This window comes from Hyalangium ruber, assembly GCF_034259325.1.
Classification (GTDB): domain Bacteria; phylum Myxococcota; class Myxococcia; order Myxococcales; family Myxococcaceae; genus Hyalangium_A; species Hyalangium_A rubrum.
This window is the reverse complement of record NZ_JAXIVS010000020.1, coordinates 1-57,671: the sequence shown is the minus strand read 5'-3', so window position 1 is coordinate 57,671 and position 57,671 is coordinate 1. Positions and strand designations below refer to the sequence as shown.

The 57,671-nt window shown below is 68.3% G+C and carries 41 protein-coding genes and 1 pseudogene (1 of these 42 running past the window's edge); 27 read left to right on the top strand and 15 right to left on the bottom strand.

Annotated elements, in window-relative coordinates:
- Positions 1–914, bottom strand: partial view of a hypothetical protein gene (locus tag SYV04_RS38980; RefSeq protein ID WP_321551149.1) — the 5' portion only. 892 nt of this gene lie to the left of the window's left edge; 914 of the gene's 1,806 nt are visible here — the first part of the coding sequence; its start codon is at positions 912–914; its stop codon lies beyond the left edge, outside the window.
- A complete protein-coding gene (locus SYV04_RS38975; protein WP_321551148.1) occupies positions 911–1,870 on the bottom strand; it encodes a hypothetical protein in 960 nt (319 codons plus the stop codon). The genes SYV04_RS38980 and SYV04_RS38975 overlap by 4 nt, the downstream gene beginning before the upstream one ends.
- 126 nt (positions 1,871–1,996) lie before the next feature.
- Between SYV04_RS38975 and SYV04_RS38970 the strand changes: the two genes are divergently transcribed.
- The 5 genes from SYV04_RS38970 (at position 1,997) to SYV04_RS38950 (ending at position 6,742) form a co-directional block, all read left to right on the top strand.
- Positions 1,997–3,319 carry an amidohydrolase gene (locus SYV04_RS38970; protein WP_321551147.1) on the top strand — a complete coding sequence of 441 codons (1,323 nt, stop codon included), beginning with the start codon at positions 1,997–1,999 and terminating at the stop codon, positions 3,317–3,319.
- Between the two features lie 106 nt (positions 3,320–3,425).
- Entirely contained in the window at positions 3,426–3,860 is a 435-nt protein-coding gene (locus SYV04_RS38965; protein ID WP_321551146.1) for a DUF2383 domain-containing protein, read from the top strand.
- A 116-nt stretch (positions 3,861–3,976) separates the two neighbouring features.
- Positions 3,977–4,957 carry a pirin family protein gene (locus tag SYV04_RS38960; protein ID WP_321551220.1) on the top strand — a complete coding sequence of 327 codons (981 nt, stop codon included), beginning with the start codon at positions 3,977–3,979 and terminating at the stop codon, positions 4,955–4,957.
- A 20-nt stretch (positions 4,958–4,977) separates the two neighbouring features.
- A complete protein-coding gene (locus SYV04_RS38955) occupies positions 4,978–5,553 on the top strand; it encodes an NADPH-dependent FMN reductase (RefSeq protein WP_321551145.1) in 576 nt (191 codons plus the stop codon).
- Between the two features lie 31 nt (positions 5,554–5,584).
- Positions 5,585–6,742: a hypothetical protein gene (locus SYV04_RS38950; protein ID WP_321551144.1), complete on the top strand. Its 1,158-nt coding sequence runs from the start codon at positions 5,585–5,587 to the stop codon at positions 6,740–6,742.
- A gap of 185 nt (positions 6,743–6,927) precedes the next feature.
- Here the strand turns inward: SYV04_RS38950 and SYV04_RS38945 are convergent, their stop codons facing one another.
- Positions 6,928–8,466 carry a hypothetical protein gene (locus SYV04_RS38945; protein WP_321551143.1) on the bottom strand — a complete coding sequence of 513 codons (1,539 nt, stop codon included), beginning with the start codon at positions 8,464–8,466 and terminating at the stop codon, positions 6,928–6,930.
- 164 nt (positions 8,467–8,630) lie between these two features.
- On the opposite strand from SYV04_RS38945, the gene pgm reads away from it, so the two are divergent.
- The 3 genes from pgm to SYV04_RS38930 all read left to right on the top strand — a co-directional run bounded on the left by pgm (position 8,631) and on the right by SYV04_RS38930 (position 12,652).
- Positions 8,631–10,268 carry a phosphoglucomutase (alpha-D-glucose-1,6-bisphosphate-dependent) gene (gene pgm / locus SYV04_RS38940; protein WP_321551142.1) on the top strand — a complete coding sequence of 546 codons (1,638 nt, stop codon included), beginning with the start codon at positions 8,631–8,633 and terminating at the stop codon, positions 10,266–10,268.
- A gap of 11 nt (positions 10,269–10,279) precedes the next feature.
- Complete coding sequence (locus SYV04_RS38935; RefSeq protein WP_321551141.1) at positions 10,280–10,759, top strand: GNAT family N-acetyltransferase; 480 nt, start codon at positions 10,280–10,282, stop codon at positions 10,757–10,759.
- Between the two features lie 63 nt (positions 10,760–10,822).
- Entirely contained in the window at positions 10,823–12,652 is a 1,830-nt protein-coding gene (locus SYV04_RS38930; protein ID WP_321551140.1) for a GrpB family protein, read from the top strand.
- Here SYV04_RS38930 and SYV04_RS38925 read toward each other — a convergent pair.
- From SYV04_RS38925 to SYV04_RS38915, 3 genes are read right to left on the bottom strand one after another with little or no spacing between them, the layout of a single operon-like run.
- Complete coding sequence (locus tag SYV04_RS38925; protein ID WP_321551139.1) at positions 12,649–14,463, bottom strand: PAS domain-containing protein; 1,815 nt, start codon at positions 14,461–14,463, stop codon at positions 12,649–12,651. The genes SYV04_RS38930 and SYV04_RS38925 overlap by 4 nt on opposite strands.
- A gap of 9 nt (positions 14,464–14,472) precedes the next feature.
- The gene (locus SYV04_RS38920) at positions 14,473–15,993 is read right to left on the bottom strand and encodes a pyridoxal phosphate-dependent decarboxylase family protein (RefSeq protein WP_321551138.1); all 1,521 of its coding nucleotides are present in this window, start codon (positions 15,991–15,993) and stop codon (positions 14,473–14,475) included.
- Between the two features lie 44 nt (positions 15,994–16,037).
- Complete coding sequence (locus SYV04_RS38915) at positions 16,038–17,615, bottom strand: xylulokinase (RefSeq protein WP_321551137.1); 1,578 nt, start codon at positions 17,613–17,615, stop codon at positions 16,038–16,040.
- Between the two features lie 63 nt (positions 17,616–17,678).
- Between SYV04_RS38915 and SYV04_RS38910 the strand changes: the two genes are divergently transcribed.
- The 3 genes from SYV04_RS38910 to SYV04_RS38900 all read left to right on the top strand — a co-directional run bounded on the left by SYV04_RS38910 (position 17,679) and on the right by SYV04_RS38900 (position 22,163).
- Positions 17,679–18,086 carry a TonB family protein gene (locus SYV04_RS38910; protein WP_321551136.1) on the top strand — a complete coding sequence of 136 codons (408 nt, stop codon included), beginning with the start codon at positions 17,679–17,681 and terminating at the stop codon, positions 18,084–18,086.
- Positions 18,083–18,625 (top strand): hypothetical protein, encoded by a 543-nt coding sequence (locus SYV04_RS38905; protein WP_321551135.1) that lies wholly within the window; start codon positions 18,083–18,085, stop codon positions 18,623–18,625. The genes SYV04_RS38910 and SYV04_RS38905 overlap by 4 nt, the downstream gene beginning before the upstream one ends.
- Before the next feature lie 85 nt (positions 18,626–18,710).
- Positions 18,711–22,163 carry a patatin-like phospholipase family protein gene (locus SYV04_RS38900; RefSeq protein WP_321551134.1) on the top strand — a complete coding sequence of 1,151 codons (3,453 nt, stop codon included), beginning with the start codon at positions 18,711–18,713 and terminating at the stop codon, positions 22,161–22,163.
- Positions 22,164–22,166: 3 nt separating this feature from the next.
- On the opposite strand, the gene SYV04_RS38895 is transcribed toward SYV04_RS38900, so the two are convergent.
- Positions 22,167–22,619, bottom strand: coding sequence for a GNAT family N-acetyltransferase (locus SYV04_RS38895; protein ID WP_321551133.1), 453 nt, complete (start codon positions 22,617–22,619; stop codon positions 22,167–22,169).
- Between the two features lie 63 nt (positions 22,620–22,682).
- Here SYV04_RS38895 and SYV04_RS38890 point away from each other — a divergent pair, with 63 nt between their 5' ends.
- The 6 genes from SYV04_RS38890 to SYV04_RS38865 all read left to right on the top strand — a co-directional run bounded on the left by SYV04_RS38890 (position 22,683) and on the right by SYV04_RS38865 (position 32,012).
- Positions 22,683–25,139 (top strand): VIT domain-containing protein, encoded by a 2,457-nt coding sequence (locus tag SYV04_RS38890; RefSeq protein WP_321551132.1) that lies wholly within the window; start codon positions 22,683–22,685, stop codon positions 25,137–25,139.
- Between the two features lie 2 nt (positions 25,140–25,141).
- Positions 25,142–25,936: an archaeosortase/exosortase family protein gene (locus tag SYV04_RS38885; RefSeq protein WP_321551131.1), complete on the top strand. Its 795-nt coding sequence runs from the start codon at positions 25,142–25,144 to the stop codon at positions 25,934–25,936.
- Entirely contained in the window at positions 25,933–26,460 is a 528-nt protein-coding gene (locus SYV04_RS38880; protein WP_321551130.1) for a hypothetical protein, read from the top strand. Before SYV04_RS38885 ends, SYV04_RS38880 begins: the two co-directional genes overlap by 4 nt.
- 81 nt (positions 26,461–26,541) lie before the next feature.
- On the top strand, positions 26,542–27,036 hold the full coding sequence (locus SYV04_RS38875) for a nuclear transport factor 2 family protein (protein ID WP_321551129.1): 495 nt from the start codon (positions 26,542–26,544) through the stop codon (positions 27,034–27,036).
- Between the two features lie 216 nt (positions 27,037–27,252).
- Positions 27,253–30,597, top strand: coding sequence for a tetratricopeptide repeat protein (locus SYV04_RS38870; protein WP_321551128.1), 3,345 nt, complete (start codon positions 27,253–27,255; stop codon positions 30,595–30,597).
- Between the two features lie 107 nt (positions 30,598–30,704).
- Positions 30,705–32,012, top strand: coding sequence for a hypothetical protein (locus tag SYV04_RS38865; protein WP_321551127.1), 1,308 nt, complete (start codon positions 30,705–30,707; stop codon positions 32,010–32,012).
- Positions 32,013–32,057: 45 nt separating this feature from the next.
- Here SYV04_RS38865 and SYV04_RS38860 read toward each other — a convergent pair whose 3' ends face one another.
- The 5 genes and pseudogenes from SYV04_RS38860 to SYV04_RS38840 all read right to left on the bottom strand — a co-directional run bounded on the left by SYV04_RS38860 (position 32,058) and on the right by SYV04_RS38840 (position 38,717).
- A complete protein-coding gene (locus SYV04_RS38860; protein WP_340371388.1) occupies positions 32,058–32,414 on the bottom strand; it encodes a VOC family protein in 357 nt (118 codons plus the stop codon).
- Positions 32,415–32,516: 102 nt separating this feature from the next.
- Complete coding sequence (locus SYV04_RS38855) at positions 32,517–33,557, bottom strand: hypothetical protein (protein WP_321551125.1); 1,041 nt, start codon at positions 33,555–33,557, stop codon at positions 32,517–32,519.
- Between the two features lie 161 nt (positions 33,558–33,718).
- Entirely contained in the window at positions 33,719–37,825 is a 4,107-nt protein-coding gene (locus SYV04_RS38850) for a S8 family peptidase (protein WP_321551124.1), read from the bottom strand.
- 240 nt (positions 37,826–38,065) lie between these two features.
- Positions 38,066–38,269, bottom strand: a pseudogene (locus tag SYV04_RS38845) (outer membrane lipoprotein-sorting protein); the annotation flags it as partial.
- 58 nt (positions 38,270–38,327) lie between these two features.
- A complete protein-coding gene (locus SYV04_RS38840) occupies positions 38,328–38,717 on the bottom strand; it encodes a hypothetical protein (protein WP_321551123.1) in 390 nt (129 codons plus the stop codon).
- Positions 38,718–39,044: 327 nt separating this feature from the next.
- Between SYV04_RS38840 and SYV04_RS38835 the strand changes: the two genes are divergently transcribed.
- A complete protein-coding gene (locus tag SYV04_RS38835) occupies positions 39,045–39,266 on the top strand; it encodes a hypothetical protein (RefSeq protein WP_321551122.1) in 222 nt (73 codons plus the stop codon).
- Between the two features lie 105 nt (positions 39,267–39,371).
- Here SYV04_RS38835 and SYV04_RS38830 read toward each other — a convergent pair whose 3' ends face one another.
- A complete protein-coding gene (locus SYV04_RS38830; RefSeq protein WP_321551121.1) occupies positions 39,372–40,505 on the bottom strand; it encodes a Kelch repeat-containing protein in 1,134 nt (377 codons plus the stop codon).
- A gap of 196 nt (positions 40,506–40,701) precedes the next feature.
- On the opposite strand from SYV04_RS38830, the gene SYV04_RS38825 reads away from it, so the two are divergent.
- Positions 40,702–41,145, top strand: a complete 444-nt coding sequence (locus SYV04_RS38825) for a DUF3592 domain-containing protein (protein WP_321551120.1) — start codon at positions 40,702–40,704, stop codon at positions 41,143–41,145.
- A 143-nt stretch (positions 41,146–41,288) separates the two neighbouring features.
- Positions 41,289–42,941 carry a tetratricopeptide repeat protein gene (locus SYV04_RS38820; RefSeq protein ID WP_321551119.1) on the top strand — a complete coding sequence of 551 codons (1,653 nt, stop codon included), beginning with the start codon at positions 41,289–41,291 and terminating at the stop codon, positions 42,939–42,941.
- A 40-nt stretch (positions 42,942–42,981) separates the two neighbouring features.
- Here the strand turns inward: SYV04_RS38820 and SYV04_RS38815 are convergent, their stop codons facing one another.
- Both SYV04_RS38815 and SYV04_RS38810 read right to left on the bottom strand, forming a co-directional pair.
- Positions 42,982–46,530, bottom strand: a complete 3,549-nt coding sequence (locus tag SYV04_RS38815; RefSeq protein WP_321551118.1) for a phage tail family protein — start codon at positions 46,528–46,530, stop codon at positions 42,982–42,984.
- A 33-nt stretch (positions 46,531–46,563) separates the two neighbouring features.
- On the bottom strand, positions 46,564–48,408 hold the full coding sequence (locus tag SYV04_RS38810) for a hypothetical protein (RefSeq protein WP_321551117.1): 1,845 nt from the start codon (positions 48,406–48,408) through the stop codon (positions 46,564–46,566).
- 194 nt (positions 48,409–48,602) lie between these two features.
- Between SYV04_RS38810 and SYV04_RS38805 the strand changes: the two genes are divergently transcribed.
- From SYV04_RS38805 to SYV04_RS38775, 7 genes are all read left to right on the top strand, one after another.
- Positions 48,603–51,083 carry a GH25 family lysozyme gene (locus SYV04_RS38805; protein WP_321551116.1) on the top strand — a complete coding sequence of 827 codons (2,481 nt, stop codon included), beginning with the start codon at positions 48,603–48,605 and terminating at the stop codon, positions 51,081–51,083.
- A 197-nt stretch (positions 51,084–51,280) separates the two neighbouring features.
- Entirely contained in the window at positions 51,281–51,787 is a 507-nt protein-coding gene (locus tag SYV04_RS38800) for a hypothetical protein (protein WP_321551115.1), read from the top strand.
- Between the two features lie 73 nt (positions 51,788–51,860).
- Positions 51,861–52,472 (top strand): GyrI-like domain-containing protein, encoded by a 612-nt coding sequence (locus SYV04_RS38795; protein ID WP_321551114.1) that lies wholly within the window; start codon positions 51,861–51,863, stop codon positions 52,470–52,472.
- Positions 52,473–52,523: 51 nt separating this feature from the next.
- Positions 52,524–52,670: a hypothetical protein gene (locus SYV04_RS38790; protein ID WP_321551113.1), complete on the top strand. Its 147-nt coding sequence runs from the start codon at positions 52,524–52,526 to the stop codon at positions 52,668–52,670.
- A 106-nt stretch (positions 52,671–52,776) separates the two neighbouring features.
- Entirely contained in the window at positions 52,777–53,859 is a 1,083-nt protein-coding gene (locus SYV04_RS38785) for a beta propeller repeat protein (protein WP_321551112.1), read from the top strand.
- 287 nt (positions 53,860–54,146) lie between these two features.
- Entirely contained in the window at positions 54,147–55,748 is a 1,602-nt protein-coding gene (locus tag SYV04_RS38780) for an AAA-like domain-containing protein (RefSeq protein ID WP_321551111.1), read from the top strand.
- Positions 55,745–57,671: AAA-like domain-containing protein (locus SYV04_RS38775; protein WP_321551110.1), on the top strand; the 1,927-nt coding region annotated here is incomplete at its 3' end. The genes SYV04_RS38780 and SYV04_RS38775, both read left to right, overlap by 4 nt.

The window sequence follows — 57,671 nt, the reverse complement described above, 5'->3', positions numbered from 1 at the left end:
ATCCAGAGCCCGTTGAAACCGTCGCTCGCGGGGCTGAGCACGTACTTGTCTTTCAGACACAGGTCTTCGATGCACCCACCGATGGGCAGCTCGTCGACGATGATGCCGCCGTCATAAGTGATACCGCCGTCGATGGGGACGGGGCCGGGGATGCCGGCGTCGTCGACGCCTGCGTCGAGGCCCGCGTCTTGGCTCGGCAAGCCCCCGTCGAAGCCCGCGTCGGGGTCGGAGTCGCCACCATCGGGGCCGGAAGCGCCACCGTCGCGAGAAGTGCCACCGTCCGGGAGCTTGGTGCCGCCATCATCGTCGGGGGGCGTGCCCGCGTCCGGGAGAGTGGTGCCACCATCCGGGAGAGTGGAGCCGCCATCGGAGGGCGTAGTGCCGCCATCCGGGAGGGTGGTGCCTCCGTCCGGAAGGGTGGTGCCTCCGTCCGGAAGGGTGGTGCCGCCATCCGGGAGGGTAGTGCCGCCATCCGGGAGAGTGGTGCCGCCATCCGGGAGAGTGGTGCCGCCGTCCGGGAGGGTAGTGCCACCGTCCGGGAGAGTGGTGCCGCCGTCTGGAAGGGTGGTGCCGCCATCGGGAAGGGTAGTGCCGCCATCCGAGGGAGTGGTGCCGCCGTCCGGGAGGGTAGTGCCACCGTCCGGGAGAGTAGTGCCACCGTCCGGGAGGGTAGTGCCACCGTCCGGGAGAGTGGTGCCGCCATCCGAGCCACCATCGCCGCCGTCGTTCCCACCCCCATCCGAGCCACCATCGCCACCATCGTTCCCACCCCCATCCGTGCCGTCGACGCAGGATCCATCCTCCACGCACGCGGCGGGAGGCTCCACATCGAAGTTCCGGCAGCCCGCGAGCGCCAGGAGCAGAAGCACTCCGCCCAACCACCGGCCGTGCCTCAGCCCCCGTGTACTCCTCATGGCAGCACTCCCGCGATTCCCACGGAGACGTGTTCCCGTCCCACCGCCACCTGGGGCTCCACCGAAGGCGGAGCACCGAACAAGGCCATGGCGGCGCCGGTCAGGATCAACGCCCCACCCACCCCCATGCTCACGCGAGCCAGGTTCTGCCGGCTCCTGCCCCCATCGGCGATCTCCAGGGACACCGCGTACGGGCGGTCCGTGCCGTCACGCAGTTGCTGGTATCTCGCTTCGGAGTCGTTCCACAACACGAGCCCCGCGCCCATCGCCACGCCGCCCACCGTGGCGGGCACCCAGGCCCAGCGTCGCGCCGCGCCCTCCTTGATCTTCGGAGGCAGTACGGGCGCGGGAGGCGGAGGCGGAGCCACGGGCTCGGGCTTGACCACGGGCTCGGGAGGAGGCGGAGGCGGCTGCTCCACGACGACAGGAGGCGGAGGCGGCTGCTCCACCACCGGAGGAGGCGGAGGCGGCTTCACCACGGGCACCGAGGTACGCCCGAACTTCTTGTTACCCGCGGTAACCAGCTGCTTGGCCGCCTTCTCCATCTCATCCAGCACGGCCTCGAAGCCGACCACGCGCCGGTTGTAGGTCCGCACGCGAGCGCCCTTGACGCTGTCGAGCATGCGCAGGTTGAGCTGGAAGCGATTGTTGGGAAGGCTCGCCACGTCGCCCATCACCAGGGCGTCCACGTCGATCGCATCGGAGAGCGCGCTGGTGCATTTGCGCCCCGTACACCCCAAGAGCTGCCGCTGGCGCTCGAGGCCGAGCATGACGCCCAGGTCCTGGGAGCTGATCACCTCGGCGCCCTCATCGGCGAGCTGCTGCGCGAGGTGCTCGGACAGGAACGTGGCCCGCTGCGGATCCATGTCCACGACGGTGATGCCGGGGATGGCCAGCTTCAGCGGCTCGGCCCAACACAGGGCAGGCAGGAGACACAACCACCACCAATGGCGCATGGGGCGGGGAAGCTACTGCATCCCAGTTACCTGGAAAATAGGCGACCTGGTGAGTGACGCTCTTCGCACTCCAGGCATGGCGCGCTGTGTTGTAATCGCACCTCGTGTCTCTTGAACGGAGGAAGCGTGCTTCGACGATCTGCCTGGTGGACCCTCACCCTTCTGGCGCTGAGCGGTAGCTCGCTCGCCGCGGAGCCAGGGGGCACGGCGCCTCGCGTGCTGCAAGGCCTGGATGGGCTGTACCCCGAGCTGGACGCGCTCTACCGGGATCTCCATCAGACGCCCGAGCTGTCCACGCAGGAGGAGAAGACGGCGGCGAAGATGGCCGAGCGCCTGCGCGCCCTGGGCTTCGAGGTGACGCAGAAGGTAGGCGGGCATGGCGTGGTGGGAATCCTGCGCAACGGCAAGGGCCCCACGGTGATGCTGCGCACGGACATGGACGCGCTGCCGGTGGAGGAGAAGACGGGGCTGCCCTACGCCAGCAAGGTGACGGCGGTGGACCCGGGCGGGCAGACGGTGCCGGTGATGCACGCCTGCGGGCATGACATGCACATGACGGTGTGGACGGGCGTGGCCACGCTGCTGGCGAAGAACAAGGAGCGCTGGCGGGGCACGGTGATGATGGTGGGGCAGCCGGCCGAGGAGCGCGGCGACGGAGCGCGGAAGATGCTCGAGGCGGGCCTCTTCAAGCGCTTCCCCAAGCCGGACTTCGCCCTGGCCGTCCACAACTCGTCCACGGCGGCGGCCGGGACGGTGGAGTACGTGTCCGGCTTCGCCCTGGCGAACGTGGACTCGGTGGACGTCACCCTCTACGGCAAGGGCGGCCACGGGGCCTACCCGCACACCACGGTGGACCCCATCCTGCTGGCGGCCCGGTACGTGGTGGCGCTGCAGACCATCGTGAGCCGCGAGAAGAACCCGCTGGAGCCCGCGGTGGTGACGGTGGGCTCCATCCACGGCGGCACCAAGCACAACATCATCCCCGACGAGGTGAAGCTCCAACTCACGGTGCGCACCTACAAGCCCGAGGTCCGCAAGCAGGTGCTCGACGCCATCGAGCGCATCGCGAAGGGCGAGTCCCAGGTGGCGGGCTCTCCCCGCGCGCCCGAGGTGGCCATCACCGAGGGCACGCCGGCCACCTACAATGATCCGGAGCTCATGAAGCGGGTGGTGGCTGCCCTGACGCGCGTGCTGGGCGCGCAGAACCTCAAGGAGGGCAACCCGGTCATGGGCGGGGAGGACTTCTCCGAGTACGGCCGCGCGGGCGTGCCGGCGGCGATGCTGTGGATCGGCACGGTGGAGCCGGGCAAGCACCAGCAGGCCCAGAAGTCGGGGGCGACGTTGCCCTCGCTCCACTCTGGCATCTTCGCGCCGGACCGCGAGCGGACGCTGCGCACGGGCGTCACCACGCTGACCACCGCCGCCCTGGAGGTCCTGGGCCAGCCGTAGGGAAGCGGGCAGGCGGGGGGCAGCGAGGGGGGGAGCCCTCGTTGCCGTTCTCCGGGAATGCCTCACCTTTGCGCGAAACACCTCTCGCGAATGGAGGAGGACACCCATGGCCCAGACCGATAAGTCCGTCGACGCGCTCAACTCGTTCCTGCAGGGAGAGATCTCCGCCGTGGAGACCTACCGCCAGGCGATAGGCCACGTCTCGGACGCCCACCGTACGGTGCTGGAGACCTGCCAGCAGGACCATGAGCAGCGGGTGGAGGCGCTCCGCGATCGCATCTCCAGGCTCGGCGGTACGCCGGTCGAGGGCTCGGGCCCTTGGGGCGTGTTCGCGAAGCTCGTCCAGGCGGGGGCCGACTCGCTCGGAGAGAAGGCGGCCATCCAGGCCCTCGAGGAGGGCGAGGACCACGGGCTGGCGGACTACCAGCGGGACATGGATCAGGTCCACGGTGAGGCGCGCCGCTTCGTCCGCATGGAGCTGCTGCCGGCGCAGAAGCGCACGCACGCGCAACTCAGCCGCCTCAAGCGCACCCTGCACTGAGGGGAAAGTCCGCGTTGCGACGCTCGATCACCGCCGATTAGATTCCGGCACACCCCAATGTGGTCGAGGTCCGTGTGAGCGACGAAGCCGTGCTGAGCGTGAAGCCCCTGCAGGGGATGCCGTGGGAGACATCCGATCCGTTCCTCTTCTGCGTCCACCATGACGACGCCTACCCGAAGGGGAACGAGCAGATGGGACCCGCGGCCTCCCTGGCCGGTCGGCGCATCGGCCAGGACTTCGAGGGGAAGGACGGGTGGCGCATGTACCACGGTGACGTGGTGCCCGGCTTCCCTCAGCACCCGCACCGGGGCTTCGAGACGGTGACGATCGTCCGGCGCGGCTACATCGACCACTCGGACTCGCTGGGCGCCACCGCTCGCTTCGGCAACGGCGACGTGCAGTGGCTCACCGCCGGCGGGGGCATCGTCCATTCGGAGATGTTCCCCCTGGTTCACCAGAACGCGCCGAACCCGGTCGAGCTGTTCCAGATCTGGCTCAACCTGCCGAGCGCCAACAAGATGGTGGAGCCCCACTTTTCGATGTTGTGGAGCAACACCATCCCCAAGCACATCGCGAAGGATGCGGCGGGCAGGGCCACCGAGGTCAAAGTGGTGGCGGGCAAGCTGGCGGGAGAGAAGACGCCACCCCCTCCGCCGAAGTCGTGGGCGGCCCATGCGGACTCGGACGTGGCCATCTGGACGATCAAGATGGCACCGGGGGCCGAGTGGACGCTGCCCAAGGCCGCGAAGGGCACCAACCGCACGCTGTACTTCTTCCGGGGCAGCTCGCTGCAGGTCGGCACGCTGTCGGTCGGCTCGAACATGGCGGTGAAGCTCCGCCCCGACGTGGCCGTGAAGCTGGAGAACGGGCCCGCCGAGACCGAGCTGCTGCTGCTGCAGGGCCGGCCCATCGGTGAGCGCGTCGTGCAGTACGGCCCCTTCGTGATGAACTCGCAGGCGGAGATTCAGCAGGCGTTCGCCGACTACCACCGCACGCAGTTCGGCGGCTGGCCGTTCGCCAACCATGGTCCCGTGCATCCGAGGACGGAGGGCCGCTTCGCGCGGCACGCCGACGGTCGCATCGAGAAGATCGGCTGACCCACTTTTTGGAGCACACCTTGGCCCCGAAGCTTCACGTCATCCTCTGCAGCACCCGCCCTGGCAGGGTGGGCCTGACCATCGGCAAGTGGTTCCACGAGTTCGCGACGCAGCACGGGAAGTTCGAGGTGCGGCTCGTGGACCTGGCGGAGCTCAACCTGCCGCTGATGGACGAGCCCGAGCACCCGGTGCGCCGGCTGTACCAGCACGAGCACACGAAGGCGTGGAGCGCGATCGTCAACGCGGCGGACGCCTACGTCTTCGTGACGCCGGAGTACAACCACGGGCCACCGCCGGCGCTCGTGAACGCGCTGGACTACGTGTTCCACGAGTGGGCCTACAAGCCGGCGGGCTTCGTGAGCTACGGCGGCCTCTCGGGCGGGCTTCGCGCGGTGCAGGTGGAGAAGCAGAGCCTCGTCGCGCTCAAGGTGATGCCGATCCCCGAGCAGGTGGCGATCCAGATGTATGCCCAGTACCTGGATGCCAACAAGAACTTCACGCCCTCGGAGCACCACACCAAGGCGGCGACCACCCTGCTCAACGAGCTGCTCCGGTGGGCCGAGGCGCTGAAGCCCCTGCGAGAGTCCGCGAAGTGAGTTGAGCACGCGGAGGCTATAGTCCGCGGCGATGGGACCGCGCGTGGACGAGTACCGGCTGCGCCTGGAGGGCAGGGCGGAGCTGTTGGAAGCCGCCCAGCTCCGGTACCGGAGGCTGCTCGAAGGGCTCGGCGCGAAGGCCTGGGAGGAGCGGCTTCGCAAGGAGCTGCCGCTGCTGAAGGAGGCGCTGGAGGCGCAGGCGCGCGTGGACGAGGCGCTCGGTGCCGCCCTGCGCCGAGCCCAGGCCGAGTCCTGGCCCGCGCTCAGCCCGACCGTGCAGGGCCTGCACGAGGTCCAGGCGCTTCGGGAGAAGCTGGCGCGGAGCCTCGTCCAGCGGCTCGCGCGAGGCCCGGAAGCGTCGCTCCTGGAACTGCTGACGATGCTGGAAGAGCGGCTGCTCACCCTGCCGCGAGAGGTTCTCCCCGCCCAGCGCGGCGCCACGGCGCTGGAGCTCCTCCCCGAGGCACTGCCCGCGGTGCGAGAGCTGGCCGCGTTCGGCAGGCTGCTGGAAGCGCTCTTCGCCCAGGGGATCGATCCCGAGGCCGGGGTTTCCTTCTCGGCTCGGGAGGCGGAGGCGCTGCGCCAGGAGTGGCCCCGGGGCGAGGCGGCGCTGGCCGCGGCATGGTCCCGGCTCGCCCGGGTGGACCGGACCGGCGGACTGGCGGGCGATCTGCGCAAGCGCGCCGAGCGGGCTCCCCTGCATCCGCCCCGCACCGGCCCCGAGCTGTTGCTGCATGCCGAGTACTGGCGCGCGAGCGCTCGCCGGAGCCTGGAGGCGCTGGTGCGCACCCGGTTCAGCCCCCTGGTCCCCACCGAGGCCGAGCGACTCGAGCTGGCGTGCTGGGTGTCTATCCGCCAGAGCGAGCCGGAGGCCCGACTGTCCGCCTCGCCCACCGTGGCGGAGGCGCGGGCGGGCCTGCTCGAGCTGGCCCATGAGCTCTGGGCCGCGTTCGGCGCGGAGCGCCCCGAGGACCCGCGGAGCCTCTCGGATCTCGAATGGGAGCGGCTCCGGCAGCGCGCCCGCCGGGCGGATCAACTCCCCCAGGGAGCGGAGGCCAACCGGGTCGCCGATGTGCTGAGGACCTTCATCTGGAAGCGCGCCATGGGCACCACCGTGATGCGGGGCTGGCAGGAACTCCCGCATTCGTTGGAGGGGCTGGTGGAGCAGGCCTGGAGGGTGGACCGCTAGCCGCCGCAAACCATTGGTTTTCTTGAAATTTAGGACTGACCGTTAGTACAAGGAGATATGGATTGCCGTTGTATTTGAAATAATACGGCTTTCCTGTTATGTCGGGTCTCGCAGTCATGTACGCACTGCCCCCGTTGCTCCCCGACCGGCGGCGAGGGCAGTGCTTTTTTTTGCCCGAGGCGCGGCTACTTCGCCCGGCGCGGCGGAATGGTGAGCCGGGCCATCAGCAGCGCGGCCAGCGCGTTACCCGCGTACCAGTACAGCGTATAGGCCGGAGGAATCAGCGGCAGGCTGGTGCCTGCGAAAGCCTTCACCACGAGGTAGGCGCTGAAGCCGACTCCCAGCCCCGCGGCGAACCGTCGCAGCAACGGCACCGGGCCGGAGAGGATGGCGAAGACCATGGGCACCGCGGCGCTGAGCGCCAGGGTCTGCGCCACGGGGAAGGAGACGAAGCGGTGCCACTCGGGCATCGGCAGGGCGAGCACGTCGAACGCACCGCCCGCGTGGCCCGTCCACCGGAACACGAACACGCCCAGGGTGGTGACGAGGAACGGCAGCAGGAAGAGCGGGTGGAACAGGACGTTGAACATCCCCGGGCGCGCCTTGGCGCCCATGGTCACCAGGGCGACCACGAGCAGCAGCACCCCGAGCACGGGAGGCTTCCAGTCCACGGTGACGGGCGCCGAGACGGAGGCCACCGGCGTGGACGTGGACGTGGGCTGGCTTGGAGTGGCGGACGGCGGGCTGGAGGGGGCGGGCTCCTCATCCTCGGAGGGCAGGCTGAGGCTCTGGAGCCCCGCGGGGAGCTGGGAGCGGGAGAGGTTCGCGGAGGCCTGATCCGCCAGCGCGTAGGGGAAGCGAATGGCGCCGCGCACGCGCCCCTGGGCATCGGCCTCGAGGGTGGCCTTCTCGAGGGACTCGCGCAGCGTGCGCGCCTCGGGGCTCGGGTCCAGGGTCATCCGGAGCAGGAAGGCCTTGCGCATCGTCTCCAGGGTCGCGTGCAGCGCCTCGCCCTCATCCTTGCCGCCGGTGACGGCGGTCCCGCGCAGCTCGAAGCCCTCCGCGTTCAGGTCGAGCGCCCCCAGGATGGACTGCACCTGCATTTCCACGCCGCCTGGGAGCGCCGCCAACTGCGAGCCGGCCACCACGCCGCCCACCAGGGCATGCTTCCAGCCGATCTCATCCAGGGCCTTCACGATGGGGCTGCCGTCTTCGAGGCCCTGGCCCTGCCGCTTGCGCGCGAGCGCCTGCTCCAGCGCTCCACGCGGGCCGATCAGCAGGTAGCGCCCATCGAGCGCCACGTCCACGGCCTGGGACTTCACCGCCGCGCGGACTCCTCCCAGCTCGGTGAGCGTGTAGCCCTCGGACTGGAGGAAGGTCGAGAGCCGGCCCCAGTCGAAGTGCCCTCGGACGACGCCGAACCCATTGGCCGCGGCGATCGCGTCCACGTCCTTGAGCGCGTGGATGCCGGTCTTCGTGTGGAAGTCCGTCAGCTCCTGCTTGAGCTTGGCTTGGGACTCGCCCGAGAGGCGGACGTCGAGCTCGGTGGCCTGCACGAGCAGCAACTCGCGGGTGTCCGGCCCGAAGTAGGAGAGCAGGGCGGGATCCTTGGGGATGAGCCGTGTTCTGGCCCCGCCCAGGCCGAAGCGATCCAGGTAGCCGAAGTGATACGCGGCCCCAGCCCCCAGGGCCAGCAGCACGACGAACACCAGCAGCTTCTTCATGGTCCACGGCTCCTTGGGAGGGGACGCACGGATCCCCTCCCACAGCTTACGATCGAAAGGCAGGGCGATTGCAGGTTATGGAAACCCCCTGAAAGTGGACGATTTTGGCTCGGGGGTTCACTTCCCTCCTGACGGAGGGCGCGGGCTACGTATCATCCGCCACCGTGCCCCATCCTCTCGCTGGCAAGCCCCCGCCCGATTCCGTCCTCATCCACCCCGAGACGCTGCGCGCGCAGTACTACTCGGAGCGCCCTGACGTGCGTGAGCCCGAGCAGCGGGTCGCCTTCGGCACCTCGGGCCACCGGGGCTCGGCCGCTCGCCGGAGCTTCAACGAGGCGCACATCCTCGCGGTGACGCAGGCGGTCTGCGAGTACCGCAAGCAGGAGCGCATCGACGGTCCGCTCTTCCTGGGCATGGACACGCATGCGCTGTCTGAGCCTGCCCAGCGCACGGCGCTGGAGGTGCTGGCCGCCAACGGCGTGGAGGTGCGCTTCACGGAAGAGGCCACGCCCACGCCGGTCATCTCGCACGCCATCCTCACCTACAACCGGGGCAGGACGGCGGGGCTGGCGGATGGCGTCGTGATTACGCCCTCGCACAACCCGCCCGAGGATGGCGGAATCAAATACAACCCGCCCAACGGTGGCCCCGCGGACACGAAGATCACCGCTTGGATCGAGAAGCGCGCCAACGAGCTGCTCGGTGCTGGCAACGCGGGCGTGGCGCGCATTCCGTACGAGCGTGCCCGGGTCGCCTCGCATATCCGCACGTACGACTTCGTCGTCCCGTACGTCGAGGACCTGGGGCAGGTGCTGGACATGGAGGTGATTCGCGGGGCGAACCTGCGCATCGGCGCCGATCCGCTGGGCGGCTCGAACCTCGTCTACTGGAAGCCGATCGCCGAGCGGTACGGGCTGAACCTGACGGTGGTGAACGCGACGGTGGATCCCACCTTCCGGTTCATGCCGTTGGACCATGACGGGAAGATCCGCATGGACTGCTCGTCGCCGTACGCCATGGCGAACCTCGTGGCGCTCAAGGACCAGTACGACATCGCCTTTGGCAACGACACCGACTCGGATCGGCACGGCATCGTCACGCGCAGCGTGGGGCTGATGAACCCCAACCACTACCTCGCGGTGGCCATCTCGTACCTGTTCCGCAACCGCCCCGGGTGGAAGGCGGACGCGGCGGTGGGCAAGACGCTGGTGAGCAGCAGCATGATCGACCGCGTGGCGAAGGACCTGGGCCGGCGCGTTGTCGAGGTGCCCGTGGGCTTCAAGTGGTTCGTGGATGGGCTCTTGGACGGCTCGCTGGGCTTCGGGGGCGAGGAGAGCGCCGGTGCCTCGTTCCTGCGCCGGGATGGCACGGTGTGGTCCACGGACAAGGACGGCATCATCCTGGACCTGCTCGCGGTGGAGATCCTCGCGCGTACCGGTAAGGATCCGGGCACGCACTACGCGGAGCTCACCGCGCGCTTCAACGCGCCGCTGTACACGCGCATCGACCAGCCGGCCACCTCGGCCCAGAAGGCGGTGCTCAAGAAGCTCTCTCCGGAGTCCGTGCGCGCCAGCACGCTGGCGGGGGAGCCTATCCTCCAGCGCCTCACGCGGGCACCGGGCAACAACGCGGAGCTCGGCGGCCTGAAGGTGGTGGCCGAGAATGGGTGGTTCGCCGCGCGGCCCTCGGGCACGGAGGATGTCTACAAGATCTACGCGGAGAGCTTCCGCGACCAGGCGCACCTGGACGCGGTCGTGGAGGAGGCGCGCGCCATCGTGGGCGAGGCGTTCTCGCGCGCGTAGGGGTCCTTGCCATGACCGTCACCGTTCGTCCCGCCAGGCCCGCGGACGCGGAGGCCCTGGGCCGCATGGGCGCCGCGCTGGTCCGCCAGCACCACGGCTTCGATGCCGCGCGCTTCATGCTCCCGGATGACGTGGAGGCCGGCTATCGCTGGTGGCTGGGCAAGGAGCTGAAGGCGAAGGAGGCGGTGGTGCTCGTGGCGGAGCGGGACGGAGAGGTGATCGGCTACGCCTACGGCCGCGTCGAAGAGCGCGACTGGAATGCGCTGAGAGACCGCTGCGGGGGCCTGCACGACATCTGGGTCGAGGAGGCCGCGCGCTGCACGGGGGCGGGGACGCTGCTGATCGAGGAGCTGATGCGACGCTTCGCCGCGTTGGGGGTTCCCCGGGTCATCCTCATGAGCGCCTCGAAGAACGAGGCGGCGCAGCGATTCTTCACCCGACATGGCTGGCGCCCCACCATGGTCGAGATGACACGAGAAGTGCCGGACTGAACTCCGGGAAGCGGCCGGTGCGGCGGCGGCCGACCCGTAGTTCAGCCGCGTCGAGGAGATGCCATGAGCGATCGCAACCGGGCGAAAGAGCCGACCACGGATGAGGAACTGCATGCGGCGACAATCGGTGCGCCCACGGAGGTCAACGGCCAGATCCTCCTCGTCGCCTACGATCCGGAATGGCCGGTTCTGTTTGCTCGGGAGGCTGCGAAGATTCGTGCGGCGCTGGGGGAGCGGGCTCTCATGATCGAGCACGCCGGCTCCACCTCGGTACCAGGACTGATGGCCAAGCCCATCATCGACATCATCGTCGCCGTGGCGGACTCCAGCGATGAGTCGGCCTACGTCCCCGCGCTGGAATCCGCGGGCTATCAGCTTCGCATTCGCGAGCCGGAGTGGGAGCAGCACCGTCTCCTGAAAGGGGCCCACCCCGAGGTGAACATGCATGTCTTTAGCAGCGGCTCGCGAGAGATCACCCGTATGCTGATGATGCGTGACTGGTTGCGAGCGAACGAAGCCGATCGTGAACTATACGCAGCCACCAAGCGGGACCTGGCCTCACGCACCTGGAAGTACGTGCAGAACTACGCCGATGCCAAGACAACGGTGATCGCCGAAATCATGGCGCGTGCCGAGGCTGCCCGCGCCACCGCAGCTGCGGAGACGAGCAAGGCCGACTATTCCGTGGCGTACCTCACGGATGTGGAGGGCATCTGGGAGAAGCTGACCAGCTTCTGCCAGGACAATCCGCTGGTCTCCCTCGAGCCAGGAGATCGGCTCACGGTGCGGCCAGGGGCGACGTTCGTGTACGGGGGAGATGCCATCGACCGGGGCGCCGCGGGGCGCCGGTTGATGCGGGTACTGCTCGAGGCCTGGCGCCGGCAGCCCTCGCAGGTGGTGATGCTCGCGGGCAACCGTGACATCAACAAGCTGCGCTTGATGCGCGAGCTGAATGGATTCCCTCCCTCGCGGGCGCCCGCGGAGGTGCGGGCAGCTCCGCGACCGGTGCTCCTGCGGTGGATCTTCGAGAACACCATGGGCGCGCGTGAGGCCTTCGCGTTCCGCCAGGAAGAACTGACCGCTAACGGCCTCCCCGCGAGCGACGAAGCCGTCGTCGATAGCTTCCTCGAAGATTTGGGCCCCGGAGGCCTGCTGCGCGACTACCTGGTCGCGTGCCGACTGGTCCACCGCATCGGCAATACCCTCTTCGTCCACGGAGGGGTGCATGAGCACAGCGTCGGGCATGTGCCATCACGTGCTCCCATTGAGGGAGTGGACGCATGGGCTGAGGCCCTCAACCGCTGGTACGCAGAGCAACTCGAGGCCTTCATCGAGTGGCGGTTCGATTCGGAAGGTCTCCCCGCCTGGGAGCCGGTCATTGCCTATCAGGCACCAACCCCAGGCGATCGCATCAACACCGCCAGCGTGGTGTATGGGCGCATGGCCGACGAGAACAACCACCCGACGCTGCCTTCACAAGAGCTGGTCGCGAGGCTGACCCGCGAGGGGATCCACCGCCTGGTCGTGGGCCACACCCCGAGCGGGGACAGCCCCTCGGTGGTGCGTGGCGAAGACTTCGAGCTCGTCCTCGCGGACAACTCCTATGGCCGCGTCGAGGGTGCCTCGCAGCTCTTCGTGCGCGATGACAGTGTCTACGTGGAGGGCCGGGCAAAACTGGATGACGGGCGGCTGGATCAGGTCCGGTTCCAGCTCTCCTTGAAGGACAGCGCCTCCTTCATCGGACACCAGCTGCTCGATACCGGGCAGCTGGTGAAGGGGCCGCTCGAAAGCGGAGGCTGGTTGCTGTTTCGTGCGTTGCCTCAGCGGCGCATCGAGCAGCTCTCGGCAGCACCCGCTGAACTCGCGGGACGAAGCCTGGGCCCTGCACGCTAGGGCTCAGCGTCGAGCCGCTGGCGCGGCAGGATGAACTCGAACCGGGCGCCCTTTCCCGGGCCCTCGCTGTGCGCCTCGATGTGCCCGCCCAGGGCCTGAGCGCTCAGCGCCGCGCTGTGCAGCCCGAAGCCGTGGCCCCGGGGACGCGTGGTGAACCCATAGGTGAACAGCCGCGCCTTGACGGCCTCGTCGAACCCCACCCCATTGTCCGTGACGGAGGCCAGGGTCCGCTCCGAGTCCTGGTGGATCGTCACCGTGATGCGCGGATGGGCGTTGTCCAGTCGCTCGCGCACCGCGTTCTTCGCGTTGGCGATCAGGTTGACCAGGATCTGCACCACCACGTGGCGCTCGTAGAACTCCGGCTCCTCCTCGCCGTACTCGCGGTGGACCAGCGCCTCGAACTGGTTGCTGTCGGCGCAAAGGCGCAGCGCGTCCTCCGCCAGCTCCCGCAGCCGCATCCGCTCGCGCAGCGTGAAGCGCGTTCGCGCGTAGTTCTGCTGCGTGGCGATGACGCTGTTGGCGTGCTCCACCTTCGTGGCCAGGTGGGCACACTCATCCAGCAAGGACTGCCGCTCCTCCACGAAGCGGGCGTGGAGCTTGCCCAGGAACTCCGGCAGGTGCCGGGCCTTGGGATCCTCGGCCAGGAAGGCGCCCAGCGCCGCTGGCGGGTTCTGGAACATGTTGGCCACACGCTCCAGCGAGTTGATGGGCAGGGTCTGCAGTCGCTCGCGCAGCAGCGCGCTGCTCACGCTGATGCCCGTGAGCGCGTTGCCGAGGTTGTGGAGGATGCTGCTGGCGATCTCCGCCATGCCGGCGTGCCGGGCGCGATCCAGCAGCTCGCGCTGCGCCGCGTGCAGCTGCTCCGTGCGCTCGGCGACCCGCTGCTCCAGCTCCTCGTTGGCCTTCTGCAGCGCCAGGTCCGCGCGCTTGCGGTGCTCGGTGATGTCCGTGGAGATGCCGCAGACCGCGTGAATCGTCCCATCCTCGGTGCGCAGCGGGAACTTCGCCGAGAGGAAGGTGTGCGGCCCGTCGTGGTGCGGAATCTCCTCCTCGAAGCGGAGCGTCTCTCCGGCGAGCAGCACGCGCAGGTCGTTCTCCATCAGCGCCTGCGCGTTCTCGGGAGGCAGCAGCTCCGAGTCCTTGCGGCCCACGATCCTCGCGCGCGGCACGCCATAGAACGCCTCGAACAGGCTGTTGACCATGAGGTAACGGCCCAGGCGGTCCTTCAGGTAGATGGCGGCCGGCGAGTGGTCGATGATGTCCTGCATCTGCTTGCGCGCGGCCTCGGCCTCGCGGCGGGCCGACTCATGCGCCCGGCTCTGCTCGAGCAGGTCATGGTGCAGGTAGGCGTTGTCCAGCGCCACCGCGGCCTGGGACACGAGCAGCTCGATCAGGCTCTGCCGGGCCTCGCCGAAGGCGTCCACGCTCTGCGTACTCTCGAGGTAGAGCAGCCCGTGTTGCCGGCCTCGGTGGGTGAGGGGCTGGCACAGCACCGAGCGCAGGCCGCGCGCGCGAACCACCGAGTCCTGGGCGTGGGGCGCCTGCGCGCTGGCGTTGGAGAGGATGACCGACTTCCGGGTCTGGCTCGCCTCGGCCAGCACGGTGGCGGGCAGATCGGCGGTGGTGCGGCTCTCTCCGGCGGACTGGCAGAGCACGACCCAGCCTTCGCTCGCGTTGAAGTCCAGGAGCGCGGCGTACTGCGCCCCCGTGGCCTCGCGGAGGATGCGCAGCAGCGTGCGCTGCAGCTCCTCGGGGGCGAGTTCACTGGAGATGGCGCGAGCTGCCTGCGAGAGAGAGAGAAGATCGAGCATGAACAGGGGTCAGACCTTGTACAGCAGGTCCATGTACTTCTTGAGCAGGTCGCTCAACAACCCCCGAAACGGCACTGTAGCGGCCATGCCGTAGACGGGGGCCATGGTCCCTTCCTCGCTTGGGTGTGCGCGGACATGCTCCACCGCGGCCCGCAGGTCCGCCAGGAACCGCTCCGCCACGCCTGGCTGGGTGTGACGCAGGGTGACACACAGGTGTACCGCCGAGGGCTTGTGCAGCCCGTTGAGGTTCCAGCCCTGGGTGCCCATCCGCTCCATCACCTTGTAGATGTCCAGCGCGTCCGAGCCGAAGGCGATGACGAACAGCGGGTTGCCCAGCACATAGAGACCGGGGATGTCTCGAATCCCTTGTTTGATCGTCGCCGCCGTCTCGAGGATGCGGCGAGTGGCCTCGAGGTAGCCCTCCTCGCCCATCGAGACGAGGGTGGCCCAGGCCGCGGCGATGAGGCCGCCCGGCCGGCTGCCCGAGAAGGTGGGGGAGAAGTAGATGCCGCCCGACCACTCGGTGGCCGTGAAGTACTGGTAGGAGCGCAGCTCGGTGCCCCGGTAGAGCACCACCGAGGTGCCCTTGGCCGCGTAGCCGAACTTGTGCGTGTCCGCGGACATGGACGTCACCCCCGGCAGCCGGAAGTCGAACAGCGGCACCTCGTAGCCGAGCCGCTTCGCCCACGGCAGCACGAAGCCGCCCAGGCAGCCGTCCGTGTGGAACCCGGAGCCGTGCTTGCGCGCCATCTCCGAGAGCTCCTCGATGGGGTCGATGACCCCGTGGGGGAACGAGGGCGCCGAGCCGATGACCACGATGGTGTTGCGGGTGAGGGCCTTGCGCATCGCCGCCACGTCGGCGCGGTAGTCCGGCCCCACGGGCACCCGCACCATCTTGATGCCGAAGTAGTGGGCGGCCTTGTCGAACGCCGGGTGGGCGCTGGCGGGCGCCACCATCTCCGGCCGGGTGATGCGCTTCTTGTCCCGGGCCCAGTCCCGGTACGTCTTCATGGCCAGCATGATGCTCTCGGTGCCGCCGGAGGAGAGCGAGCCGCAGATGTGCTTCTCCGGAGGCTTGCCAGCGTTGGTCTCGGAGGCGCCCAGCATGTGCGCCGTCATCGCCACCACCTCGGCCTCGAACTTCGTGGCGCTGGGCCACAGGTCCGCATGCAGCGGGTTGCTCTGGGAGTGCAGGGCGTACACCCGGTTGACGAAGGCGATGTGGTCTTCCTCCCCGTGGTAGACGGCGCCCGAGACGCGCCCCTCCTTCCAGCGCTCGTGCTCGCGGGACTCCAGTTGCTGCAACTCCTGGAGCACCTCCTCGCGGGTGCGGCCCTGGGTGGGGAGACGATCGAAGGTGGGCACCTCGCCCCGGTAGGGCTTCAGGCTGCCTTCCAGCTCGGTGAGCATCGAGCCGGTCTCCTTCTCCAGCCGCTCGCGCACCATGGGGATGGCCTTGAGGTAGCGCTCGGCCACCGCGAGGACGCGGGGAGGCAGGTGGGACAGCAGATCGAGATCAGGCAGCGCCATGGAGGGGTGTCCCTTGCAGGTGAGGGTTGCGCGCGCGGTGCGCCTCAATCGCTTCGAGGCCGGTTGAGCCGCGCGAAGATGGCCTTGTTGCTCTTGTAGAGGTTGAGGAATTCCCGGAACAACTCATCGTAGAGCCCGCGATTCCGGGCGTCGGGTGTGTAGGTGCGGGAGATGGTGACGAGCTGGGGAATCTCCTCCACCGTGAGGTGCCCGAGCGCCACCGCCGCCTGGAGCGCCGCCCCCCGCGCGTTGGCCAGCACGGGCTCGTCCACCTGGTGGATGGGGCGGTCCAGCACATCGGCGAGGATCTGGCACCACAGCTGCGAGCGCGCTCCGCCGCCGATGAGGCGGATGCCCTCCAGCTTCCGGCCGAGGAAGGGCTCCACGTAGGTGAGCAGCCACCGGGCGTTATAGGCCACGCCCTCGAGCACCGAGCGCACCAGGTGGCCGCGCGTCGTCTGGAGCGACTGGTTGAAGAACGCGCCGCGCACCAGCCGATCCTCCACCGGAGAGCGCTCACCGTTGAGCCAGGGGAGGAAGATGACCCGGTCGCTGCCCGCGGGCACGCGCGAGGCCTCCCGCTCGAAGGCCGCGTAGATGTCCTGGGTGGGAGGGGCGTTTCCCTCGAAGAGCAGGTTCTTGAGGAACGTCAGGCAGATTCCGGCGGAGTCCTGCTCGTTGAGCAGCAGGTAGCGGCCGGGCAGGGCCGAGGGCACGGTGCCCATCTGGTGCAGCGGATCGGCCTTCTTGTAGGGCACGTGGCAGCTCAGCCACGAGGAGGTGCCAATGCACAGGTGGGCCTCGAAGTCGCGCACGGCGCCCGAGCCCACGGCGGCCGCGAGGATGTCCGGGCTGCCCGTCACCACCTGGACATGCTCGCCCAGCCCCAGCTCGCGCGCGGCCTCGGGCTGGAGCGGGCCAATCACCGAGGCCGCGGGGAGCAGCTCCGGGAGCTTCTCGCGCGGCATGCCCGTCTGTCGCATCAGGCGCTCGTCGTAGCGCACCTGGGACACCTTCCGGTTGTCCGTCACCCAGTGCAGGGTGATGGAGTCGAAGGAGGCGGCGAACCGGCCGGTGAGACGCAGGTTGAGCCAGTCCTTGGGCTCGAGGAACTTGTAGGTGCGCCGGTAGATGTCCGGGTATTCGTGCTGGAGGAACAGGATGTGCCCCACGGGATCCTTGCCGGACAGGCTGGGCGCGCCGCCCGTCAGCCGCAGCCAGTGAAACGCCTTGCGCAGGCCATAGCCCTCGATGGGCAGGAAGCCGTCGATGAGGCGCTGGACGTAACGGCCCCCGCGCGAGTCCATCCAGAGGATGGCGGGCCGCAGCGGCTGGCCCTGCTCGTCGACGGCCACCGTGCCGGACCACTGGGCGCTGCAGTTGACGCCGACGATGTCGCTGGCGGCGACGGTGCCACGCTCCAGCAACCGCCGCGTGGCCCGCACGATGGCCTCCCACCAGGCCTGGGGTTCCTGCTCGGCGCCGCCGTCGGGCAGCAGGGAGAGGGGATAAGGCTCCACCTCTCCGGCCAGGATGGCACCGCGCAGGGTAATAACGGCCAGCTTGACGGCCGAGGTTCCCAGGTCGATGGCCAGGATGGACTTGCCGTCCGCTGTCGCCACGATTCTCCCCTGTCACCAGTCACTCGCGCTCCAGGGAGCGGTTGGGGCAATCTAGCTGGACCCATGTCCCGCCTCCATCTCCTCGTTTCAGCAACCGTCGCGCTCGCGCTCCTCCTCACCCCGGTCGCCCGGGCCGCGGGGGTGCGTGCGCAGCTCCAGACCTTCTTCCAGGCCAACCTGACGAGCACCGACTACCAGAAGAAGCTCTTCGATCGGTTCGCCCGCAGCTACCGGCAGCCGGGCGCCAAGCACGTGCCGAAGCCCGGCCAGCGCACCGTGGTCCAGGCCGTGATTGGCCGGGACGGCAAGCTCGTCACCACGCTGGTCTCGATGGAGTCGGGCTCCAAGGGCTGGGACGAGGCCGCCCTCAAGGCGGTGAAGAAGGCGGCGCCCTTCGAGCCGCTCCCCGACAGCTACACGGCCCCGACGCTGGAGGTTCACTTCCACGTGTCCTGGTCGACGGGGTCATGAGCGTGTCTCAATCCGTCCTGCCGACCCAGACGGAGGTCTTCGGGAAGGCGGTCTCCGCGATTCTCGCGGCCATGATGGCCATTCAGAGCCGGGCGGAGCGAATCCTCGCCGCCAACGGCATCAGCCCGCTGCGAGAGGACACGTGGTACCCGCTGGAGAGCGTGCTCCAGACGTTTCGGGACATCCAGGCGCAGATCGGCCCGAACACGGTCCGGGCCGTGGGCCGGAAGATTCCGGAGACGGCGCCGTTCCCCGCCATCCACAGCATGGAAGAGGCGCTGCGGGGGCTCGACGTGGCGTACCAGATGAACCACCGGGGCACGTCGAACATCGGCGGCTACCACTACACGCCCACGGGCGAGCGCAGCGGCCGGGTCCTCTGCGACAACCCCTATCCGTGCGAGTTCGATGAGGGGTTGATCGATGCCCTGACGGAGCGCTACCGGCCCAAGGACTCCTTCTTCATCCGCGTCACCCATGAGCCGGGCGCCTGCCGGCAGCACGACGACACGGGCTGCACCTACCTCGTGGCCTGGTAACCCTCGGGGTCCGTCGAAGTGTGCCAGCGGGCTCCGCGTGCTGGCGTGTAGACTCTCGCGCCTTGGAGAAGACGGGAGGCGTGTCGTGCGGTACTGGGCCCGGTGGGTGGTCGTCCTGGGGGGATTGCTGACGTGTGTGGCGGGCGCCGCCGAGAAGGCTCCGCCGCCCCATGACATCGCCCTCACCATCAGCGGCGGGGTGAGCCTGGGTGCCTACGAGGCGGGGCTGACGTGGGGCACCGTGCGCTTCCTCCGCCTGGCCCGCGCCCAGCCCGTGGAAGGCCCCACGTTTCGTCCTAACCTCGTCGGCGTCACGGGCGCCAGCGCGGGCAGCATCAACGCCCTGCTCGCCGCCGCGCTCTGGTGCGAGGCGCCGGACTCCACTGCGGATGACAGCGTCGACGCCAACCTGCTGCGAGATGCATGGCTGCCGGTGGGCCTGGATGATCTGTTGCCCGAGAATGCCAGCGTCTACCGGGCCGATGACGGGCTCCTGTCCCGCCGCCCGCTGGAGCGGGTGATCGCCGAGCTGCGCTCCAAGGTCTTCACGCCCAACGAGGCACGGCGCTTCCAGCCTGGGTGCAGCGTGCCCCTGGGCTTCAGCGTCACCCGGCTGACTCCCGAGGTGAGCCACATCGAGGGGCTGCCGGCGATGACCCAGCGCTTCGTCGTCCCGCTGGCGCTGGAGGTGACGCCCAGCGGTCGGGTGCGGCTGCGCCATCAGCCGTTGCCGAGCCAGGGCGAGCTGGCGCCCAGCGCGTTGATGCTGGGCGAGCGAGAGGACCCGGAGCCCCCTGGCTACGCCGTGGACTCGGATCAAGTGAGCCAGGCGGTGCTCGCCTCCGCGGCCTTCCCGGTGGCATTCAGTCCGCGCGACCTGTGCGACTGCGCTTCCTCGTGCCCCACCGAGCAGCGCGTGAGCCAGGGCACCTGCCCCGGGCCCGAGGCGGGGCGGCCGCTGTCCGGGCTCACCTGCGCCGCGCGCTCCACGCCGGGCCAGGAGCTGATGCTGTGCCGCAGGCCTTATGTGGATGGCGGCGTCTTCGACAACGCGCCCGTGGGCCTGGCCATCGAGCTGGTCGAGTCCAGGCGCGGCCCCAGCCTGTGGAACCCCGTCTCCTATGTCTTCGTGGACCCGGACTTTCGCCGCTTCCAGGCGCGCGTGTCCTCCGGCGCCACCGTTCAGGCTTCGTCCAGCGCGAGCATCGCCGGCAGCGTGGGACTCTTCAGCGGGCTGGTGTCCACCGCGCGCAACTCGGAGCTGGGGCGCACGGCGCGGGCCATGCACTGGAACCGCACCACGCGCAGCCTCCTCATGAGCGCGGCGGAGTCCGGCCGACGCTATGCCGAGGTCCACTCCGTGCTGTCCTCCCTCGCGCACGGGCAGGTCCTGGAGGCGCGGCTTCCCGAGGCTCCTGCCCGAGGTGCTCTGTCCGTCCCCGAGCGGCTGCGCCGGGGGCGTGTGTTGCTCTCCTGTGTGCGGAGGCTCTCGGCGCAGGAGACCGGCTTGGAGAATCCGGGACTGCTGGGGCGCTGTGCAGCGGCGTTGCGCGGAGCGCCCGGCGAGGATCCGCTGCTGACCGACTCCCCGCAGGCGGCGAAGGTGACCGAGCGGCTGTCGGTGGAGGAGCTCGTGTCCCTGGGGACCTCCCTGTCGAAGCTGGTCGACACACGCGGTCAGTTCCGCCGGTACGTGGACGAACCGCTAGCGCAGGCCGAAGAGGGGGAGCGCGTCCAGGATGCGTTCAGCGACGGGGTGGAGCTGAGCTCCTCCGTCATCGAGTTCTTCGCCGGAGAGCTGGATCTGCTCTCGCGCAGCGAGATCTCCGAGACACAGCAGCGAGAGCTGCGCGAGGCGTTCCTGAAGACGCTGCGCGACAGCCGGGGCCTGAGCGCCGCCACGCACCTGCTCGCCAACGCGGTCTTGGACGAGCAGCTCCGCTGGATCGAATCCATGCCGGAGCCGCGGCTCTCCGCGTTGGCCCGCGAGGCTCGCGCGCGGCTCCAGGAGCTGCCGAAGGGAGCGCTCTTCGAGGTGGAGGACACCCAACCCCTGCTCCAGGCCGCGAGCGAGCAGCTGCTCCAGCCAGAGGTGGCGGCGGCACAGCGGGAGTTCGAGGGCCAGGAGCATGTTGGGGACCTGAGCCTGCTGGCCCACCGGGTGAAGGTGATCCGCGCGCTGACGGGGCTGGTGCCCCGCTTCCAGCAGCTCCGGGCCTCCCTGGAGGCACTGTCGGCCCAGGCCCTGGCGCTCCAGCTGGGCCGAGTGCCCGAGCGCCGCTTGTTCGTCACCACGCGCTTCGCGCCCCTGGCGGGCTCACAGCTTGGCAACTTCGCAGGCTTCCTGGACCGGCCCCTGCGCGAGCTGGACTACTACGCGGGGGTGTACGACGCGGTGCATACGCTGTCCGTGCAGGGCTGCGCCGCGCAGGATCCTTATTTCACCGGCCGGCCCGCGCCGGCGCGAAGCCCTGGCTCCTCGGACGCCCTGGAGCTCTCGGATCCCCAGACCCAGCGGTGCGTGGGGATGATGATGCGCGACAACGCGGAGTGGATGGGGGTACACGCCTCGAAGCGGGCTCGCCACGTCCTTACCGCGCTCGCCCGCGAGGAGCTGGCGATCGCCCTCGGCAGCCGCGCGCGTGCGAAGGAGCTGCTGGCCGAGCCCGCCTGGGCCTGGACGGAGACGGCCTCCGGCCTGCCCGAGGACGACCCGCTGGTTGCGGCGCTTGAGGCGGCCCGCTCACACCGGCGGCCGTGCCGGGAAGGGGACACGGACGCGCTGTGCCTGGCCGACCCCGGCTTCGATGAGTTCCTCGCGGGCCTGCGAGCGCACGGGTTCCAGGGGCAGGAGCGCAACATGCGTCTGGCGCTCCAGGATCCGGCGCGTTGGTGGGGCACCACGCTCCGCAGGGCCATCGACCGGGCCACCGTGCTGGAACTGCAACAGCAGCCCATCGAGGGGACGACGGCCGCCGCGGCGCAGCGGGGTGTACGGCTGGGGCTCGCCGCCGGCCAGCTCCTGGCACGGCGCGAAGTGAGCAGCGGGCCCCTGCCGCGCTTCGAGGTGGATCCCTCCAGCCTCCCTGCGGAGCCGCCTCCGGGTTCGGGGGCGTGGAAGCTGCGGATGATGCACCTGCTGCCCTACCGCGTGGCCTTCGACGCGGCCAATGGCGGCGTGGCGGTGGCGTGGTTGGAGCCCGCGCTGAGGCTCTCGCCTCGACTGTCGCTGCTGTCCAAGGTGGAGCCCCTCGACTTCGAGAGCGCCCAGGACCGGCTCTCCAGCACCGTGGGCCTGCGTCCGACGGTGCATCTGGGAGGCGTGTCCCTGGGCGCGGGGCCTCGGGCTTCGCTGCACTGGAATGGCGAGCGGCGCTTCGACTGGGGGCTGGAACTCCACGGCGCGGTGCTGCAGGACCGCGTGGGCATGAGCGTGGGCGTCCGGGAGACGCCCTTCAGCGGACGGCCGCTGCGCAGCCTCTCGGTGTCCCTGTCGCTCGCGGACCTGAACGGGCTGGCGTACTGGCTGACGCTCTGAGGCTCAGCGCAGCATCTCGATGTGGGGGATGCCGTCCTCGTCGTACACGTCGCTCACCTGGCGGAAGCCGAAGCCCTCATAGAAGCGCTTCAGGTAGTGCTGGGCGCCGATGCGGATGGGGGTGTTCGGGTAGTTCGCCTCGATGAAGGAGATGCCCTTCTCGAGCAGCACTTTTCCGTACCCGTACCGGCGTACACTGGAAGCCGTCACGACACGGCCCAGGCTCGCCTCGGCGTACTTCAGCCCGGGGGGAAGTACCCGGAGATAGGCAGCCACCGAGGGTTCCGGCGCTTCGGTGGACTGGCCCAGCAGGTGGTAGGAGCCCCGGTCGTAGCCGTCGGCGTCCAGGTAGATGGACTTCTGCTCCACCACGAAGACCTGGGAGCGCAGCGCGAGCACGCCGTAGAGCTCATCGACCGTCAGCTCCTGGAACTTCTTCCACTGCCAGTGAAGCATGTCTCTCCCGCAGGCGAACCGAAGGGAACCCAGGCTAGCATTCCCTCCGGTCCGGAGGTCCCCGTGAACGAACCCTTGAAGCAGCCACTTTCCGTCGAGCCGCCCCCCGAGCCGCCCGCGCCCCCGCATGCGGTTCCTCGGAAGGAGGCGCCGCGGAGGTCGTCGTTCGCGACCATCGTCTTGTCACTGTTCGGAGTGCTCCTTCCCGCCGGCACGCTCATCTTCGAGCTGTCCTTTGGGTGGTGCGCCAGCGAGCTCTTCGATCCGGTGCCCACCCCGGTCCACGCGATCCTCATCGCTTGCGTTCCGGTGGCCAACCTCCTGGCGCTGGTCGCCACGCACCGGCGCACGCCGAGCCTCATGCGCGTCGCCGTGTTCGGCAGCGGAATGGCCCTGGGGATCAGCCTCATCTACTCCTTCATGTTCCTGCCGCTCATTCCCCTGGGGTTGATCGGCCTGATCTTCTACGGCCTGGGGCTGTTGCCGCTCTCGCCCCACATCGCGTTCGCCATGGCCCTGGTGCTGCGGCGTCGGCTGAAGCGCTTGCACTCCCCAAGTGCGCCAATGGCGCGCCCGTGGCTCGGCATGGCCGTGGCGCTGGTGGCCTTCCTCGCCGTGGAGGTGCCGGTGACGGGGACCCGGCTGGCGCTGCATGTCGCCGTGAATGGAACCCCGGAGAACCAACGCACGGCGCTCCAGTGGCTGCGCAAGCTGGGGCATGAGGAGACGCTGCTCGCCTCGGGTTACGTCGCCACGCGGCGCTCCAGCTTCCTGGCCTACGCGCTGTCGTTCCAGGACACGGTCAGCCTGGAAGAGGCGCGAGACACCTACTACCGGGTGACGGGCCGCATGTTCAACTCGGTCCCCAAGCCCGAGAACCTGCGCCCGGGCACGGTCATGCGCTTCAACCAGGACAGCGACCAGGGCGGCCAGACGGTCGGAGGTCGGGTTCCGGGGCTCTCGCTGGTCCACTCGGAGATGAAGGGCTCGGTGGATGGGGACGCGGCGCTCGCCTACCTGGAGTGGACGATGAGCTTCGAGACGACGGCCGAGGGCCAGTCCGAGGCACGCACCCAGGTAGTGCTCCCGCCGGGCGCGGTGGTGTCCCGGGTGACGCTCTATATCGATGGGCAGGAGCGCGAGGCCGCCTTCGCGGGCACCGCGCAGGTCCGCGAGGCCTACGAGAAGGTCGTCCGGGCGCGGAGGGATCCGCTGCTCGTCACCCAACGGGGCAAGGACCGCATCCAGGTCCAGTGCTTCCCGGTGGTGAAGGGCCCGCCGATGAAGATCAAGATCGGCATCACCACGCCGCTGGTTCCGAGGGACGAGGGGCGCTTCGCCACACTGCTGCTGCCCACGCTGGTCGAGCGCAACTTCCACATCGCCGAGGAGTTCCGGCACGTGGTGCGCGTCGAGTCACAGCGCCCGCTCACCACGCCGGCGGGCGGCAACATGGAGCAGCGCAAGGATGGGGTGAGCGAGTGGCTGGCGGCCTTGAGCGATGACGTGCTGCACCCACCGCAGGCGGTGCTCACCGTCCAGCGCAAGGGCGTCCCCGAGACCGCCTGGACGGAGGATCTGCTCGAGCCAGCGGCCTACGTGGTGCGCCAGCAGGTGCGCAACGCCGTGGCCGAGGTGCCCGAGCGGGTCGTCCTCGTGCTGGATGGCTCGGTGGGCATGAAGGACGCGTTGCCGGAGGTCGCCGCGGCGCTGTCCGCATTCCCGCAGGGCACGGAGCTCTCCGTCCTGGCCGCCCTGGATGGCGTCGAGGAGCTGCTGCCGCTCGGCAAGGTGGATGCGGCGGTGCTCCAGCGTGTGTCGGAGCGGGTGAGGGAGCTGTCTCCCGCCGGAGGCCAGGACTCCAGTGTCGTGCTCGCTCGCGCGTGGTCCATGGTGGCGTCCGAGGGACGGACCGTCGTGCTGTGGGTCCACGGGCCGCACCCGCTGGGGCCCATGATGCACCCGGACGGGCTCTCCCAGAGCGAGAGTCCCGACTACTGGTGGCTGACGGCCCGGCATCCCGACGAGATCCTCGATGTGATGGTGGGCCGGGGCCCGAACCAGGTCGCGGTGGATCTGTCCACGTTCGCTCCCTTCCGCACCGTGCCGCGGATCGGCTCCCTGGAGCAGGACCTGAAGGACCTGTTCTCCTCCTGGGGGCACGCCGCGCCGACGTTCTCCCGGGAGCGCCTGCCCGTGGCGGGGCTGGAGCTGCCTCCGGGGGCGGCGAAGACGTCCTCGCACCTGGCGCGTCTGTGGGCGAGGGAGGAAGTCTCCCGGCTGAGCGCGGTGATTGAGCCGGCGGCACGCACGAAGGCCATCGATCTGGCCGCCCGCCACCAGCTCGTCACGGAGCTGACGGGGGCCGTGGTCCTCGAGCGCCAGGAGCAGTACGACGAGGCGGGCCTGACCCCCGTGGATCCAGGCACCGTTCCGGGTGTGCCCGAGCCGGAGACGTGGATGCTGCTGGCCGTGGCCTGCGTGCTGCTCATCGCCTTCCGCTTGCGACGGACGGCATGAGGATGGGCAGCTCCCACCTCGTCCTGCTCCTGCAGTTGCTTGCCGGCTGGCAGGCGTGGAGCTGGTATGTCCGGCGCGTCCGGGATGGCTCGGACGAGCCGTGGGGGCTGCTCGCCCTGCTGGCGTTGGCGTTGGTGTTGCCTCGGGGGGCACGCCACCCGCTGCGGACCCTCGATGTCGGGGTGCTGGCCGCCGTCAATGTCGGGTTGGTGCTGGGCTACCCCTGGCTGCCGCCTCTGGTTCGCGCGGCGGTGTGCCTGCTGTGTGTCACCGCCATCGTCTCGCGGATGAGCTCGGGGCGCGCCTTCCACCTGGGCACGTGGCTGCTGGCGCTGCTGTCGCTGCCCGTGCTCGCCACGGTGCAGTTCTACCTGGGCTACCCGCTGCGCCTGGTGTCCGCCGCGATGGCCGCGCCCATGCTGCGCGCCATGGGGTTGTCCGCGGTGCGCGAGGGGCTCCATTTGGTGGTGGGCTCCAACGTCATCCTCGTGGACGCCCCGTGCAGCGGCGCGCGCATGCTCTGGGTAGGGTTGTTCCTCGCCGTGACGCTCTCATGCCTCCTGAAGCTCGGCGCGGCGAGGACGGCGCTGGCCTGCGCGCTGGCCACGGGCGTCATCCTCTTCGGAAATGCGCTGCGGGTGAGCACGCTCACGTTCCTCGAGAGTGGCCACGCCGTCCACGCTCCCTGGCTCCACGAGGGCGTGGGCGTGAGCACGTTCATTCCCGTCTGCCTTGGCATCGCCGCGATCTGCCTGTGGCAACGTTCGCGCCAGCGGGTAGGGGAGGCGCACGGATGAGCCGGGGCGCGTGGATGGCGTTCGCGCTCTCGGGTGTACTCCTGGCGACGGCGCCCCTCTGGCGGGCCCCGCGTGAGCCCGAGCGGGTGGCCGGGGTGTTCCCGGGCTGGCCCTCTACCTTCGAGGGGCGGGCGCTGCGCGAGCTACCCCTGACGGAGCGGGAGGAGCGGTTCGGCGCGGGCTTCCCGGGGCGCATCGGTCGATTCACCGATGGGCAGCGCGAGCTGATCGTCCGGTGGGTGGCGGTGCCCACGCGCCAGCTCCACTCCACCGAGGACTGCTTCAAGGGGCTGGGCTACGCCATCACTCCCGCCACGATCTGGCGGCAGGAGGATGGCCAGCCCTGGCAGCGCTTCATCGCCACCCGGGGGGAGACGCGGCTCGTGGTGCGCGAGGCCATCACCGCTGACGCGGGCGGACGGTGGACGGATGTATCGGCGTGGTACTGGAGCGCGCTCTTCGACAGCTCCAAGGGTCCCTGGTGGGCCATCACCGTGGCGGAGCACGCGCTCCCAGAATCATAGCCTCATGCTTGTGGACAGAATCGTTCAAGTCTTCAGCACGCGCGGTTGGGCTACCTTCATCTCTCTGCGAGGTGCATGCACATGAGAGAGAAGAACCTTCAGTACATGCTGGATTGGATGGCCATCCAGGAGCTGGCCGTTGAGTACGGGCAAGCCATCGATTACGGCCAGGACACCGGCGACTGGAGCCGCTGGGAGAACGTCTTCACGCCGGAGGTGACGGCGGACTACAGCCGGTTCATGGGCTCGGATGTCGTCACCCTCAAGCGTGAGCAGATGCCCGAGGTGGCGAAGACAGGCCTGCGCTCCTTCAAGCGGGTCCAGCATGCCACCGCCATGTGTGTGGGCATCCAGTTCCAGAGCGACACCCAGGCCGAGGCGATGTCCTACGCGGAGGTTGCTCACTACTTCCCGCTGGGAGGCGTGCAACAGGAGTGGACGATCGTCGCTCGCTACACGTTCGCGGTCGAGAAGACCCCCAGCGGGTGGAAGATCCGCAAGGTGTTGCTCGATCCCGTCCACTATCGCGGCAACCTGCTCGGGCTGGAACTGGTGCAGGGCAAGCGGCTCGTTTGACGCTGGACAGACGCGTTCACGGCTTCAGCGCGCGGGGTGGGGGCTTGGGAGGAACGCTCAGCCAGTAGCCCGCTCCCTTCCAGTCGTCACCGGCCTTACCTCCAGCTACCCGTGACGAGAGGGTTGTGTCCTACCGGCCAGGTCGCATCGTTGGCCGGGGATTCACGTTATTCTTCGCTGCGATTCCGATCAGGAGAAGCCTCCATGGAACCAGCGATGCGAGACGATTCTGTCGTGTCTTACTTCTTCGAGGGCAAGGAGCAGCCCCTGAAGGATCGTCTGGCGGAGGCGCGCTCCAGGCTGGGACTGGACGCCGCCGCCGCCGTGCTGGCGAGCCTCGAGAAGGTGGTGAGCCGGCACCGCGAGGCGACAGCCCCCGAGCACCACGAGCAGCTCGCCCTGGCGCTCAACACCCTGGGGCTCTGGTTCTGGAGCCACGAGCGCATCGTCGAGGCGCAGGTACACTACGGGGAGGTGGCTCGGCGCTACCGTGAAGCGGACACGCCCGCGCTGAAGGAGCAGGCGGCCCGGGCGCTGACCGCGCTGGGCAGCCTCCACCATGAGGAGGAGCGGGCCGCGCGGGCGCGAGAGTGCTTCGAGGAGGTGGTGCGCCGGTATGGGGAGGGGCCCCAGCCGACGGAGGTGGAGGCGCAGGCCCTCTTCGCCCATGCCTTCCTGGCGTGGGAGCTCTGGCAGAGACACCGCGTCGCGCAGGCGCGGGAAGGCCTCGAGAAGCTGGTGCGCCGCTATGGCCAGGCGTCAGGGGTGTTCCCGAGTCGGTGCGTGGCCATGACGCGGCTCGCCCTCGCGGTGATGCTCCGGGACCAGGGGAACACCGAGCAGGCGCGGGCGCTCCAGGAGCAAGCGGAGCGGTGGCTCAGGGAGCTGCCCGAGCCCGCGCGCCGGGAGCAGTACCTCCGGGTCTACTTCTCCATGGCGGAGAACTTCGTGGATGTCGGGAAGATGGAGGATGCCCTCCGCTGCTACACCGAGGCGCGGCGCTGGCTGGATGGGACGTGCGGTGAGGAGCTTCGGGACAAGGAGGCCCAGGCGGTGCTGAGCCTGGTGGGTGCGCTCGAGAAGCAGGAGAAGCGCCCGGAGGCCCAGCGGTTGATCGAAGAGGCGGTGCGCGCTGCCGAGGAGCTTGGGGCGTCCGCCGAGCCCTTCGCGCTGGCGCGGCTGAAGATCCGCCTGGGCGAGCTGATCGGCGATCAGGGAAACCACGTGGAGGCGCAGCAGCAGTACGAGGGGGTGGTGCGCCGCTATGGCGACTCGCCCGAGCTGCACATTCGCGCCCAGGTGTCCAAGGCGCGCCTTCGGACGGCCAGGGCGCTGGTTCTCCAGCAGCGCTACGAGGAGGCCCAGGCGTGCTTCGAGGAACTGCTGCGCCTGTATGGCGATGCACCCGAGATGTGCCTGAAGCGGCGGGTGGGCGATGCGTTGATCCAGCGGGGCTGGTGCGCGGGGGACCTGGAGCAGCCCGAGAAGAAGCAGGCATCCTGGGAGGAGGCGGTGCGCCGCTTCATCGACGCGCCCGAGAAGTCCCTGAGGGGGGGAGCGGCGGGCATTCTCGTCATGTTGGGGGCGCTGCTCCGGGATCAGGGGCGCTACGAGGAGGCGAGGGAACGCCTCGAAGAGGTGATCCGCCGGTGTGATGCGGCGCCCGAGCTGGTCCTGAAGCGGCGGTTGGCCGAGGCGTTGGAGGCGCGGGGGATCCTGTTCTGCGTCCAGGGGGATCAAGCCCTGCAACGGGCGCATGATGCCGAGGTGGTGCGCCGGTACGCGGATGCACCCGAGCTGCCCTTGAAGCTCCGGGTGGTCGAGGCACTCACCAGCCAGGCGTACGAGTACGACCGGGAGAACCAGCCCGAGGAGGCCCGGGCGCGGCGGCAGGAGGTGGTGCGCCTGTACGGCGAGGAGGAGTCCCTGGAGATGAAGGAGAAGGTCGCCAGCGTACTCATGTCGCTGGGGCGGGAGCTCTGGGAGAAGGGGGGCCAGGCCTGCTTCGAGGACATGGTGCGGCGGTATGGCGATGCGCCCGAGCCCTCCTTGCGGGAGCAGGCCGCCGAGGCGCTGAGCAACCTCGCGGGCGTGTGCAACCAGCTGGAGCGGTACGACGAGCAGCGGGCTCACTATGAGGAGGTGGTGCGCCGGTATGGCGTGGCGCCCGAGGCTTCCGTGAGGCGGCGGGCGGTGGAGGCGCTCTCCGACCTGTGCGACTCGCTGGAGGAGCGCGGGTTGCGCGAGGAGGCCCGGAGCTGCCTCCAGGAGCTGCTGAGCCGCTTTGGCGAGGCGCCCGAGCTGGCGGCGAAGGTGGCCGAGCGTGTCACCCGGATGGGGATCCGGCTCGAGCACCGTGACCGCCTCCAGGATGCCTGGACGCGCTTCGAGGAGGTGGAGCGCCGCTACGGCGAGTCGCGCGACGCGGACGTGTTGGAGCATGTGTCCCAGGCGCTCATGAACATGGGCTGGCAGCTCAAGCGCCAGGGTCGCCTCGAGGAGGCGCAGACGCGCTTCGAGCAGGTCGTACAGCGCTATGACTCGCTGTCCGTCGCCGTGCTGGAGCCGCACGTGGCGCAGGCGCGGGTGGCGGCGGCGCGGATGCTGGCCTGCCAGGGGCGCAACGAGGAAGCCCAGAAGCGCTACGAGGAGGTGCAAACTCGCTACCGGCAACACGAGAACTCGAGTCTCCGGGAGATGGCGGTCAGCGGGCTCGTCGAGCTGGGCGAGGTGCTCGAGGCCCTGGGGCGTCGCGAGGAGGCCCAGAAGCGCTACGAGGAAGCGGTGAGCGGGTATGACCAGTGGCACTGGAGCCTGGAGCAGGCGGCCTATGCCCGGCTCCACCTGGCGGCACTGGCCTGGCGCCAGGAGCGGCACGCGGAGGCGCAGGCCCGCTACGAGGAGGTGGTGAACAGCTACACCTACGAGAGCACGGACTACCACCCCTTGTACGTGGTGGAAGCGCTGGTGGGGCTTGGGGATCTGCTGCTGGCGCAGGAGCGCCGCGAAGAGGCGCAAGCGCGCTACGAGGAGGTGCTGCGGCGGTGTGTCCCGCCTCAGATGGATGGCATCGACGGGGTGCTGGCCCGGGCGCATCGCGGGCTGGGGTTCGTGCTGGATGAGCAGGGACGGTTCGAGGAGGCGCAGGCGCGCTTCGCGGAGGCGCTGCGGCTGTTGGACAAGGAGCCCGAGAGCGCGCACTCGCAATACGAGAGGGCGGTGGCGTTCAATGGCGCTGGCTACTCCCTGGTTCGTGAGGCGAAGCGGTGCTTGCAGCGGGGAGCCCCGGACGCGGCGCGGGCGATGCTGGCCCGGGCGGAGGAGAAGCTAGCGGTGGCCCGGAAGCTGCTGCCCGATCACCATTCCCCCGTGGCGAACATGGCGTACACCGCCTTCCTGCAGGGAAGGGGAGAGGAGGCGAAGGCCTTGCTAGCGGAGGCCTTCAAACTGGGAGGAGAGGAACTCCGGCGCGACTCACTGAAGGACACCGAGCACCACCCACTCCCGGTGGACGAGGAATGGCGAGAGATCATCCGAGGCCTGGGGGCTCCGGGGCAGTGAGATGACCGGGCCGCGTGTTCGAGCACGAATCGTGTGCATCATTTTCCACATCATCGGCTCCTCCTCTGCGAGGGAATCATCCCTTTCGAATGAGTTGGAGAACCGTCATGCTTCGCCCCTCCTGGAAGACCTTGATGCTCACCACGGGCCTCGCCGCCCAGCTCGCCTACGGGGGCGCAATCCCTGGCTCCAGCGAGATCCCGGAGCAGACGAAGGGCACGGCCCTGACGGGCGCCCACGCAGTTCGGCGGCTCGACACGGCCCTCTCCTTGAAGCACGTGGACCTTACCGCGCTCATCGCGTCAGGGGCCCACTCGCTCGTGGGTGAGCCCACCCTGCAAGCCTATGCCCTGTACGCCGAGGGCAGTGCCAGGTCCATCATCCAGACGAGCGATGGTGGCTATGCCTTCATCGGTACCACCAACGCGCTGGGCGATAACGACATCCTCCTGGTGAAGACAGACGCCTTCATGAGTGTCCAATGGGCCTACGCCTATGGCACCACCACGGACGACTCCGGGGTCGAGGTCCGCGCGACGAGTGATGGTGGGTTCATGCTCGCCGGACAGACCTACCAGAACAACAACTTCGATTACTTCGTCGTCAGGACCGATCCCACGGGCGCCATCTATTGGCAGGGGCCGTACGGCGGAGTGCTCCAGGAGTATCCCAAAGCCATGGAGGTTACACCGGACGGCGGGTGCATCATCGTCGGCAAGACCCAGAGCAACCTGGGCTACCAGAACGCCCACATGATGAAGTTCTCAGCCCTGGGAAGCGTGCAATGGGAGAAGTCGTTCTCCAGCGGCGCGGATGGAACCTACGAGTTCGAGGGCGTCACCAACGTTCCAGGCGGAGGCTATGTCGCCGTCGGTTCCCGGCAGGTCAAGGTGTCCGCGACGACCTGGGAGAACTATGGCTACGCCGTGAAGGTGAGCAGCACCGGCGCGACGCTCTTCCAGGTCAACTCTGGACGGTTCGCGTACCTCGAGTCCGTGGCCGCGACCTCCACCGGCTACGTGGCCGTGGGCTACATCTATACGAACATTTCGACGTTTGACGCCGACTTCTATGCAGTTCGCTTCAACCCCACCACCGGCGCCGTCACCGCCGGTTGGCCCCGGACGATCAACGGGGGGACGCGCGGAGATTATCTAAGCGATGTCAAGGTCGCGAGTGATGGCAACTACGTCATCACGGGCTCCACCACCCCGTCCGATACCCAGCGCAACATGCGCCTCATGAAGCTGAACACCAGCGGAACCGCGCTCTGGAATTACGCTCCGTACCCCAGCACCGACATCACGTCCGGTGAGAGCCTTGCCATGACCAGTGATGGGGGGTTCATCGTCAGCGGCGGCTACACCAACCCCAGCAACACCTCCTACCTGCTGCTCAGCAAATTCTCTCCCTGAGCACATCCTTGTTCCCTGGGATTGCCGTTCTCCGGGCTGCGCGCATCAACCGCTCCCGTAGGGGCGCGTGATGATCTCGAGGAAGTGCCCAGACGGATCCTGGAAGTACACGCCGCGGCCGCCGTCGTGCCGATTGATCTGCCCCGGCTGCTGCGCCCGTGGGTCGGCCCAGTACTGGAGGCCGCGAGCCTGGATGCGTCCGAAGATCGCGTCGAACTCGGCCTCACTCACCAGAAATGCGTAGTGCATCGGGAGAAAGTCGACGTCCGTCGAGATGAAGTCCAGGCTTACCCCGTTGGCGGTCCGCACCACGAGGAAGTGAAAGAACGGCTCGGGAGGGGGCAAGCCCAGGATCTCGGCGAGGAACGTGGCCGAGGCTTGCTTGTCGCGGGCATGGACGATCGTGTGATTGAGCTCGATTGCCAGAAGGGGCCTCCGCCGCTGTCCACTCGCCCACCGTAGCAGATGCGCGCGCGCCTCAGAAGCGCAGGCGCCTTCTGTATGTCAGCGGAAGCGAAGGTTGGAGCGCGCGGTCCAGCCCCAATCGCGGCCATCGAAGCCGCGCACCAGCGCGTACTCGCCCTGCCAGTCCTGCACGAGCAACGGCGTGCCGATGGGGATGATGCCGGGCCGCAGCCAGCGGAAGTTCGGGGGCCCGCTGCGGATCCACGCGTCATGCACGACGACGTCGGCGGGGTAGCCGCCCGTGGGGCGCGGCGGTGCGCTGTGGCCGTAGACGCCGCGCGGGCCCAACTGCCGCGACACCAGGGCGTCGGCGGCGGCCTGCGGCACGTGGACCTCCATCGTATCGCGCGAGCGCACGTACTCGGTCCACGGCCCGCGGATCACCTGCTCACCGGCGACCGCATCCGCATGGGTCGCACTCGCGAGCACCGAGCGCTCGTACGCGAGCGCGGCGTCGGTCCCGACGTGCGTGGTGTCGCTCGGGGCGGGGCCGCCCGCATGCATTGCGATGAGATCGAGGTAGCCGCGGCGAAACGCGGTCGAGTCGTGTCCGGCGGTGAGCTGCGCGCCGAAGATCGCGAAGCCAGCCGGTGCGAGCGCGCGTTTGAGGGCCGCGTTGCGCTTGTAGCGTCCGAGCTTTGTCGCACGCGTTGCGGCCTTCCCAGCGCGGGTCGCCGTCGCGGGCGGTAGGCCGCGCCACAGAATGCGCGCGTAGGGGGCAAGCCGCGCGACCTGTTCGATGAGCGCGACCACGCTACGGACCTCGGTGGCCGACAGCCCGAGGTTGCCGCCCAGCCCGATCTCGACCAGCGTGGTAGCGGGCGAGAGGGCTTCGCTGATCGAAGGGCCCTCGGGGAACTGCCCGCGCGTGCCCCAGAGGTTGCCGAAGTCGCTGGCGTGCAGGCGATCGCCGGGCACGAGCCAGTTCCGGGGCCGCGAGCTCACCCGGTACTTCACGACGATCTGCTCGGCCGGATAGTGCCCTGCGGCGACCAACCAGCGTTTCAACGCCGGCCCGAATACGTACTCGTTGCTGTCACCGAACGCGACCACGTTGGGCAAGCGATTGTCGAAGGCCACGCGCCGCGAGTTTACTCGGCCGGGCGGGTATGGCCACCCCTTGTCCCCAGGACGCGGGCACAAAGGGCTCCGTCATCACCGCCACGACACCCGGCAGGGTGGGCGTGCGCCCCAACGCGGCAGCACGCCCGCCCCACCAGTTTTTCGCAACAGCCCAGGCGCTACCCGGCGGCGGGCTTCCTGCGCCCCGCCGCACCCGCCTTGGACCTCGACCGGCCAAGGCGTGCCAGCAGCACGAAGGCCATCAGCGGCAACAGCGAGGAGCCGCCGGCCGCGCTGCAGCCGCCCTCACCCGCGGGGCCCTGGGGACCTTGCGGCCCCTGCGGACCTGCCGGGCCTTCGGGACCCTGCGGCCCGGTCGGACCTGCGGGCCCGTTGCAGACGTAGGTCGGCGTGTTGCTGCCGACCTGCACCCGCACACCGCCGGTGGCGCAGTTGTCCCCCTGCGGCTCAGGCGTCACCGTGGTGGGCTCGGAGCTGGCACCGTTGCACACGTAGGCCGGCGTCCCAGTTCCAACCTGCACCCGGAGGCCGCCCTCGGCGCAGTTGGCGCCTGGAGGCTCGGTGGTGATGGTCGGGCTCAGGCCGTCAGCGCCGTTCTCCCCGTTGCAGACGTAGCTCGGCGCGTTGTTGCCGACCTGCACCCGCACACCGCCATTGGCGCAGTTGGCACCGGCAGGCTCCGCCACAACGGTGGCGCTGGCGCCGTTGGTCCCGTTGCAGACGTACTGGGTCTGGACGATCTCCTCCCGGTCCAGCTGGCCGCTCCGGTCGTTGTCGAAGCCGGTGTTCACCTGGATGCCGCCATTGGGGCACATGCTGCTGGGCGGCACGACGAGGGTGGCGATGATCGCCTGGCTGGGCTGGCACGTCCCGAAGTCCGGGCTGCAGAAGAAGTTCGCGGGGCACACCGGACCGTCAGCCCGGCGGCAGTCCACCGCAGCCTGGCAGGTACGGGTCCCGTAGATGTCGCAGTAACCCGTGGCGCAGTCGGCGTTGCTGGTGCATCCCACACACGCCCCGCTCAGGGTGTCACACACACCGGCCCCAGGCTCGGTGCATGAGGCGTTGCTGGAGCAGGTCAGGCCGTCCACGGACACCGCACGCGCCTTCTGGCCGTTGGCGTTGTGGTGCGCCACGAGCAGCAGGCCGCCCGTCTGGGTCGCGCGGGCCCGCGTGAGGTTGTAGGTGACGGGGACGTCACCCGCTGCGCCGAGCCGGAACGGAGGCAGGTTGCTGCCGGGCAGCTCCAGCGAGGTATCCAGCGTCGTGGTGAACGCAGGGGCCGCGAGGTCGTAGCGGAGCACCGGCGAGGTGTCGACCAGCCCGAAGCGGGTGTTGAACGAGACCACCTGGTACTCGAGGGCCGTGTTGGGAGCGGTCAGGCCCAGCGACGTGGTGCTGACGCCCATCACCAGGGTGTCGGAGAAGTACAGCGGCACGTGCGTACCGGCATCGAGGATGTTCAGGGGCCGCTGGCGGCTCACTTGCCCGCTGGCGAGGTTCACCAGCGTCGAGATGTAGACGTTGCTGTACGCGCCATTCGCGTTGAGCCGGTTCGAGTCGTAGTTGTACAGCACGAACTCCCAGCTCGGAGCGCCCGCGCGGCGGACGTAGACGTCGAACTCCACCTCCAGCGGGCTCCCCCAGGGTGCCCAGGTGTTGAGGGCGAAGAACAGGTTGGTGCCGCTGGAGGTGATGCCCACGTACTTCAGGTTGGCGATGTCCGTCTCCGCGAGCGGATAGCCCCCGGGGATGGGCCCGCCCATCGGCGCCGTGTTGGGGCTGGCGTAGGCGAGCTCGAACGCGGTGGACAGCGAGCGGACGCCCTGCTGCTGCGGCGTGGTGGCCAGCGAGAGGGTGTTCACGCCGGTGCCGGTGATGGAGAGGTTCGCCGTGCCGGACGTGCCGGTGGCGGGCAGGGAGGTGGCCGTCAGATTGGACGCCGGGGTCGGCGCGGCGAAGTACGGCACTCGCAGCGTGGGCCCGTTGCCGGACTGCGGCGTGAACACGACGTAGCCCGACGCCTCGGACAGCCAGTGGCGCAGCGCATTGGGGGTGGAGAGCCCGCTGGTCACCGTGGTGGCGTCCCGCTGGCGCACCATGGCCGCCGGGTCGGCGGTCAGGGTCAGGTTGAGCTCGGCGGTGGCGTTGGCGGCGACCGTGACGCTCGTCGACGACGGGGCGATGGTGACGCCCGGCGGGGCCACCGCGGCGTCGAGGGTGACGTTGTAGGTCTCGCTGGCCTGGCCCTTGTTCTTCAGCTGGATGGCCTGGACCTCGTTCGCCACGGTGCTCACGTCGATGGTGGCGAAGCTGACGCTCACCCACTCCGGAGCCGCTGCCGAGTACGCGATGACCGAGCCGTTCGCCGCCGCCGCCACGTCGACGCGGCCGGCGCCGACGCGGGTCGGGCTGACACGCAGACGGGGCGCGGTGGGGACGTTGAACAGATCATGGCCCGCCGTGTTCATGGCGAGCGCCTTCAGCTCGAACGGGGTCCAGGTCGGCCGCTGCTGGCGCAGCAGCGTCATGGCACCGGCCGTCAGGGGCGACGCCATGGAGGTGCCGTTCAGGGCGACGGAGTTGTTGCCGCTGCCCGCCCCGGCGGACACGACGTTGAAGCCAGGGGCGGTGATGTCGGGCTTGAGCATCGGGCGGGCCAGGTTGCGCACCGGTCCGCGGGAGCTGAAGCTGGTGATGGTGTCCCCACGCTCCGGCAGCGAGACGCGGAACGCGTCATGGAGGGTGACGGTGACGGTCTCACCCGCGGCGATGGCGGCGCGGATGGCATCACCGTCGGACTGGGCCAGGCCGCGGGTCGGGATGGTGACGTTGCCAGTCCCGCCGAGCCCCGGCGGGTCCCCAGGCGCGTTGTTGTAGATGAGCACGGCGATGGCCCCCGCCTGCTGGGCGTTCACGGCCTTGTCCGCGAACGCGCACGTCCCGCGGACGAAGAGCGCGACCTTCCCCGCGACCTCCGCGGCGTTGGTCAGGGCGCCGCAGCCTTCCAGCGGCGCGGCGACCACGACGTTACCCGACACCGGCGTAGGCGCCGCAGGGCCGAACGAGGCCGTGCCCGCCGGGATCAGGCCCGCCAGCGATGCCGGCGCGTCCACCCGGATAGCCGCGGGATAGAAGCCCACCGTGGAGGCCGCCACGCTCAGCACCGAGGGTGTGGCACCTGGCGAGCCGGTGGCGAAGTAGATGTCGTTGTTGTTACCCGCCGAAGCCACCACCACGACGCCCGCATTGACGGCGTTGGTGTAGAAGGCGGCGCTCGGGTCGTTGGGGCTGCCGATCGCCCCGCCCAGCGAGAGGTTGATGACGTCCAGCCGATCGCTGAAGTTGCCGTCCCCGTTGGGATCGGTCGCCCACTCGACGGCCAGCGGCGCCAGCGCGGTCGAGCCGCCATTGTCGCCGAACACCTTGAGCGCGAAGAGCTGCGCCTCAGGGGCCACGCCGGGCCCGATGCGCATCGCGGTGGTGTCCAGGCTCACCTCGTACGAGCTCCGGTACGTGGTGCCGTCCGCCTGCACGCCGAGGCCCGCGGCGGTGCCGGACACGTGGGTGCCGTGGCCGTTGCCATCCAGCGGGTCCGCGTCGGGAAGCGGAATCGAAGTCGCGCTATTGGCGGCGTTGTACGCGGCTCCGGCGAAGTCCCAGCCGCCCACGACCTTCGCGGTGGGGAAGCTGCCCTGCTCGATGAGGTTCTTGTTGTTCGAGGTGTAAGCCGCGACCGTCCCGGGCCCGCCGAAGTTGGCGTGCAGGTAGTCGATACCCGTGTCGATGATGCCCACCTTCATGCCCGTGCCGCGGAGCGGCACACCGAGCGACCACAGCTGGTTGGCGCCGACGAACGGCACCTCATAGGCGTTGTCGGCGGTGAGCACCGGCAGCACATGCACCGCGCGTGCGCCTGGCAGCCTGCGCAGCTGGGACAGGCCCTGCTCGTCGGTGACATAGACGATGCCGTTGTAGACGCGCTGCAGCCGGTACATCTCACGGGTGCCGGGAATGGCCGCCGTCTGCACGCGGCCGGCGAAGCGGGCCTGCTCGCGCTCGACATACGTGAGCTGCTCCATCGCGGCCCGGGTCGCCAGCTGCTGGGAGCTTAGCGTCGCATCCGCCGGCGTGCTGTTCAGCTTGGCCTGGTACTCTACCGCCGTGGGGGGCTCGGTCAGCTCCACCACGACGTGCAGAGGCACCGCCCCCGTGCCCGCGGGGGTGCGCTGACTGTGGCTCAGCGCCGACTGCACTGAGGCCACGGGGGTACGACTCTCCTCGCTGGGCGCGTTACTGCAGGCGGCCAGTCCCAGCGAAACGACACTCATCCATGAAGCGGATCTGTTCAATGGCATTGCTTGTAGGTGCTGCGGGTGAGGGGAAGTGTTCGGTGGAGGAGTGTATCAAGATTCTGATAAATCCTCCATCCCCCCACTCCCGCATACATCCCCGTTGCCCAGAGCGCGCTCCCATCCGGTGCATGGCGGGGGCTTGGGCCGCGTCTACTCCTCCAGGCTGCGTTTCGTGAAGACGGTGTCGGCGATGGCCCCGTTCACCTTCCAGCTCTTGCGGACAAGTCGGGTCCAGTTGCCCCGTGTGTTGTCGACCATCTTGCCCTCGGTCGGGCTGCAGACGTTTCCCTCGCAGGTGTACTGGGAGCGCGTCTCGGTCTTGATGTTCGTGCCCGCCGCATTGAAGTACTGGAGCTCGCTCGGCCAGGTCTTGTGTTAAGGGTCACCGCGACAAGCACCCCGGAAAAGGCAGTCATCGCAGGCATTCGCCGCATGAGCCGGACACCTTGGTATTGGCGACGAAGGAATCGTAGTCCGCCTTCGAGGTGACAGCCGCCGAGCCGAAGTCGGCGTAGACCGCCCAAGTGGAGGGGGTGGCCGCGGCGGCCTGGAAGGTTCCGCGATAGTAGTCCACCCCATTGTTCTTCTTGATGAAGCTCCACCCGGAATTGCTATTCCAGGGACGGCAGCTCGCATGGGTAGCCATGTAGCTCGCCTCGGGAGCACCTCCACGCCCCTTCCACAGGTAGCACGCATTCGCGGGCGTCTGAGTCGGGGTGGCCTGAGCGGGCGGCGTCTGCGCTCCGGCACCCGTCATCAGCAGACAGCTACCCAGCGAGAAGACCGTCAAGAACTTGCGCATGGTTGTATTCATCTCCGGTAAAGGCCCCATTGCTTGGAGGGCCAGAGTCCGCGCGTCGGCAATGCAGGGAAGATGCCAGCACTGCCAGCCGGGGCGCCCAGCTCAGCCAGGGGTCAGGCTTCACCTGGAGACTGACATGTCAGCCCGCTTCGAGACGTGTCGGCTGGCATGTCAAAGGCATCGAGCCCCGTCTCCGTCACCCCGCATTTTCTCTGACACGTAGGCTCCAAGGGTCTGGCCTGCTGGTTGCTATGAGACAGCCGCGGAGTACTCCCGGCGAGACAGTCCTCGCAGGCGTGGGGCCCTGAGATGTGAGGAATTACCACGATGCTTGTTTCCATCGCTTCCGTCCTGCTGGCCAACGCGCTCGCCCAGACCCCCACCAACCCCACGACCGCCCCGGCGCCCTTCCCCTATTGTGGCATGCCGCTCCACCTCAAGTCGTGGAAGGGGGACTACCTGAACCGTACCGACGCGGCCCAGGGCGTCAACGCGGCGGCCACCGGTACCGGCACCGTGTGGAGCGTGGAGATGGTGCCGAACCAGTGAGTCCCACGAGCTGCTTCGGGTTCCGGAGGAAGCCGGCGCGGCTGTCCAGCAGGACAGCTCCCCACCCCACGCAGGCGAACAAGTCGAACTTGGGGGAGCCGTCTCTTAAGGAGACGTGCCCGGGTCGTACAGCTCCGCGTCCGCCGCGCCTCCGACGACGAGCACCTTGCCGTTGGGCAGCAGCGTGGCGCCGGAGCTGGCGACGGCCCGGGGCCGGTTCAGGTCGGCGGTCTGGGCCCAGGTGTCCGTCGCGGGGTCGTACACCTGCGCGTGGGAGCCCACGACGGCCCATTCTCCCGCGACGAGCACCTTGCCGTTGGGCAGCACGCTGGTGACGGGAAAGAGCTGCGCCGCGGGCAGGCTGGCCACGTCGGCCCAGGTGTTCAGCGCCGCGTCGAAGAGCTCCACCTGGGTGACCGGGTTGGTGAAGCCCATCCCGCCGACGACGAGCACCTTGCCGGAAGGCAGCAGGGTCGCGGTGTGATTGAAGCGCCCTCCCGCGGGAATGCGGGTCCAGGTATCCAGGGCCGGGTCGTAGAGCTCCGCGCTGGCGATGACTCCGTTGCCCTTGCCATACCCTTGGACCCATCCGGCCACGACGAGCACCTGGCCCGAGGGCAGCGCGGTGGCGGTGTGTTTGGCGCGGCGGTCGGTCATGGAGGCCACCGGAGTCCAGGTCCCCGTCGCCGGGTCGTAGCGCTCGGCGAGGACCAGCTCTCCCGGCTGGCCCATCATCCCCGTTCCATCGTCTCCTCCCGCGACGAGCACCTGGCCCGAGGGCAGCGCGGCGGCGGCGTGCCAGTGGCGCGGGTGGGTCATGCTGCCCGTGGCGCTCCAGGTGCCCGTGGAGGGCTCGTACAGCTCCGCGCTGGCGAGGACCGCGTTCGAAGCCACGCTGACGCCCCCGGCGACGAGCACCTTGCCCGAGGGCAGCAGGCTCATCGTGTACTCGCGGCGCGGCTCGAGCAGGCGGCCCGTGGCGGTCCAGCTGTCCCGCTCCGGGTCATACAGCTCCGCGGTGTCTCCGCCGGCGACGAGCACCTTGCCTGAGGGCAGCAGCACCGACGTGAGGTGGGTTGTCGGCAGGCGCGGGTTGCTGCTCACCGTCCAGCTCGCGGCTCGCTCGGGAACCTCCGGCTCGCTCGGGCGTCCCCCCTGCGCGGACGACGACTCTCCACAACCCCACAGCGCTCCCAGCACTCCGGCGACGAGAATCCAACAGCGGGCCCCAGCGTTCATCCTGCACCTCGCGAACTGACGAACGGCCGGCCCACCGTTTGGGGGGACAGTACTACGCCCTCCTCCGAGCGGAAGTGCTCAGAGGAGGGCGTCTTGCTGAATGAGGAGGAGGGAGAGCAGAGAGGAAGAGGAGAGCTGCTGACGAGTGCAGGAGGGCGGGTGTGCTGCGCGGCGTTCTCTTTCCGTTCCTCCGCGAGTGACGGGCGGCTATCTTTTTTCCGTGGCTTCTCTTGAGACTCGTTTCCGGATCACGGTCGTCCTCGCCGTTTGCTGCCTGGCGATTGGGGGCTTTGATTTCCTCCGCACCGCGTCGTTCGTCTTGAACGCCGAGCAGGCGCACGCCGTAGTGGTCACCGCGAGCAGCCGAGGAAGCGGCCAGTACCGCATGTTCAAGGGCCACCCGGAGGTGGTCGAGTTCTCGGATCTGGACGGCATCGTGCACACCACCACCCTCTACTATGGACAACCTGGCCGCCATCCGCCGGGGACAACCGTGGAGGTTCTCTACAAGCCGTACGATCCGGCCGGAACCGCGCGCTATAGGGACTCCGGGCAGCTCTGGACCTTGTCTGGCTGCCTGATGCTGATGGGGGCCCTCTTCCTGGCCGGCGCGCTCGCGGTCCGGAAGCGCGGCTATTGAGAAGGTCCGCTCTCGCTGAGCCCACGCCCGATCGCGTCCTTGAGCGGCACGAATGTGTCGCGTGTAATGGCGAGGTGCGCACCCAGTTCGGCCCTCGAGGATGTGTCCGGCAGTGGTTTCACAGTGTGCTGTGGATGCTCCTGTTGGCCACCAGTGCGGCATGCGACAGCGGCCCCAAGCTCGAAGCGAAGGCACGGCAGGCCGAGGCCGAGAAACAGCCCGAGGAGGCGTTCAAGCTCTACCAGCGCGCCTGTGAGAAGGAAGCCCTCACGAGCTGCCTCCGCCTGGGCAGCCTCCACGCCGAAGGCCTGGGCACGCCGAAGAACGAGGCCGAGGCGCTGAAGCTCTTCTCGCGCACCTGCGATGCCCAGCTCGCGGAAGGTTGCTCGGGAGCTGCCTCCCTCCTCGCCCGCACTCCCACCGACGCGGCGCGCGCACGGGAACTCGAGGACAAGGCGTGTACCCTCGGTCACAAAGCCTCATGCACGGAGCGGGCTGTTCGCATCGTCCAGACGCTGGACGTCCTCGCGGCAACACCGGAGCAGCGCGAGGAGTACAGCCGCGCCCTCGAGCTCATTCAGGGAGGGTGTCGCTCTGGGGGACAGCGCGAATGCGAGAGCCTGTGTGTGGCGTCGAAGGGCTCTGAGCAGGACGCGTGCCGCGGGGCTTGCGACAAAGGTGTGGCCTCGGCGTGTCACCTCGTCGCGCAAGCGCTGCTGAAGGCGGAGAAGCCCGAGCTGAAGGGTGTCCAGGAACTCGAGACGAAGGCCTGCGAGGGAGGTGTGGCCGCGGCCTGTCTGTCGCTCGCACGCGGGGGACTGCGTGGCTGGTTCAAGGGCGCCCAGCCCGCGAAGGCGCTCGCCAAGCGCGCCTGCGACGCCGGAGACTGCTCGGCCGCATGCGAGCTGGGAGACAGCCAGGCATGCCTGGCGGAGTCGCGCCGGCTCGCCTCGACTCTTCCCCCCAACCCCAAGGCCGCCGAGGCCTACGCGGCCACGGCCTGCCGCCGGGGCCTGCTCGTCGCGTGCGCGGGGCTGAACCCGAGCGCACCGGCCACGGAGGGCACGGAAGCGAGCGAGGATCCTCTCGAGCTGATGCGCGCGGTGTGCGGCGTGGAGCCCGTCCTCGAGCGTCCCCAGGGGGCGGAGAAGGATCTGCTCGTCTGCCCTCGCTGCCCGCTGGCCTTCCCCGCGGGCGATGTGGGCGCGCCCACCTTCAGCGGGGTGGCGATGGGCTCCTTTCTCGAGCCCGAACGCAAGGAGGCCCTCGTCGCGCTCGATGGGTGCGAGGGCTACGAGTTCTCCGGCGTCACCCGCGGCACCTTCGGCCGACGGGTGCTGCTGGCGCACGTGAAGGGACAGTGGAAGCAGCTTCGCTACTACCCCACCAACAGCCCCACGCTGGGCGAGGCCACCCTGCGGCTGCGCACCCGCGAGGGCACGGACGTCTTCCTGAGTGATGAGGGCCCGGGCTGCCACATGGGCGGGTGCTCCACGGTGCTGAAGCTCACGCGCCTGACGGAGAAGCGGATGGAGCAGCAGGTGGTCCTCTCCTCCGATTACGACGAGTCGCGCTGGTACTGGAGCACGCCTACGCAGAGTGAGGATGGGACGGTCCGCATCATGCTGTTCCCCAAGGAGGAAGAGGGGGAGCACATCGTCGAGTGGAAGTGGGACGGCGCGGAGCTGACGACCCAGCGGGTCGACAGCTCCGTCACGAAGGATCGCGGCGTCCGCTCCAAACTGCCGCAAGGCAGCTGGCGCGCCGTGCCCTCCTACGACGAGCTGAAGCGCTGAGCCGCGCCCCGCCAGTGGCTGTTCGGCCGCTACGGTCCGCTCACCGCCCCTGGTAGACGTAGTCCTCCACGATGGCCTCGCCGAGCCGGGCGAGGTCCAGCCCGAAGCTGAGGAGATTGGTGACGACCGCGACGGCCAGCGTGGGGACCTCGACCACCGGATCCTTCATGAAGGTGGCGGCTCCCTCGGCCGCTACGCCGACGTCTCCGAAGTAGTTGGAGAAAAGCTTCTCGTAGTACCAGGCGAAGACAGGGTTCGACAGCTTGTCCTCCGTGCTGTTGGCCTCCAGGTAGAAGCTGTAGGTGTCGCAGCCCAGGCCGGCCAGGCCGATGACCACGCACATCCCCGCGTCCACCCGGCCGAGCACCTCTGAGTAGCCCTCGGCCATCTCGTGCTGCCCCGGGGTCCAGATGTCGCGGTTCTCGACCCGCTTGCAGTCCCATCCGGCGAGGGTGCCAAAGGTGAAGGTCTCGAGCCCATTGAGCATCCACATCGACCGATCGATGCGCTGCTCGGTGAGAGAGTCGTCGTAGGGGACCGAGCCACCCAGGCCGATGCCATTGATCGAGGCCCGGATCAGGCACAGCATCGCCGCGGCAGCCGGCATCCCCCCCTTCTCCGCCGCCGTCGCGAGCGGGAAGAGGAGGGCGTTGCACTCCGTGGCGATCAACGAGACGGTTCCGCCCACGACGCTGTAGAGCTGAAGCTCCGGTTTGTCCTGGCCGCTGCTCCGTAGCTGGGCCGTGGAGCGCTGGAGGCTGGTGTGCTTCCCCAGCGTGGCCTGGAGCTGCTGCCACGTCATGGTGTCGAGCCCATAGGTGCCGTTCGCGAAGGGCGCCTCTCCGGCCATGACCTTGTAGACGATGGTGACCGGGATCGCGAGCAGCAGCGCGAACCCATCCAGCACCGACAGCTGGCTCCCCCCGGCGATGAGCTTGTACAGCCCCGAGATCAGCGGAATGTCCACCGGGGCGCTGAGCGCACCCATCACGAAGTCGATGACGTCGCCGAACACCGAGAACACCGTGTCGACGATCTGCTTGACGATGGCCACCAGCCCGCCGAGCACGTCCACGGTGATCACCCCGAGCACCTCGCCCAGGGTGGGGTTGTCTCCTTGCAGGACCGCCAGCAGATCCTCCCAGGTGGTCTTCAGGATGTCGTACGACTCCTGCAGCAGGGTGGCGATGGCGGAGAACGCATCCTGCACGAGCTGGCTCAGCTCACCCGTGGCGGGAGTGGACATGCCCGCCACTCCCCCGTATTGGAGCTGATAGAACGCGAAGCTCCCCCCCGGGGTGTTGTAGAGCGTGTCGTTGCCCGCCTGGGCCTGCGGTGGACTCTGGGTCTTGCTCTGAGTGACCGCCTGGGTGAAGGACGTGGCGCCGGCGGAGGTGAGCACCGCCTCGCGCGCCTGGCTGAATTGGTCGAGGAGTTGGTCGAAGAACGCGTCAATCGAGTCCTTGGCCGCGCTCATGCCGGCGCCCAGCGCTCCGGACGCCTGGATGGCCAGATTGCTGAGCACCTTGTGCGTGACCAGGATGTCGTCCCAGTCGAACAGGAAGCCCAGCCAGGTGATCAGCTTGTCGATCAGCACGCCGATCTCCTGGAAGAGCCAGGTCAGCGCGCTCAGGATGTCCGAGAGGGTGCGGATGACGAAGCTGATCACCTGCTCGCCGACCTGCACCACGAACTCCCAGGCCTTCTCCACCGCGCGGAGGGTGTAGCCCACCACCGTCTCGATGCCGTTGATGCAGGTTTGAATGACGTCTCCCGCGGCGCAGACCACCGCGTCCACCGCGTCATCCAGCTTCTGCAGCGTGTTGCCGACCACCCCGAGCTGCAGCGTGGGAGGCCCCCTCCGCACGCGCATGCTCACCTGGGAGGTGCTCGCGCTGGAGGCCGTGCCCGTGTCGGCGGGAGTGCCATCGGCGGGCACCGAGCTCGTCAGGGAGAGGAGCTGGTTGATGCCATCCTGCACCACCGAGAGCGTGCCCGGGTCCACCCCGTCGGGCACCAGCTTCGTGCCGTCCGGCAGGGTGATGTCCGACAGGTTCTTGCCGGAGAGCTGCTGGGCCAGACGGGCGCGCAGGTTCGCGGAGGGATCCGCCACCACGGGCGCGCTGAGGAAGTCGGCCGTCACCTGGAAGACAGGCGTGGCCAGCAGCGAGACCTTGTTGATGAGGGTGAGCGTCCCCATCCCGTCGGTGTTGACGGTGATGGCGTTGTCGGTGCCCCCGGCCAGCGTCTTGTCGTATCCGTTGACCGTCGCATAGACCCACTGGGACGCGCTGAGCCGCACCTGCTGGTTGGCGGCCGGCATACCCAGGGCGTCCACGAAGCGGATGACGGTGGTGTAGCACGGGAAGCTCTGCGTGCTGCCCGTGTCAGGCGCCGGCAGGTCCCCTTCCGTCCAGAGGCTGGTGGAGGGATCCAGCCACAGGTGCATGATCGTGGGCGTGGTGGCGGAGCTGACCGCGAAGAGCTCATCCGAGCGCCGCGTGCGGTTGTCGAGCGCCGCCATCTGCGCCACGTTGGTGCGCAGCGAGAGCGCTGGGCTCCAGCCGCTCAGGCTCAGCGGGCCCGTCAGCGAGTAGAGCACTTGATCGGCCGTCAACGCCCACAGCCGGAGCTGCTCGGCCTGCCCGCGCACCAGCAGTTGCCGGATGCCCGTCACCGAGGCCGTCTCTCCCAGCGCGGTGGCGGCGGGCTTGCCCTTCTCCTGGGCGGCGACATCGTACGTGAACACGCCCGTGCCGCCGACGAAGAGCACGGAGCAGCCCGCGGCGCTCTCGTCCGGGAAGACGGCCAGACAGCCCGCGTTGGCGGGCGCGGCGAAGGTCTTCGGCGCCAGCGGTTGGCCGTAACGCGTCTCTCCCACCGGCGCGAAGCTGATCTGCAGGGTGCCGTCGACCTTCTTGTACAGGGTATACGTCCCGCGGCGCGGCGCTCCTAGATTCATACGACCGATGGCCACGTCCAGCACCGCCGCCTGATCCTCCGGCAGGTGATAGGGAGACCAGAGCGCGTCGGTCGTATCCGGGTTGGCGTTGACGAAGTAGCGGTCCACCGTCGAGCCGTTCTGCACCTCGACGACCACCATGGGCGCCAGCTCTCCGGGCCGATGGTCCCCGATGAGCACCCGCTGGACCGGACAGCCCGCCGGGCCGCCGGGTCGCGCGGCCCAGAGGGTGTCGAGGCTCGACCAGGCGGACGCGCTGGTGTCGGCGGGCAGCGGGTGGCTCACGAAGAGCTGGCTGCCGCTGCCATCCTGCACCGCGGCGACGAGCACGATGCTGCCGTCCGGCCCCTGGCTCGCCTGCATCACCTGCACGGACGCGCCGCTGACCGGGCTCAGGGTGAGGCGCTTCCAGCCCGTCGGGACCGTCGTGTCGCGCAGCAGGGCGTAGAACTCCAGTCGCTGCGCATCATCGGCTGCCGCGCCCAGTGATAGCAGCAGAGGCTCGCCGACGCTGTCGAGCACGACGCTGAAGGGCTCTCTCGAGTCCACTGCGCTGCCCGTCAGGTAGTTGGTCATCAACTCGCCGGAGACGCTGACACTGACAGGAAGTTGAAGGCTGGTGGCCATGGATGTTCCTCGAGGAGAGTGCGTGGGAAAGGCTCAGGTGCGCGGCGTCAGAGACAGCGTGATGTTCGAATTGCTGTCGAGCTGAATGTGCGAGTACGTGTAGACGTTGCCAGCGGGCAACACCAGGACGCTGTCCAGCGCGCCCACCGCCGAGACCGCGGTGTGGACCTTATCGTTGTTCAAGCTGTTGACCAGGTTCTGCTGAATCTTGCTGACGTCCGCGAAGTTGTTGTCGATCCCCAGCTTGTCCTTCGTCCAGTTGATCACCGACTGCACCGAGCCGGTCTTCGAGGTGGGCTGCCCCTTGCTCTTGGTGGGATATCCCGCACGGAGCGCCAGAACGAGCTGACCTTGAGCGTTGGTGGAGAAGTCGAACACCACGGTCTCGGAGGCGGTGTCCGTGGTGTCGTTGACCAGGATGGGCAGCCAGCTCGCGCCGAAGAGCGGATACTTGGTCGTCTTCGACTCGAGGTTGGACCAGACGTACACCTTCAGGGCCAGGCTCGTGCCGAGCAGGTTCACGTCGCAATTGATCAACGCGCTGTTGAGCGTGTAGTAGTCCGCCTCGTTGTCCTCGACGGTCTTGTCGCCCTTCCCGCTGTTGTGGGCGCTGTTGTCCTTCGTGTAGCTGATGTTCCAGTAGGTGCTGGAGTACTGGCCCCATTTGACGCTGGTGGCTCCCAGGTCCTGCTGAAGGGTCGGCAGCACCGCCGCCTCGATGTAGTTCTTCCCGAAGGCGGAGTTGTCGATCTTCTGGAAGATCCAGACATTGGTATCGGTGATCAGCGGCGAGAAGCTGGTCAGGTTCTTGGCCGAGGCCACATTGCCGTTGAGCATCATCAGAATGTTGAGCGTGGAGAGCGCCGGGTTGGCGCTGTACCAGGTCGTCGAGAAGCTGGAGCTGGTGGGGATCAGCCCTGGCAGCGGGCTCTGCGCGGGGGTGGGATGCGGCGAGCTGCCCAGGAGGCTCAGCGCCCACCGGCTGTCTGCGCTCGAGGCGCCCCAGGCCGCGAGCCCGGCGGCGACGGTGTGGAGCACGCTGCTGTCCGTGATGGCCGTGCTGCCCTTGGTGATGCTCAGCCCGGTGGGGCTGGCCTGCTGCAGATCGATGAAGAGCGCCAGCACCGACAGTCCGACCCCTTGATATTGGGCGACCTGGGCCGCGGCCTCCTCGGGCATCAGCACCTGGCCGGCCGAGCTCAGCGTGAGCGCGCTGACCTTCGCGGTCACGGTGAGGGTGTAGCCTCCGAGATCCGTGCTGGAGGACCCGCTGGGCGTCACACTCCCCTTGCGCACGGGCAGCGTCAGCGTGACGGTGTTGGCCGTCTGGGTGATCTGCACCGAGGGCGCGTTCAGGGTGTCGATCTGCAGTGTGCCGCTCGAAGTGGTCTCGCTGATAGCCTTGTTCAGGTAGCCGTTCTGGAACAGGTACAGGATCTGGTTGTTCAGCGTGGTCTGGGTCATCGCGAGCACGACGTCCCAGTTGTTCATCGGGGAGGCGTTGAACTCGACGTAGGCGTCGATGTTCTGCGTGTGATCCCCCACATCGTGGTTCACCGTGGATGACGGGCTTTGGACCCGGCTGTCCCCGCTGATCCAGTAGGTCGCCCCCGTGGCGTTGTTGTTGGGGAAGTTCCAATTCACCTGCACCGTGTAGGTGACGCCCTGAGATACGAACTGGTAGGTGAGGTAGCCCTCCGGGCCATGGTCCGAGGCGTCACTTGACTTGGAGACCTCGAACTTGCTGGAGCTTCCGTGGCTGATGCTGCTGGCCGGCTTGCTGGTGAAGACACCGTCCGTTGGATCCGGGGTCTTGAGATTCGTCAACGTGTAGCCGGTGTTGTTGTGGATGGTGATGTATGCGTCTCGTGCCGACATGCCTGCCTCCATGGGAAGCGTAGGCGTCATCTGGCGGGAGAGCCACAGAAGGATGAACTCGCACGCGTGCCTCGGATAGCGCCGCGCACCCGAAGGCAGTGGTCTCGATTCCCCAGAGTTTGGGAAATCCGGAGCAACTCAGTGAGAGGCGCCACGACAATTCCAGGGCCCTTGTTTCAACTCCCAGGAGACGTATGAGCAACAGGTCCACCTCCAGAAGTCTGTTCCGGTATGCCTTGTCGACCGCGGTGACGTTGGTGTGGAGCATGGCGCTCCTCACGGGCTGTGGTGGGATGGACCCGGAGGGGCCGCAGGGTGGGAGCCTCGATACGGCCACCACACAAGGGGCGCTCGCTCCAGCCAGCGTGCAGGCGTTCTACGCGGAAGCACGGTGGACCAGCCGTTTCGGAGTCACGGGCCCCTATTACGGCCCCGCTGGCCACCGGGGGCTCGATATCGCCGCGGCGGCCGGTCAGGGGATTCCCGCGTTGCGCTCGGGCTTCGTCCGCCGCGTCCAGTACTCCTCCATCGTGGGACACACCATCGCCATCGAGTCCGCGCCGGGCGACTTCTCCGGGTACGCCCACGTCATCCGTACACGCGTCTCCGTGGGCGCCTACGTCCAGCAGGGGGAGATCATCGCCTATGTGGCCGGCTCCGGGGATGATCATGGGTCGGCGTGGAGCGGGCCGCACCTCCACATGACCCGAGGCAGCACCAATCTCTGTGCGTTCGGCGAGAACGTCAGCGATCCCGCTCCCCTGATCCGCAACGTTCTCGGCACCGGAAGTGGTGGAGGTACCGCCCCTGGTGGGGGTTCCGGCGGAATCCAGATCAGCATCGAGGACGGGAAGACGCTCCAGCGCGTGGCCCAGCGGGGTGGCTACACGGGCCCGGTGGACGGCGTACCGGGGACCAACACGTGGAAGGGCGTCCAGACCGTCATCACGAATCGTGGCTACTACTCCGGCCCCATCGACGGCATCCCGGGTGAGAATACGTGGAAGGGTGTCCAGCGGCTCGCACAGCTGGGAGGGTACACGGGACCCGTGGATGGATACCCGGGGCCGTACACCTATCTGGGCCTCACCCACTGGCTGGCCCAGAGCCCCGAGCCCTCCCCGCCGACAGGAATGAGCGGTGTCTATGGCATCGATGTCGGCACGACCCAGCGTGACCTGGACTTCGACGCCATTCGCAGTGCCGGCTATCAGTTCGCGATCGTCAAGGCGGGCGGCTCCAATGTCTCTCCTATCTACGTCGCGCCATACTATGCCCAGCAGGTCGCCCGTGCTCGCGCGGCCGGGCTGATCGTCGGGCACTACTGGGTGGCGGGCTCAACCAACCCCGCGGCGGATGCCCAGTACTTCGTCGATCACCTGTATGACCATCGGCCGGGGGACCTCCTGGTGCTCGATAACGAGGCGATCGACGCGGGCATCTTCTGGAACGACGCGATGACCGCGACCTTCATGCAGGCCGTCAAGAGTCGCCTGGGGAAGGCCCCGTTTCTGTACACCTATTCGAGTCTGCTCACGTCCAACACCTGGACCCAGACGAAGGCCGTGGGCTCGAAGCTGTGGATCGCCCACTACACGGGCACGCCGGGCAATCCGACGATCGGTTCGGCCTTTCCGACGTGGGAGATTCATCAGTACACCTCGTCCGGCAACCAGAATGGCATTCCCCTCGATTTGAACGTGGCGAAGCTGTCCGCGTTCACCGGCCTGTCCCAGCCGCCGGATGGCGCGACGCCTCCGCCACCGACGGCCATCCCCGGGAGTGGCTCGGGTGGCGGTACGCCTCCCGCCATCACGATCGAGCAGGGAATCATCCTGCAGAAGCTGGCTCAGCGCGGTGGCTACACGGGCCCCGTGGATGGCGTCCCGGGCGTCAATACCTGGATTGGCGTGCAGAAGATCCTTCGGGAGCTGGGGTACTACGACGGACCCGTCGATGGCGTCCCAGGCCTCAACACCTACAAGGGATTGCAATTGCTTGCTCAGGATGGAGGCTACACGGGCCCCATCGATGGCATCCCCGGGCCCAATACCTATAACGGGCTCCAGGCGTACCTGAACGGGACGGGCGGCGGTGTGCCTCCCGTCACGAACAGTCAGGGGGTGACGCTGCAGCGGGTGGCTCGAGCGGGCGGGTACACCGGTGTCGTGGATGGTGTTCCCGGCACGAATACGTGGAAGGGTGTCCAGCAGGTCCTCGGCGGCTACGGCTACTCGGGGCCAGTGGATGGCGTCATGGGAACCAACTCGTGGAAGGGGGTTCAGCGCTTCGCGGCCAAGGGCGGCTATACGGGCCCCATCGACGGGGTGATGGGAACCAACTCCTGGAAGGGCGTGCAGACGGTGTTGCGAGGCTTTGGCTACACGGGCCCCATCGATGGAGTCATGGGAACCCACTCGTACGCGGCGCTCCAGCGGGTGGCGCGTCTGGGCGGGTACATGGGCCCCATCGACGGGGCGATGGGGGTGAACTCGTGGAGGGGCCTCCAGACCTTCCTGAGCGGCGCCGGATACACGGGGCCCATCGATGGGGTTCCGGGAACCCACACCTACAAGACGCTTCAGTCCCTGGCGAGCCGGGGCGGTTACTCGGGCCCGATCGATGGCATCCCCGGGCCCAACACGTACGCAGGCTTGGCGAACCTTTTGGACTGATTCGCTGCAGAGGCGGGGGATCCTGCGGATGCTCTGCGCCTCACCGCACACCCCGTAGCGGGTGGAACGGACCTGAACGCATCGAGCGCTTGGCGTGATGCCCCGCTTGCCAGGGAGTGACTGGGAAGCGCGTTGCTCGTGCAATGCTCAACGGATTAGGTTGCGCGGCTGCATCACGACCTTGGAGGAATCAAACCATGAAGAAGCTGCTTGTGCTGGTGGTGTTTGGACTGTCGGTTGGCTGTGGAGTGGCGGTAGCTCCGGAGGAGGAGATGGAGCTGGGCACGGTCACCGGCGCTCAGTGTGGCGCCTGTCCCACGGGCACCGTCACCTCGGGCTACTATTGCGATAGCTCGTGTGATCCCAACAATAACTGCGCGCTGAGCTGGTCGGGCCGCACGTGTACGGCCACGTCGCCCATCACGGGAACCATCTATCCGTGCTACGTGGGCACCTGCCCCCTGGGTTATTATGGGGCTTCCCAAGGCTACGCGGCGGGTTGCGTGAGCCCTCCGTGGAATACCTCCACGGCTGCCAACCAGACGACGTGCGTCCCCGTGCCCGCGCCGAGCCCGGGCCTGACGTATACCGAGTGCGGCTCGTCCGCGAACTGTGCCACCGGCTTCCGCGTCCAGAGCCGTACGTCCACCAGCGCTTGCGCGAGTACGTCGACCCCGAACGCGACCATCTGCGAAGCGATTTGATCGCTCAGCACGAGGCTGGGAGGGCTGCTGGAAACCCGGCACCCTCCCTGGCTTCATGCAAGGGGAGCAGCAGATGGAGAAGCTCGACCTCAAGAAGGCACGGAAGGCGCTGTTCTCGGCTCCCCTCAATCGTTTCGTGCCGATCCAGGCGCCTCCGGTCGTCTACTTCATGGTGGACGGGCACGGCGATCCGAACTCCGCTCCAGAATACAGGCGCGCCGTCGAGAGCCTTTATGCGACCGCCTACGCTGCCAAGTTCCTCTGCAAGGCCAAGGGGCGCGACTTCGTCGTGTCGCCTCTGGAAGGCCTCTGGTCAGCCCCGAACCCCGAAAGTTTCACCGCGAGGCGCAAGGACGAGTGGGACTGGACCCTGATGATCATGGTCCCTGACTTCGTGGACGAGGAGACGTTTCAGGAAGCCCAGGCCCGGAGCGCGTCCAAGTTGGGCGAGCGCTCCGCAGCCCTCCGGCTCGAGACACTGCACGAAGGGCTATGCCTCCAGGCGCTCCACGTCGGCAGCTACGATGAGGAAGGACCGCTGCTGGCCAGGCTGCACGACGAGCTCATGCCCCAAGGCGGGTATGGCTTCGCCGGGCGCCACCACGAAGTCTATCTCAGCGATCCTCGGAAGACCCCCGCCAAGAAGCTCAAGACCCTGATCCGCCAGCCCGTACGGAAGCTTTGAACGTCAGCGTCCCCCGAAGCGACCTCCAGTAGTACGTGGCGGTCCTCGCCCGTGCAGGTCTCCAGCCTCACGGGTGCGGTGGGCATGGCCGGCGGCGCGGTGTTCTCGCTGGCGGTGGATGGCTCCGGGGCGGTGGTGAACTGCGAAGAAGCAGGCCACGCCGGCGCAGATCGCCTTCCCAAGGGACGGAGCCGGTGACGGAGACGAATCTCTTCTAGGCCTTGCGGCGGGGAAAGCTCCGTGAGTATGACCTGGCTTCACGGAAAGTCCGTTCCTCGGCATCCGCTGTTCCCAGGGGCTCCACATGAAACGGTTGATCGTCGCTGCGCTGCTCTCCATGGCTGCAACGGGCTTTGCGAAGGAGCCTGCCAAGGTGAAGGCGGCTCCCGCGCCCAAGCTGATCATCGTGGGGGTCGGCTATCCCGGGATCACCAACCTCCGGGGTGCCATCGGCCTCTCGCGGGACGGGGGCAAGACGTTCAAGGAGGTCTGGTACAAGGACAAGGAAGGCGCCAGCGTCGAGAACGTCATCTACGTTCCCGAGACGAAGCTGTTCGTGGCCGTCGGCAGGGCCGGCATCCTCACGTCACCGGACGGCGAGAACTGGAAGCAGGTGGAGCTCCCGAAGGCGGCCCGGCTCCATGAACTCCACTCCGTCGCGTACGGGAACGGCTGGTACGTCGCCGTGGGAGACAAGACCGACATCATCGTCTCCAAGGACGCGCAGACGTGGGTCGCCTCCTGGGCCAATGACAAGGGCGAGCCGGACATCGCCAAGATGGATGCCATGAGCACGTGGTTCGAGCAGAACTCCAAGGGGCTCGCCCCCGGCCGCATGAACTACACCGACGTGGCCTTCGTGAACGGGAAGTTCCTGGCCGTGGGGTACTGCCACCGCGTCCTGGAGATCATCCCGACGGAGCAAGGTGCGACGTTCGGCAAGGTCGAGGACCTCGAGCCGGAGGACTGCACGAAGTCCGCCAAGCGCATCCGGCAGCACGGAGATGCCATCGTCGTCTCGGGAAACCGGGCCTTCTTGTCGAAGGATGGCGCGCAGACCTGGAAGGAGCTCCGCGCGCTCAAGGCGGCTGGCGACAAGTGGGCGCTGGGCGTGGGGCCGCAGGGCTTCATCACCGCGTCGACGTACGGCAACTTCCTCAGCTCCCCGGACGGAGAGAAGTGGACCCAGTTGACGAAGTACACCCGCGCCACTCCGCAAGACATTGCCTGGATCGGTGGCCAGTGGTGGATGGTGGGGCAGGGGGCCAATACCTACTGGACCTCGCCGGATGGAAAGGAGTGGACGGAGCTCAACTTCACGGTCGACTCCGAGGAAGCGAAGATGACCCAGAGCTACACGGGCATCGTCGGGGTCGAGCTGAAGTAGAACGGGACGCGTTCATCAGCGGAGACGTCGTGAGCGTCCTTGTACGTGACGATGGCGATGTCTTCAGAGGGAACGCGCTTGAGAGCGGCGAGTTGCTCTGCTTGGGAGCGGCGGCAATCTGTCGATGGGGCGCTAGTCTCCCCGCCTGCTGAGAGGGCAGGGGCAGCCCCCTCGGTACACTTGGAAGAAGGCCCGCTTTCCATGCCATGCTCACCCGCATGGCAACCGGGCAGGGTGCTCTACCAGTGACTCAGGGTGATGACCTCGCAGCCCTCCGTGCCGCCTGCGTGAAGGTCACCTGCGAAGACGGGAGCGTGGGCACGGGCTACTTCGTCACCCCCGACAAGGTCGTCACCTGCGAGCACGTCGTCCGGCGGGTGAAGAAGGACGGCCAGGTCCTCCTCTCCCTCGCGGATGGCTCCTCCCACCCAGCCCACCTCGAGCGTGTGGATGCCAGCACGGATGTGGCGCTCCTGCGACTGCCTCAGGGTGCCCCGTCCCTCACGCCCCTGCGAGTCATGGCGGAGGTGGCGCGCAACCGCCCCTTCGCGCTGGTGGGCTTCCCGAAGACGATGGGAGGCAACCCCTTGCTGCTCCAGGGAGTCGTGCATGATCCCGTGGGCCGCGACAAACGCGGCGCCTCCGCTCTCGTGCTGTACTCCGACATGGTCGCCGCGGGCCGGGGAGCCTTGATGCATGGCTACTCGGGGAGCCCCGTGGTCGTGGACGGCGCCGTCGTGGGCCACCTGGGGCGCGTCCTCATTGAAGGAGATGCCGAGCGCCCCGCGGCCGAGCTGGGGCTGGTGTTCGCCACGCCTGGGCGCGAGGTGCTGCGCTTTCTCCAAGGAGAGGTACCGGCCCCCGTGGCTGCCCTCCCGGCCCAGGCGCCCGGTGCCGCGTACAGCCAGGAGTGGTACGTGCCTCGGCCCGAGTGTGAAAGGTTGGCCTTGGCGTATCTGGAGCGGCCCGGCTCCCCCGCTGTGCTCTATGGACCTCGGCAGTCGGGTAAGAGCTGGCTGCTCGACCATCTCGTGAGCGCGTGGCGGCAGAAGTGGCCCAAAGGCTCCGTGGCGCGCATCAACCTGCTGGAGTTCGACGGGCTCGCCTCCCTGACAGAGCTGACCGACCAGCTGGCGTACACGCTCATGGAGGAACTCAATGGCGATGAGTCCTGGCTCGCCACCCATGAGACGGGCAAGGGCAGGGCCAGTGAGATGATGCGGCTGGGGACGATGTTGAAGAAGCATGCGCTGGGAGGTGGCAACCCTGTCCTGCTGGCCATTGACTCCACGGACGCCATCCTCGGGCGCGCGTACGCGGGCAGCTTCTTCGGTGGCCTGCGCTCCTGGATGCAGAAGTCCTCCCCTCCCTGGGACCAGCTGCGCCTGCTGATGGCCGTGTCCACCACGCCGTCGCGGATCATCCAGGACACGAACCAGTCTCCCTTCAACCTCAGCGATCCGGTGGTGCTCCCGCCCCTGTCCCAGGAGGACGTGGGCCAGCTCACGCAGCGACACGGGCTTCAGCTCCAGGCGACCCAGCTCGAGGGGCTCTACGCCCTCGCGGGAGGGCACCCCTACCTGGTGCGCCGGGCGCTCTTCGCCGCGGCCATGGCGAGTGGTGGGAGGGGAGCGCTGCCGCTGGAGCCAACCTCCGAGGTCTTCGAGGCCTACCTGCTCTCCCTGGGACACTTCGTGGAGCGGGAGAAGCTTGGACCGGTGTTGAAGGCGGTGCTGCGCGATCCCACCACGGCCGTGTCCCCCGCTCAGGAGGATCTGCTGAAGAAGGCTTGGCTGGTGCGGAGGACCGTGGATGGAGGGCTCGAGCCGACGTGTACCCTGCACCGGGAGTTCTTCGCTCGAGTGCTGGGTAGGAGCGCCTCTCAGTGACCGCCGCTTTCCAGGCGGGAGGCTTTGTCCGCGAGGAGATGCTCTACATCGAGCGTCCCGCGGACGAGGAGTTGCCCGAGGCCCTGCTGCGAGGCGAGTTCTGCTACGTGCTCGCGCCGCGACAGATTGGCAAGACGAGCCTCGCGGTGCGGACTCGGAAGAAGCTGAGCGCCGCGGGGACTCGCTGTGTGGCCGTGGATCTCAACGAGATTGGCAGTCACGCCACGGCGGAGCAGTGGTTCTACAGCCTGGTGCGCATCGTGGCCGAGGGGCTGGATCTCGAGGAGTACGTGGAGGACTTCTGGGAGGCCCACGCGAAGGACTCCCTGCCGTCGCGCTGGACCCGCTTTTGCCACCAGATCGTGCTCGAGCAGGTGAAGGCCCCCGTGGTGATCTTCCTCGACGAGATCGACTCGATCCTGTCGGTGGCGGACGTCGCCGACGACTTCTTCGCCTCGATCCGGGCCATGCATGAGAAGCGCGAGGAAGCCCCGGAGCTCGAGCGGCTCGGCTTCTGTCTGCTCGGCGTCGCCGCGCCTGGGGACTTGATGAGGGATGAGGCGCGCACTCCCTTCAACATTGGCCGCGCCATCCACCTGGAGGACTTCACTGTCTCCGAGGCGGAGCGGCTGCTGCCGGGGCTGGCCGGGCTGGGCTCCGCGCCACGTCCTCTGCTCGAGGGCATCCTGGCATGGACTGACGGGCACCCCTACATGACCTTGAAGGTGGCCAATGCGCTGGCCACGGAGAAGGCGAGCCCCCATGGCGAGACGTCCGCGAAGGCGCGGGTAGACGAATGCGTGAGGCGGCTCTTCCTGGAGAGCGGCCGGCAAGAGGAACCCAACCTGCGCTACGCGGAGGATCGCTTCTCGCGCGGGAAGCGTGGCGAGCAGATCCCGAAGATGCTGAGGCTCTATCGGCGGCTGCTGGCAGGTGAAGCCGTCGCCGCGGTGGGCAGCGATCCGGTGCAGCAGGAGTTCCGCCTCACGGGCATGGTGGCGGAGCGGCGGGCGGGTGAAGGCCGGTGGTTGAAGGTTCGCAACCTCATCTTCGCGACGGTGTTCAATGAGGCCTGGGTCCGTGCGAGGGAGGTGGATCGGATCGTCGCGGCACCACTCGACGAGTGGCTGGCGCGAGGCCGATCGCAGGACCTGCTGCTGCGGGGAGCGCTTCTGGATCAGGCGCAGGAATGGGCCCGCGACCGTGACGACTTGACCCGTGAGGAGCGAGAGTTCCTCGAAGCCTCCCGGGAGCTGGCGGCGCAGACCCGCTCTCGCCGAGCGCTGGTAGGCGTCTTGGGCACAGCTTTGCTGGTGCTGGTGATCCTGGTGGTGGTGCTGTATCGAAAGAACATCGAGGCCGTGGAGGCACAACAGCGAGCGGAGCAAGCGGAGCGGCAAAGTCGCGAGGCCTCGGACTCGCTCATGAAGGCAACAGCACGGCTCTCGGCGGCACTGGGTCAGCAACAAGGTGCTGGCGCAGCGGGGCTCGAGGCAGCCCTCTCCACGCTCGTCATCGCCAAGCGCCTTCAGGCTCCTGAGCCACAGGAGGCGTTCCTGGGCATCACCCGGGGCATCTCGGATCTCAGATACTCGGTGCCTCTCGTAGGGCATGAGGACAGTGTCTGGAGCGCGGCCTTCTCTCCGGACGGCTCGCGCGTTCTCACCGCCAGCGACGACCGCACCGCGCGCCTGTGGGACAGCCGCTCGGGTCAGCTGCTGGCCACCCTCAAGGGGCATGAGGACAGTGTCTGGAGCGCGGCCTTCTCTCCGGATGGCTCGCGCGTTCTCACCGCCAGCAAAGACCGCACTGCGCGCCTGTGGGACAGCCGCTCGGGTCAGCTGCTGGCCACCCTCAAGGGGCATGAAGGCAGAGTCGTGAGCGCGGCCTTCTCTCCGGATGGCTCGCGCGTCCTCACCGCCA

What these genes read in the sequence shown, in the direction of transcription:
- SYV04_RS38870 (WP_321551128.1), top strand. Translation starts at nt 27,253, where the DNA reads ATGCGAGACGATTCTGTCGTGTCTTACTTCTTCGAGGGCAAGGAGCAG.
- SYV04_RS38800 (WP_321551115.1), top strand. Translation starts at nt 51,281, where the DNA reads ATGAAGAAGCTGCTTGTGCTGGTGGTGTTTGGACTGTCGGTTGGCTGT.
- SYV04_RS38880 (WP_321551130.1), top strand. Translation starts at nt 25,933, where the DNA reads ATGAGCCGGGGCGCGTGGATGGCGTTCGCGCTCTCGGGTGTACTCCTG.
- SYV04_RS38865 (WP_321551127.1), top strand. Translation starts at nt 30,705, where the DNA reads ATGCTTCGCCCCTCCTGGAAGACCTTGATGCTCACCACGGGCCTCGCC.
- SYV04_RS38975 (WP_321551148.1), bottom strand. Translation starts at nt 1,870, where the DNA reads ATGCGCCATTGGTGGTGGTTGTGTCTCCTGCCTGCCCTGTGTTGGGCC.
- SYV04_RS38960 (WP_321551220.1), top strand. Translation starts at nt 3,977, where the DNA reads ATGCCGTGGGAGACATCCGATCCGTTCCTCTTCTGCGTCCACCATGAC.
- SYV04_RS38920 (WP_321551138.1), bottom strand. Translation starts at nt 15,993, where the DNA reads ATGGCGCTGCCTGATCTCGATCTGCTGTCCCACCTGCCTCCCCGCGTC.
- SYV04_RS38945 (WP_321551143.1), bottom strand. Translation starts at nt 8,466, where the DNA reads ATGAAGAAGCTGCTGGTGTTCGTCGTGCTGCTGGCCCTGGGGGCTGGG.
- SYV04_RS38810 (WP_321551117.1), bottom strand. Translation starts at nt 48,408, where the DNA reads ATGTCGGCACGAGACGCATACATCACCATCCACAACAACACCGGCTAC.
- SYV04_RS38910 (WP_321551136.1), top strand. Translation starts at nt 17,679, where the DNA reads ATGTCCCGCCTCCATCTCCTCGTTTCAGCAACCGTCGCGCTCGCGCTC.
- SYV04_RS38875 (WP_321551129.1), top strand. Translation starts at nt 26,542, where the DNA reads ATGAGAGAGAAGAACCTTCAGTACATGCTGGATTGGATGGCCATCCAG.
- SYV04_RS38815 (WP_321551118.1), bottom strand. Translation starts at nt 46,530, where the DNA reads ATGGCCACCAGCCTTCAACTTCCTGTCAGTGTCAGCGTCTCCGGCGAG.
- SYV04_RS38840 (WP_321551123.1), bottom strand. Translation starts at nt 38,717, where the DNA reads ATGCGCAAGTTCTTGACGGTCTTCTCGCTGGGTAGCTGTCTGCTGATG.
- SYV04_RS38805 (WP_321551116.1), top strand. Translation starts at nt 48,603, where the DNA reads ATGAGCAACAGGTCCACCTCCAGAAGTCTGTTCCGGTATGCCTTGTCG.
- SYV04_RS38950 (WP_321551144.1), top strand. Translation starts at nt 5,585, where the DNA reads ATGGGACCGCGCGTGGACGAGTACCGGCTGCGCCTGGAGGGCAGGGCG.
- SYV04_RS38795 (WP_321551114.1), top strand. Translation starts at nt 51,861, where the DNA reads ATGGAGAAGCTCGACCTCAAGAAGGCACGGAAGGCGCTGTTCTCGGCT.
- SYV04_RS38835 (WP_321551122.1), top strand. Translation starts at nt 39,045, where the DNA reads ATGCTTGTTTCCATCGCTTCCGTCCTGCTGGCCAACGCGCTCGCCCAG.
- SYV04_RS38930 (WP_321551140.1), top strand. Translation starts at nt 10,823, where the DNA reads ATGAGCGATCGCAACCGGGCGAAAGAGCCGACCACGGATGAGGAACTG.
- SYV04_RS38925 (WP_321551139.1), bottom strand. Translation starts at nt 14,463, where the DNA reads ATGCTCGATCTTCTCTCTCTCTCGCAGGCAGCTCGCGCCATCTCCAGT.
- SYV04_RS38935 (WP_321551141.1), top strand. Translation starts at nt 10,280, where the DNA reads ATGACCGTCACCGTTCGTCCCGCCAGGCCCGCGGACGCGGAGGCCCTG.
- SYV04_RS38895 (WP_321551133.1), bottom strand. Translation starts at nt 22,619, where the DNA reads ATGCTTCACTGGCAGTGGAAGAAGTTCCAGGAGCTGACGGTCGATGAG.
- SYV04_RS38885 (WP_321551131.1), top strand. Translation starts at nt 25,142, where the DNA reads ATGGGCAGCTCCCACCTCGTCCTGCTCCTGCAGTTGCTTGCCGGCTGG.
- SYV04_RS38965 (WP_321551146.1), top strand. Translation starts at nt 3,426, where the DNA reads ATGGCCCAGACCGATAAGTCCGTCGACGCGCTCAACTCGTTCCTGCAG.
- SYV04_RS38785 (WP_321551112.1), top strand. Translation starts at nt 52,777, where the DNA reads ATGAAACGGTTGATCGTCGCTGCGCTGCTCTCCATGGCTGCAACGGGC.
- SYV04_RS38905 (WP_321551135.1), top strand. Translation starts at nt 18,083, where the DNA reads ATGAGCGTGTCTCAATCCGTCCTGCCGACCCAGACGGAGGTCTTCGGG.
- SYV04_RS38830 (WP_321551121.1), bottom strand. Translation starts at nt 40,505, where the DNA reads ATGAACGCTGGGGCCCGCTGTTGGATTCTCGTCGCCGGAGTGCTGGGA.